This window comes from Mesorhizobium sp. M0037 (assembly GCF_040323635.1).
Classification (GTDB): domain Bacteria; phylum Pseudomonadota; class Alphaproteobacteria; order Rhizobiales; family Rhizobiaceae; genus Mesorhizobium.
In genome coordinates, this window is record NZ_JAMYVB010000004.1 from 1 (window position 1) to 56,246 (window position 56,246).

The following is a 56,246-nucleotide window of genomic DNA, read 5'->3' on the forward strand; positions in this document are numbered from 1 at the left end:
GTCGCCACCAAGGCCCGCTCGGAACGCTGGTAGCGCTCGAACAGCTCGGTGGAGAAGCGCCCGGCCCGGTCCTGCGGAACCCGCAGCTCGAGCTTGCCGACCCGCGTCACAAGGGTACGGCCGTAATAGCCCGAGCGATAGCCAAGCCGTTCGGGCGTGCGCTCGCTCTTCGAGGCACCCAGCGCCTCGTCCATCTCGGCCTCAAGCACCTCCTGCATCACCGCACGGAGCACTTCGTGCAATCCATCCGGGTTCGAAAGCAAAATGTCTTTGACGGCAGCGCTGGCGGTCTTAACTTCAGTCTTGGTCATGGTGGCGTTCCTTCGCGGGAATCAGGTGACGTGAACAATCACCAGCCTGCCATGACCGCCCCCTCTCAGCGAATTTGCAGAACTCTCAGCACACACTACCCGGCGCGCCCTGTATCTCCGCCCTTGCATCTAGACCTCAGTAATTTGCCGAGATCAACGCTTACCAGGTCTCCCTCCCCCTTGTGGGGAGGGATTAAGGGTGGGGGTAGGTGCCGGGCAAACATCGAAGAATGGGGGGAGCGCCCTATGTGATTGCCCTGCATCAGCGTTGTCTGGAGCCTCAGTTCAAGCCGGCGAGCAGCGCCTGTGCCTCGGCGAGGTTTTGTTCCGAACCGGCGGCGAGTTCGTCCATCTTGCGCTCCTTGAAAATGACGAGCGCATCCTGGCAGGCGGCGATGGCTTCCTCGGCAAGCGCCTTGTCCTTGCGGGCAGCACCGAGGTCGACCAGCACGTCGCACAGGCTGTCCTGCGTGAAGGCTACGGCCGGCACCGAATTGATCTTCTTTTGCACGGCGATTGCCTCGCGCAGGATCGGCACCGCCTCCTCGAAGCGGGCGACGTTGTTCTCGGCGCGGCCGGCAAGCATCAAGGCATAGCCGACCTCGTTCTGCACGCTCGCCCATCGGTCGGGGTCGCGGTCGCGGCCGACCTCATCGGCCAGTGCGCGGTTGGCGGCGATCTCTTCATCGAACACCGCCGACTCCGGCGCCTTGTCCCTAATCATGGCGAGCACCCGGGCGAAATCGCCCTGCGTGCGGACCCATTGCTCCGGCGCCCGCTCACGAGTGCGCACGCTCTGTATGCTGCGATAGATGGCGGCCGAGCGCTTCAGCAAGGCGACATCGTTGCGCCAGTAGCCCAGCGTCGACAGCGCGCTGGCCAGATTGGCCTGGTTGCGTAGCCACTCATCGGCGTCTGTGTCGCGGGCAATCACGCTGAGCGCCGCCTCGTAGGCCTGAACCGACTTCGCCATTGTGTCCGGGTCGGAGGTAGCGCTGGCCTGCATCATCCGCGCGTTGCCGAGATCGCCTTCAACGGAGGCCCACAGTGTGCGATCGGGCAACGCGGCATAGACGGCGAGCGCCGCCTCGTGCGCGGTCGCCGCCCTCTGGTAAAGAGACGGATCGTTGCTGCTACCGGCAAGGTAGTAGTAGGCGCTACCGAGATTGTTCTGCAGTTGTGCATGATCTTCCGGCGCCGTGGCGCGGTCATAGAAGGGCAAGGCCGCTTCGAGCGCAGTCACCGACTGGCTGAAGTCATCGGCGTTCCGTGTCCTGTCGCCGAGCACGAGCAGGACATGGCCCAATCCCCATTGTGTTGCCGCAAAAGAGACCGGATCGCTGTCGCGAGTCTGCACCTCGAGCGCCGCGCGATAGGCTGTCACCGAGCGTTCGAGCGCCTCGACCGGGCCGCCATTGGCCTTGCCCAGCATGGAAAGGGCGATGCCCAGCCGGTATTGCGTCGTCGCCCAGTCGGTCGGGGCGCCCTCTCTGGTCCGCACCGTGAGCGCGGAATCATAAGCGGCGACCGCCTGTTCGAGGATCGCCCTGTCGCCCGCACGGGCACCCCAGGTCGACAGCGTGGCGCCGAGATCGTACTCTGTCGAGGCGAAATCGAGGGGGGCAGAGGTGGCGGTGTAGACTTCCAATGCCTTGCTGTAGGAGGCCGCCGACTTCTGCAAATAGTCGGTTCCTGTGTCTCGATTTCCAAGCGTTGCATAAACGAAGCCGAGATTCTGTTGCAGCGAGGCCCAGTCGAGCGGCAGCTTTTCACGCGTATATTCAGATAGCGCCGCCTCGTAGGCTGAGACCGCCTTGAGCAACATGGCGTCGTCGTTCTGCCTGGCGCCAAGACGATGCAGTGCGTTGCCCAGCGTCAGCTGGCCGTTCGCCCAGTCGGCCGGCGCGCGCTCGCGCGTCCGAACCGAAAGCGCTGCCTCCGCCGCCTCCCGCGCGCGCTGCAACGCGGCGATATCGCCGTTGATCTCGCCGATCGACTCGAATGCGGTGCTCAAATTGTTCTGGATCGTCGCCCATTGCGCCGGCGCGCGTTCCCTGGTCATCTCCTCAGCCGCCGCCTGGAAGGCCGCGACCGATTGCTCAAGCGTCGGTACATCCTTTTCGCGCGCGCCGAGGCTCGCCAGAACGACACCCAGATTGATCTGGCTCAATGCCCAGTCGAGCGGTACGCGATCCCGGCGATATTCTGTCAGCGCGGCGCGATGCGCCGATATCGCTGCGCGAAAGCTGTCGCTCGTCGGCTCGCGCTCGCCCAGTTCGGACAGCACAACGCCGAGATTGTTCTCGGTCGCCGCCCATTCGAGTGGTAGTTTCTTCGACCCCTGAACCTCAAGCACCGAGCGGAAGGCGGCGACCGCCTTTTCGAGCAGCGCGGTGCCGTTCTCGCGCCGGCCGAGCTGCCAGTAGACCGCGCCTAGATTGCCGAAAGTCCTGGCCCAGTCGTCCGGATAGGCGTCGCGCGTGTAGACGCTCAGCGCTTGCTCAAAGGCGGCTGCCGACTTGTCGAGATTGTCGCGGCCGGCCTCGCGCTCGCCCAGTGTCGACAGAGTGATTGCGATATTGTTTTCGGTGGCCGACCAGCGGATCGGCGCGTTTTCGCGCGTCACATAAGTCAGGCTCTTTTCATAGGCCGCGACGGCCTGGAGCAGAAAGGCGTTGTCGCCCGAAAAAGAGCCGTGCGCGGAGAGCGCCTCGGCTTCCGCTGACTTGTAGGTCCAGGCGTCCTCGTCGCTCCATTTTTCTACCTCGTCATAGGCCTTGGCGTAATCTTGAGCCGCCTTCAGATAGTCAAAGGACAGTTCATAGGTTTGCGCACTGCTGGCGAAAACCTCCGCAAACTCCTGCCGCCGTGCCTTGATGTCGGCCTCCGCCTGATCGACAGTCGTTGACAGTTCGCCGACGCGCGCCTTGGCCTGCTCGTGGAATTTTTTGGCGGCCTCGAGCGCGCCCTCCCGTACCGCCTGTTCGGCGAGCCCGGTCAGCCTGACGATCTCCGGGTCCTGGCTCTTCAGCGCGGCCTGCTCGGCCAGCACCTGTTTCAGCCGCTCGGTCTGGCCGCGCAGCAATTTGTCGAGTTCGGCCGGATCCTTGGGTATGTCGACCCCGAGCGCCTTCACCATGGCGTAGAGTCCATCCATCGGCACCTTGCCGTCACGCGCTATGGTTTCGATCTGGCGGCGCTCCGGATCGGGTAGCGTCGAGATAGTCAGCAGGAGCTGGCGCCGCTCCCTTAGGATTTCCCCCTCGTCGCCTTTCGGCGCCTCGGCGGGGGTACCGAAATAGAGCAGCCGGCGCAGGCTCTCATTGACCCAGGGCCGCTGCTGGCCATTGGTCTTGAGATAGACCTCCTCGCCGATCATGCGCAAAACGGTGCCGAATTCCTCGCCGCCCATCGTGTCGATGTGGCGCAGGATCGCTGCCGCATAGGGGCTGTTGCCATCGGCCGGACCGTCCAGCGCAACCTTGCCGGGCTCGGCGGCAAAGGCCATGACCTGGCCGAGGCTGTCGTCGACCGAGCCCTTGGCCTCGGCGCCGCCTTTCAGGGAAACCACGCCGCGCGTTTCGCCGAGACCGCCGGCGCCGATCGGCTTGCCTTCGTCGCCCGGCGCCAGCTTCAAGAGCGTGCCCGGCGGGAACGGATCGTTGCGGCAGGCGTCCAGCAGAACGATGGTGACCGGCACCTTGGCCTTCAGTTCGGCGACGATGGACGACAGCGGCACCAACTTTTCGCCGGCATTGTCGAGTGCCGAAATATCGGCATCGACAGGGACCAGATAATTCTCGCCGCCGGCTTCGATGCCGTGGCCGGAATAGTAGATGATGGCGACATCGGCGCCCTCGGCATCGTCGACGAAGCCTTCGAGATCGCGCCGCAATTTGCGTGCGTCGCGATTGGTGGCGACATTTGTCTCGAAGCCGAGCTTGTCGAACATCTCCTCGATGGCGCGGGCGTCGTTTTCCGGATTGGGCAGTTTGCCGACATGCTGGTAGTCGGACTGACCGATGATGAGCGCGACGCCTTTCAGCGCCTTCGGCTCTTCAGCCAAAGCGGGGCCAAACGCGCATAGGCACACCAGTGCCGCGGCAAGTGCCGCGCACATGCGCCCTGTCGCACCTGCTGTTCGCCCAAAGAGCATTCTCTACCCCAAAACCCGACGCTATCTTCCGCAGGCGAGATGGCATCATGATGGCCGGCCGATGGCAAGTCCTTGGGCGAGCTGTGTTCTTGTCGTGGATATGCGTACGAGGAGGCTGGCTTTCAGCGTGCGAGCGGTAGTGTTCAGCATGCCGGATACGGCCAGACCGGCCTGTTCGTGAGTTGACAGGTCCGGACTTGTTGAGCAGTCGTCCGGCCCCGTAGAGCCTCTTTCTCTCAATGTTTCCGGGCGAGGCGCCACGGTTGGATGCGCGGGATTGGCACTTTTGCGTCAGCCGGCTTTTTTGGTCCGCAACGAGACCCGGACTTCGCGACTGCATCTTTTTAAATCAAAGGAATGAACTGGTGCTGCGAGAGAGGATTGAACTCTCGACCTCTCCCTTACCAAGGGAGTGCTCTACCACTGAGCTACCGCAGCCGCTGATGGCGGGGCTTCTGCCATATAGAACCGGCAAGCGCAAGGCGTCTGTGAAAGGCTTTGCCAGACAAGTTTCGCTGACATGGCGGCGCCACAATGCTAGCTATCCCTTGAACGGCAGGCCCTGCCAGTTGCGGGCGGGACGGAACGATGGACGAGAAGACAATTCCACCGAAAAAGGCTGATCCGGAAAAAAAGGACGGGACTGACCGCAAGGACCGTCTGGCCGAGCAGCTGCGCGCCAATCTCATGAAGCGCAAGACGCAAGCGCGCTCGCGGCGCACCGGTGATCCTGACCAGCGGCCCGAAGGACTGCCGGCTGCTGAAAAAATGCACAAGGACTGACCGATATCAGCCACACTGGCCGGTCACCTTGGCCAAAGGGGCTCAGAAATCCTATTTCTTGAACCAAGCCGGCCAATGGTCTAGACGGGCCGATACTCAAACTGACGAAAACCGGCCTATCGGGCCGAGGGGACATTCTCTCATGGATCGCATCAGAATTGTCGGCGGCAACAAGCTCGCCGGAAGCATTCCGATTTCGGGCGCGAAAAACGCCGCTTTGCCGCTGATGATCGCCTCGCTGCTCACCGACGACACGCTGACGCTGGAAAACGTGCCGCATCTGGCCGATGTAGAGCAGCTGATCCGCATTCTCGGCAATCACGGCGTCGACTATTCGGTCAACGGCCGCCGCGAGAAGCAGAATGAGGGCTATTCGCGCACCATCAATTTCTCGGCCCGCAACATCGTCGACACGACCGCGCCTTACGAGCTGGTGTCGAAGATGCGGGCATCGTTCTGGGTGATCGGCCCGCTGCTGGCCCGCATGGGCGAGGCGAAAGTGTCGCTTCCCGGCGGTTGCGCCATCGGCACGCGGCCGGTCGACCTGTTCCTCGAGGGCTTGCAGGCGCTGGGCGCCGACATCGATGTCGACACCGGCTATGTGCTGGCCAAGACCAGGAACGGCCGCCTCGTCGGCAATCGCTATGTCTTCCCGAAAGTCTCCGTCGGCGCCACCCATGTGCTGATGATGGCGGCGGCGCTGGCCAAGGGCGAGACGGTGCTGGAAAACGCCGCCTGCGAGCCCGAAATCGTCAACCTCGCCGAATGCCTCAACGCCATGGGCGCCAGGATTTCCGGCGCCGGCACGCCTGTTATCACCATCGATGGCGTCGAGTCGCTGTCGGGCGCGCGCGTGCGCGTCATCCCCGACCGCATCGAGACCGGCACCTATGCCATGGCGGTGGCCATGACCGGCGGTGATGTCGTGCTCGAAGGCGCCCGCCCCGAGCTGCTGCAGACCGCGTTGGATGTGATTGCCCAGACCGGTACCGAGATCACGCCGACCAATTCCGGCATTCGCGTCCGGCGCAACGGCGCCGGCATTTCGCCGGTCGACGTCATGACGGCGCCGTTCCCGGCCTTCCCGACCGATCTGCAGGCGCAGTTCATGGGCCTGATGACCATGGCCAAGGGCAAGTCGCGCATCACCGAGACCATCTTCGAAAACCGCTTCATGCATGTGCAGGAACTGGCCCGGCTCGGCGCCCACATCACGCTGTCCGGCCAAACGGCGATCGTCGACGGCGTCGCCAAGCTGAAGGGCGCACCCGTGATGGCGACCGATCTGCGCGCCTCGGTGTCGCTGGTCATCGCCGGTCTGGCGGCCGAAGGCGAAACGACGGTCAACCGCGTCTACCACCTCGACCGCGGTTTTGAGCGGCTGGAAGAAAAGCTCTCCAATTGCGGCGCGGTGATCGAGCGGATTTCAGCTTAACCGCACGGCAGTTGCTTCAGACAGACAGGCGTCTGGTGCTGCCTTCATTCACCGCCAACACTTCAAACCCGAGGCGCTAGCCTCGGGTTGAATTTGTGTCGCGGTTGCACGGACCGGAAAGACCGCCTAACAGAAGGCTGAAACCAACTTTCAGGTGTGCATTCGGCATGGCAGCCCTCAAACTCATTGCGCTCGACGATCAGGATCTGAGCATCGTCTCGGCTCACGTCCAGGACGCCGTGATGAAAGTCTCGGATCTCGAATACCTGCCTTCGGCCAAGCGTTTCATATTGACCATGAACCGCTTCGTCTGGGAGGCGAAATCCGGATTGTTCAGCCCGCACAATGAGCGGCGCCAGGCGGTGTTGCATTTCGACCGCGTGCTCGGCGCCAAGACCAGCGGCATTGCCCGCGATCGGCCGGCCGAGGTGCTGTCGCTTCTGGCAATCAGCTTTATCGAAATCAGCAAGCCGGCCGGCATCGTCGAATTGGTCTTTTCCGGCGGCGGCGCGATCATGCTCGACGTCGAATGCATCGAGGCGCGGCTTGCCGACATAGGCGGCGCCTGGGAAGCCACCTCGCGTCCGGTGCACAGGGTCTAGAGCATGATCCCAAAAAGTGGGTGCCGGTTTTTGTTGGACAAAACGGGAATCGTCTGTCCAGAGATCTTGCTCCAACAAAGGGTTAGATCGTGATGAGATTTCAACCAAGTCTCATCACGATCTAGACGCAGCCGATGGCCATTACGCTTATCCAGTCCGATGCCGGTTTCGCGCAGCGTTTCGCCGCCTTCCTGACCACCAAGCGGGAGGTATCGGAGGACGTCGACACTGCCGTGCGCGCCATCATTGCGCGGGTTCGTGCCGAGGGCGACGCTGCCCTGGTCGACTACACGCTGAAATTCGACAAGGCCGACCTCAATAGCCTCGGCATCGCCGTGTCGAAGGACGACATCGCGCAGGCCTACAAAGACGCCGATCCGCAGACGGTCGAGGCGCTGAAATTTGCCCGTGACCGCATCCGATCCCATCACGAGCGACAAATGCCCAAGGACGATCGCTATACCGATGCCGCCGGGGTCGAGTTGGGTTCGCGCTGGACGGCGATCGAGGCGGTCGGGCTCTATGTGCCGGGCGGCACGGCAAGCTATCCAAGCTCGGTGCTGATGAACGCCGTGCCGGCCAGGGTGGCGGGCGTCGAGCGCATCGTCATCGTCGTGCCGGCGCCGGGCGGCATCATCAATCCGCTGGTGCTGGTGGCCGCCGATATATCAGGCGTTTCAGAGATTTACCGCGTCGGCGGCGCGCAGGCGATTGCCGCCCTTGCCTATGGCACCGAAACGATCCGGCCGGTCGCCAAGATCGTCGGGCCCGGCAATGCCTATGTCGCCGCCGCCAAGCGCCAGGTGTTCGGCACGGTCGGCATCGACATGATTGCCGGACCGTCTGAAGTGCTGGTGGTGGCCGACGGCAGCAACGATCCCGACTGGATCGCCGCCGATCTTCTGGCGCAGGCCGAGCACGACGTGTCGGCGCAATCGATCCTGATCACCAACGATCCTGCGTTCGGAAAAGCAGTCGAACAGGCGGTCGAGCGCCAATTGCTGAGCCTGCCGCGCGCCGAGACGGCGGCTGCCAGCTGGCGCGATTTCGGCGCGGTGATCCTGGTGGAGACCATCGAAGCCGCGCTGCCGCTGGTCGACCGCATCGCCGCCGAACATGTGGAACTCGCCATCGACGATGCCGAGGGCTTCCTGGCCAGGATGCGCAATGCGGGTGCTGTGTTTCTGGGACGCCATACGCCCGAAGTCATCGGCGACTATGTCGGCGGCTCCAACCACGTGCTGCCGACGGCGCGTTCGGCGCGCTTCTCTTCGGGCCTGTCGGTGCTCGATTTCGTCAAGCGCACCTCGATCCTGAAGCTCGGGCCGGAGCAGCTGAGAGCACTTGCGCCGGCGGCGATTGCGCTGGCCAAGGCGGAAGGCCTCGACGCGCATGGCCGCTCCGTCGCCATCCGGCTGAACATGTAGGCGGCGATGGCGGACGGCGATCAAACCCGCGCAAGGCTGATCGATGTCGAGCTCGACGAGTCGATCGGCCGTTCGACGCCCGATGTCGAACATGAGCGCGCGGTGGCGATCTTCGACCTGATCGAAGAAAACAGCTTTCAGCCGGTCAATGATGACGGCGCCGGGCCTTATCGGCTGAAGCTCTCGCTGGCCGAATCCCGGCTGGTGTTTGCGGTCGCCCGCGAGGATGGTGCTGATGTCGTCACCCATATCCTGTCGCTGACGCCGCTCAGGCGCATCGTCAAGGACTACTACCTGATCTGCGAAAGCTATTACGACGCCATCCGCTCCTCGACGCCAAGCCATATCGAGGCGATCGACATGGGCCGGCGCGGCCTGCACAATGAAGGCTCGCAGACGTTGATGGACCGGCTGGCCGGCAAGATCGACATCGACTTCGACACGGCGCGGCGGCTGTTCACGCTGGTCTGCGTGCTGCACTGGCGGGGTTAGACCTGACTGGGGCGCCCCGCTCGATCCTGTTCTTGTGCGGCATGAACGCCGTGCGCTCACCGATGGCCGAGCAGCTGGCGCGGCGCATGCTGCCGCCGGCCACTTTCGTCGCCTCTGCCGGCGTGCACAGGGGCGAGCGCGATCCGTTCGTCGACGCGGTGCTGGCCGAAGAGGGCCTGACGCTGGGCGAGCGCCAGCCGCGCTCGATAGACGATCTCGAGGACGATTATTTCGACCTGATCGTCACCCTGGCGCCGGAAGCCCACCACGCCGCGCTCGAACTCACCCGCTCGCTTGCCGTCGACGTCGAATACTGGCCGATGCCGGATCCGACCGATGTCGGCGGCAGGCGCGAGCAGATCATGGCCAGCTATCGCGACGTGAGAGAACGGCTGAAAGCGCGCATCAGCCGACGTTTTCTGCTTCCGGAGGTAAAAAACGCGGCGGATTGATGCATGTCGCTCAAAAGCGGTCCCGGTTTTGAGACAACGACATGCATAAACGAAACCTTGGAGCGCGTCGCATATGACGCGATCTAAGCGTGTTCACAAGCGCACGATTATCATATAGGTTCCGCCGAAATTCCGGCCTGGGCGCTCCAGGGCGCCGGAACTGCAATCCAAGCAAAGGTATCGAATGCCGAAGGAAGAAGTCCTCGAGTTTCCGGGTGTCGTGACGGAATTGTTGCCCAACGCGATGTTCCGGGTGAAGCTCGAAAACGAACACGAGATCATCGCCCATACGGCTGGCCGCATGCGCAAGAACCGCATCCGTGTGCTGACCGGCGACAAGGTCCTGGTCGAGATGACGCCCTATGACCTGACCAAGGGCCGCATCACCTACCGTTTCAAGTAACAGTCCGGCGCGAACCGCGATGAGCATCCTGCAGAAGCTCGTGCTTGCCTCTGGTTCGCCGCGCCGGATCGAACTGTTGCAACAGGCCGGCATCGAGCCGGACCGAGTGCTGCCAGCCGATGTCGACGAAACGCCGCTGCGCGCCGAACATCCGCGCTCGCTGGCCAAGCGGCTGTCGAAGGAAAAGGCCGAGAAGGCGCTGGCCTCGCTGAAAAGCGAGGAAGACTATGCGCCAAGTTTCGTGCTGGCCGCCGATACGGTGGTCGCGGTCGGACGCCGCATCCTGCCCAAGGCCGAGACGCTGGACGACGCCGCCAATTGCCTTGGACTGCTTTCGGGCCGTTCGCACCGGGTCTATTCCGGCATCTGCCTGATTACGCCGGGCGGCAAGCTGCGCCAAAGGCTGGTTGAATCCAGGGTACGCTTCAAGCGGCTTCCACGCGAGGAGATCGACGCCTATGTCGCCTCCGGCGAATGGCGCGGCAAGGCCGGCGGCTATGCCGTCCAGGGTCTCGCCGGTTCGTTCGTCGTCAAGCTGGTCGGCTCCTATACCAACATTGTCGGCCTGCCGCTCTACGAGACGGTGGCGCTGCTTTCGGGCGAAGGCTTCAAGGTCCACACCAGCTGGCATACCGCGCGGCCATGAGCCTGGACGATAAGGTCACACCACTGCGCCCGAAGCGCCCCTGCCCCGAATGCGGCAAGCCGTCGGCGCGCGAGACCTATCCGTTCTGCTCGAAGCGCTGCAAGGACATCGACCTCAACCGCTGGCTGAAGGGCGCCTATGTCATCACCGCGCGGGATGACGAGGACGAGAGCGACGAGCCGAAGTAGGGTTTGGGCGGTGCCGGCCGCGCAATTCCACTTCGCCGACCTTACGCAATTGCTGCTTTGCCGGCGTCGGTATTGTCTGCGACAATTGCCCCGGAAAATCAGCGCTTAGGCGCTGGACAGGCCGGATTCCCGTGCTATAACCCACGCGCTTTCAAGGGGTGCCCCACGGCGCTTTCCTGAAATCCGGTCAGGCGATGTCTCGTTTGCCGGCGAGGCCCAGATAGCTCAGTTGGTAGAGCAGCGGACTGAAAATCCGCGTGTCGGTGGTTCGAATCCGCCTCTGGGCACCATCACCCTAGGGTCCATTCCGGACACATAGCTGAGCAATGCCTCCGCGCTGCACATCGCGGTGTCAGCGCCGCCAGTGAGTTGAACTCCGCCTGCAGCCATCCGAAACGCCGCGCCGATTAGCGCCGGTTATTTCAGTCCGAACTCGACCGGCGTCGGCTGACCGCCGGCCGGCCCATCGAACAGCAGAAGCGCGCGCAGCCTGCCATCGGCCTCGCCGAGCGGCAGCAGCGCTTCCGGCTTGATCTCGGCGCCATAGCCTTCGAGATCGAGAAGCTTATCGGCCTGATCGCCATCGGAGAACACTGAGTAGTCGCCGAGCTTGATGGGCTGGCCTTCGGGCGGGTCGTTGACGGGACCGGCGAGCACGAGCAGCTTTCCCTGATAGGCGAGAAGATCGCGCACGCCGCGCGCATGTCCCTCGCCGTCGACTCCGAGTTCCAGCTTCAGCAGGGTCGCGCCGCCCGGCCCGTGATCGAACAGCATGCCGAGCGGCACCGACAGGATGACGGCCCGGTTGCCCTCCAGAACCGGCCCGCGCAGCCCCGCCAAAAGGGCGCCGTCGCGCACCGCCACGCCCTCTATGGTGAGGCCGTTTTCCTCAAGCGGGCTTTGGGCGAAGGGCGCGAGCTCGGGCTGGGCGCGCACGATTGCCGGCAGTTCCGTCGATCGCCTCTTTTCCGGCTCGGCCATGAGCTTGCCGGTCGTCATATCGATCGAATCGGGCGCAAAGCGAATGCGGAAAATCTCACTGCTCGCCATGACCCTCGCCTCGACCTCGGCGGCGGCGTCGACGCCGGATTCATGGCGCGGCCGGCCATGTGAACCTATGACATAGAAGGCTCCGCCGGCGAAGGCCACGCCCTCGGCGTCCAGTTCGAGAGGCTTGCCGACGAAACTGTCGTCGATCAGCCGCACGAAATCCCCGGCGATCAGCTTACCGTCCTGCAGGATGATGATCTGTGCCCCTTGCGTCTCGTCATCGGCAATGAGGCAAAGCCGCGGGAAGCCACTTTCCGTCGCGCAGGCAATGCCGCTCACATCCTTGGAATTCTTGCTCTCCGATCCCTCGAGATTCTTCGGCTTGCCTGTCAGCTTGCCCTGGATCGTCCAAGGTTGCGGAGCCTGCGCAAGCGCCGCTCCGCTCCAGCCAACCGCCAGGCACGCAGCCACAAGCGAGGCGCTTAGTTTGCGAGAGTCAATCGACCATGTCATGGCGCTCAATCCATCCGCCGGCCCGTCAAGAACATGCCAAACGCGCGATGCGGCACAGCCGTCGGGAACGGGTGGAGCAGACGATTGACTTGCTTTGTCCGTTTTGAACAGCTTCTTCCGAAGCGCGTCGTATTTAAACGGGATCCTGCGACGCACTTCAAGTCTTTGTCTCGATACACGCTCAATTCCTTCCATGGCATTCAGGTATTTTCGAAGACGCTGAAATAGCCACTGGATTTTTACAATAGATCAAAGTAACCTTTTCCTGTCGGCTTCTCACTTTTGAATGATCGTTGTCTATTTTCGTGCGGCGCAGTAGCACTGTGCTGGGCAAATTCTGGTATTTATGGAGGCACTGGCATGTCAGGCATTGTGCGCGTGTGGATTTTTGGAATGTCGGTGCTTTTCCCGATCGCCATGAATTCGCCGAGTGCCGCGAAATCGCTCGAATGTACCTATGAGGGGCAGGCTGGCGTCGATGGCAGCCGGCTTATCGAAATCAACACAGAGCATTCGAACTATTCTTACCAGATGGTCGCATCAAACCCCGAAGATCTTGAGGCAGAGGGCAGCACTTCCTCTGACGCCACATTCGTTGAACTGGACGGCGCCCTCGCCGCTCTCGTTCATGTGAAAGGTTTGATGCAAGGGGGCGAAATCACCACCGAGACGCCGGCCCTCACAATTTTTTACGCCGGAGCGGACGGTAAGTTCGTGGAGGTGACGGACGGGGCCATCGCCAAGGGTACCTGCGTGGCCGGCAATGGCGAGGAGGCTGCACGGCAAGAGGCGCCTTCCGATACTTCTGATCCTTTTTCAGCGCCTTGGGAAAATTCGCAGAACGCAATCGTGCTCGATCCGTTCAAGGGCAACGGCATCGTCTGGGACAAAGTAAAGACGGACCGGCGCGTCGCCGCGGTTATTCACAAGGCGACGCAGGGGCTCGGCAGAGATTCCGCATATGCCACCCGCAAAGGCGAGGCAAAGGCGCTCGGTCTCAAATGGGGCTCATACCACCTCCTGACAAAAAGCGACGTTGACCGGCAGATCAGCAACTACCTCCAGGTGGTCGGAAACGATACGACAGAGACCCATGCCGTTGATGTGGAATGCCTTTCCACGTCCTCAGACTGCCAGGATGGAACGTTCAAGGTCACTTTCGTGCAGATCGAGAGCGCGCTTCGCAGGATGAAGTCGGAGACTGGACGGTTTCCGCTGCTCTATGTGAACCATTCCGTCGCCAAAGAGCTCTCCCGCCACTGGCACGGCTCGACCGAGTTCGGCGGCGTCCCGCTCTGGTATGCACGCTTCAAGCGGCACGTAACCGACTTCCCCGAAGGGCCTTGGCACGGCTACACGCTCTGGCAATTCTCCAGCGAGATAAACTGCTCTGCTGCTTCCTGCCCATACCGAGTACCGGGGACCGACCCTGACATGGACCTAAATGTCTACGGGGGGACCGTTGCGGCACTTCAGGCAGCGTGGCCTCTCGATCATTGAGTAGGCCGGGAAGCCACGGCCTGTGCCCCACAGCACGATTTGAACTGACTTGAGCGGTGGCCGCTCAAGCCTAGGCGTCGCGTTCAACGAGGATATCGGCCTCGATCGCCGCATTGACGAAGGCAGCGCGGGCATAGTGCGCCTCTTTCAGGCCTTCGAGAACGCCGAGGCAGGCCTTGCGGGCGGCGACGTGATAGCGGCCCGTCTTCGCGGGCCAGCGGTTCATCAGGATGTCGGCGGCCTGCGCCACGCGCTCCACCTTGTAGATGGTGTTTCCGGACCTGCCGAGCGCCACGCGAACCGGCTCATCGACATGCTGGTCTTGCATGCTTCCCCTCCCGAACGCGATCGCGAGTCAATTCGGCATGCACTGAAATGGTTCCAGAAACGAAAGAAGCCCGCCAGCCTGAGCCAGCGGGCTTTCTGTTGATCAGCAAGTCTCGCGCTCAGTGGAGGTCTATATCAAGTCTCGTCAGTGGATGGCGGAACGTCAATGGTTCCGCCGCCACCTGACGTAGGCGAAGCAACATGCGCCGCAAGTTTGCCCTTCCGGTGCAGGACCGGCTTTTCGTATACTTCTTTCATTGAAATATGCCCCAAGGCCCAAACGCCCGGCGCAACCCGCGCCTCCATCAGCCCAATGTCAAGCAAATACGAAAACCGGCGCAACGCGAATGACAGGCTTGCCGCGATAGGAGATGGCGGCGTCCAACATTTGCCGCCCAATGAAATCACTTTGCGCCCATCGGCCAAATGGCGGATTCGCTTTGCTTGGTGATCCCCTCCACCTAGGGCAAACTGCCTGCCGGGGCTGCAGGAGGAGAAATGCGAGCACGCGCAGCTACGATCGGCGATCTCGAAAGTGTCTTCCGTGATCTGTCCACGCGGATGTCGGACGAGTATGTGGCCGCCGGCAAGGACAGCAAGGTCGCCTACGACAATCTGATGATGAATTTGAAGGAAGGCCGAGCGCACGCGCTGGTCGAGGGCGACAAGACGGTGGCGATCGTCGCCTGGCACGAGAACAGCGACGCCGCCGACACGCTGTTTGCCGCGCAGGAGGGTTTCTTCAGCGCCGCGACGGTCCGCTTCTGCAGGCGCCACATCCGCCACATTCAGGCGCTGGCCGGCAACCTTCCCATCCACTCGCGCAGCTGGCTGCAGCGGGCCGACGTCGGCAAATGGTTCCGTGTCATCGGTTATGTCGAACGCGGCCGAGAGAACGGCGCCACTGTGTTCGAATTGCCGCCGGCACGGGGAGCGTCAGCTGCGCGGGCTGCCTAGGGCTGCGCACCCACGGATGCCATCACGGAAAAGCCCCCGCCAGGATGGCGATGGGCCAATATCGCCTGCAATGGGCTCATATCGGGGGCTCAGATATCGGGCTGATCCAGCGCCTCGAAAATCACCCGTTCCAGCGGACCGAGATCCTCTTCGATCTCGCTGACCTCAAGGCCTAAATGCCGAGCATCCAGGGCAGCTCGCGTGGTTAGGGTTCGAGCCGTTGCCTTGTCGGCAGGCAGTTCGCCCGGCAGGTGCTCGTGGATCCAGCCCTGCAGGAAATCAACGCCGCGCTCGCTCATCGATTTATCCCTTCCGTTATCTGGGGGATCATTCCCCCAGAATGACCCCAGAAGCGACGATCTGAGCCGTCAGGCTGGTGAGCCTGCCTCGCTTCACGAGCGTCGGCTTTTGGTAGATTTTCTTCATGGCGGTGCCTTTCGCGACAAATCGCTCGTCGGCAACAACGTCCGTCGCGGGGCAGCGTTCCATGGCGGGCTGTTGAGCCCGACCCCCTGACACATCGTATTTGAGAACAGCCCCGCTCCCGCGACCCGTGATGTTGATGCCGAGGCAGGTTGCGAAGCCAATGCGGGGCGTGGCATTTGTCGATGCCGATCATTGGGATGGCAAGCAGGACATGGCACGGCCACCAGACATCGCCCGACACCAGGCCGCCAAGGCAGGCGTTAGCCTGAACCGGGCGCTTTCCAAACTCGGCCTGTGTTCGCGCAAGCAGGCCGAGCTGCTGATAGCCGAAGGGCGCGTGCGGGTTGGCGGCAAGGTGGTGCGCGATCCGTCGCTGCGTGTCGATCTCGGCCGCGACCGCATCGCTGTCGACGGCGAGCAGATCGTCGGCGAGGCAAAAGTCTACCTGATGATCAATAAGCCGCGCGGACAGGTCACCACGCGCGATGACCCGCAGGATCGTGGCACCGTCTATGACTGCCTGGTGGAACTGGAGTTGCCTTTCGTGTCGCCGGTCGGCCGCCTCGACAAGGCCAGCGAAGGCCTGTTGCTGATGACCAACGACACGCGCTGGGCCAACCGCCTGCTCGATCCGGCCTCGCATGTCGCCAAGACCTATCATGTGCAGATCGGTATCGCGCCGGACGAAGCGATGCTGGCGCGCTTTCGCGACGGAGCGATCGTCGACGGCGAACTGCTGACCGCAAGTTCGATCGAACTGCTGCGCAGCGGCGGCCGCACTGCCTGGCTGGAAATCGTGCTCGACGAGGGCCGCAACCGCCAGATCCGCCGCCTGCTCGGGGCATTCGATATCGAGGTGCTGAGGCTGGTTCGGGTGGCGATCGGCGGTTTGCAGCTCGGCGAACTCGCCAAGGGCAAGGCGCGGCATCTGACATCGGAGGAATTGGCGGTGCTCGCGCGTTAAGAGGCAGGCTTGCCGCGAAACCCTACTTCTGGTTCCACCTGCGTATCACCGGCTCGCTCAGATCGTGCTCATAGCCGAGGATGCTGAGGCTCGCGGTATCAAGTACGAAGTGCGCACCGCCTTCGGGTGGCAGACCGAGCCAGCGCGCGGCCAGCACGCGCAGGAAATGCGAGCTTGAAAACACCAGCACATTGCCCTCGATTGCCCGCAGCCCGGCGATGATCCTGTCGGCCCTGGCGCCAACATCCGCTACCGACTCGCCGTCGGGACAGCCGTCACGGAACAATTGCCAGCCGGGGCGCTGCACAAGAATCTCCTTGGTCTTAACGCCCTCATAGGCGCCATAGTCCCATTCCTGCAGGTCGTCCTTCTTGACGGCAGCAGCGCCGAAGCCGGCAAGCGTGCAGGTGCTGAAGGCGCGCTGCGACGGGCTCGACCACACCGCCTGGAAGGACAGATCCTTGAGCCGGTCCGCCACGCCGCGAGCCGCCGCCTCGCCCTTTGGCGTCAACGGTATGTCGGTGCGGCCGGTGTGTTTTCCCGAAGCGCTCCACTCCGTCTCGCCGTGACGGACCAGATAGATCTCGGGGTATGCACTGCTCATTCGCCGGCCTTTCGGTTGAAAACCGCCGACATCCTAGCCGGGAAGCTTTGGCCAACACCAGCCGCCATGCGCGCCAAAACAAAAGGCCGCAACGGGCGAACCGGCTGCGGCCTTGTGGCGAACGTCTGCGTTCAGTAATCAGGCGGGCTGCAGATTGCCCGACAGCGCCAGGTCGGCTTCCTCGGACAATGTGCCGGCCATGGCGGCGGCGAACTTGGTCTGGTCGAGTTCGCCTTCCCAGCGCGCCACAACGATCGTCGCCACTGCATTGCCGACGAAATTGGTCAGCGCTCGGCATTCCGACATGAAGCGGTCGACGCCGAGGATCAGTGCCATGCCGGCAACGGGTACCGTAGGCACGACAGAGAGCGTGGCGGCCAGCGTGATAAAGCCGGCGCCGGTGATGCCGGCGGCACCCTTGGAGCTCAGCATGGCAACCAGCAGCAGCAGGATCTGGTCGCCATAGGTGAGCGGCGTGTCGGTCGCCTGGGCGATGAACAGCGCCGCCAGCGTCATGTAGATGTTGGTGCCGTCGAGGTTGAAGGAGTAGCCGGTCGGGATGACCAGCCCGACCACCGAGCGGTTGCAGCCGGCGCGCTCCATCTTGGCCATCAGGCCGGGAAGAGCGGCTTCCGAGGACGAGGTGCCGAGCACCAGCAGCAGCTCTTCCTTGATGTAGCGGATCAAGGCGAGGATCGAGAAGCCGTTGTACCAAGCGACAGCGCCGAGCACGACCAGCACGAAGAGCAGCGACGTCAGGTAGAAGGTGCCGATCAGAAAGGCGAGGTTGGCAATCGCGCCGATGCCGTATTTGCCGACGGTGAAGGCCATGGCGCCGAAGGCGCCGATAGGGGCGGCCTTCATCAGGATGGCGACCAGGCGGAAGATAGGCGAGGTCAGCGCCTGCAGGAAATCGACGACCGGGCGGCCGCGCTCGCCGACCAGAGCGAGAGAGATGCCGAACAGCACCGAGAAGAACAGCACTTGCAGAATGTCGCCTTGCGCGAAGGCGCCGGTGATGGTGTCGGGGATGATGTTGAGCAGGAAGCCGACGATGGTCGTGTCATGCGCCTTCTCGGTGAAGGTGGCGACCTTCGAGGGGTCGAGCGTCGCCGCATTGATGTGCATGCCGGCGCCCGGTTGGACGACGTTGGAGACGACCATGCCGACGACCAGCGCCAGGGTCGAAAAGACCAGGAAATAGATCATCGCCTTGCCGGCGACGCGGCCAACCTTTTTCAGGTCGGAGACGCCGGCAATGCCGGTGGTCACCGTCAGGAAGATGACCGGCGCGATCACCATCTTGACCAGCTTGATGAAGGCATCGCCGAGCGGCTTCAGCGAAGCACCGAGTTCGGGATAGAAATGACCGAGCAGCACGCCGGCGGCGATCGCCGTCAGGACCTGCACGTAGAGATGACGGTAAAAGGGTAGCTTGCCGCGCGGTTCGGCGGCAGCGAATGCTGGCTGCATGACGTCCTCCATGGCGCCCCGATCGAAAGCTCGACCTCCCGGGGCAGTTGTTTTCCGCAGCCTTGCGACTGCTGTATTGGTCACTGCAACTGCCGTGCCAGACTGTGCGGCATACCGCAGCCATTGATTTTGTTGGGTATTCGTCCGATCGAGGCTGCTGCCGCTCAACGCAAGTGCGGACATCCGCATGACTGAATTGTGCTTTGTGCGAAATCATGCACAAATAGGGAATGCTGCAACGCCCTGCCGCGGTCCTGTCGCCGACGCCCGAGCAACTCGGCAAACGCGCGCGTCGCGCCTGGCTGCTGTTTGCGGCGATCGCGCTGGTGATCGTTGCCACGGCGCTCACCGGCGCCGGCCTCTACGCGCGCCGCGCCGAGGTCGCGGCACTGGCGGCGCAAGGCCGCACCGATGCCAATCTGAAGGTTGCGTTGCTGCGCGCCGTGCTGGAAAGCCCGCGGGCGCTGCCGCTGCTCTTGTCCGAGGACCAGCAGGTGCATGACGCCCTGCAGAACAAGGGCGCTGTCACGATCGACGTGCTCAACCGCAAGCTCGAAGGGCTGGTCTCCGGCACCAAGGCTTCGGTGCTTTACGTCACCGGCGTCGACGGGTTTGCGATCGCCTCCAGCAACTGGCGCGAAACAACCAGCTTCGTCGGCAACGACTATGGTTTCCGCGCCTATTTCTCCGGCGCCATGCAATCGAGAACGGCCGAATATTTTGCGCTGGGCAACATCAGCAAGCGCCCGGGCCTCTATATTTCGCGTCGCGTCGGCAATGCGGCGGCACCGCTCGGCGTCGTCGTCGTTAAGATGGAATTCGACCAGCTTGAAGCCGACTGGCATGAGGCCAACCGGCCGGCCTATGTCAGCGACGACCACGGCGTCGTGCTGATCACCAGCGTGCCGTCCTGGCGCTTCATGACCACCGCGCCGCTGACCGGCCCGGTGGCTGCCGCCATCCGGAGCAGCCAGCAATTCGGCAACGCGCCGCTGATCCCCTTGCCGATCACACGCCCCGAGGCATTGAGCCCTGACGTGTCGATGGTGCATGCGATAACACCGGGCGGCAGCGATGCCGAATATCTCAGGCTTTCGACACTGGTCCAATCGACGCCATGGCGGCTCGATTATCTCGTGCCGGTCGAAGCGCCGATCGCGGCTGCGGTGCGTGAGATGCGGCTGCTGGCGCTGGGCGTTGTGGTGCCGTTGCTGGCGCTGGCCGGCTACCTCCTGTGGCGCCGTCAGTCGGCGCAGATGCGCATCGCCGCCGAACAGGCAGCGCGCATCGAGCTCGAGCGCCGCGTCGTCGAGCGTACGCATGACCTCAGCCTGGCTCGCGACCGGCTGCAGGCCGAGATCACCGATCACCGCAGCACCGAAGCCAAGCTGCAGGTCATGCAGCAGGAATTGGTGCAGGCCAACCGTCTTGCTACCCTCGGCCAGGTTGCCGCCGGCGTCGCGCATGAGATCAACCAGCCGGTGGCGACCATCCGCGCCTATGCCGACAATGCGCGTGTGTTCCTGGAGCGCAAGCAGACCGCCTCGGCCGAGGAGAACCTTGGAGCGATTGCCGCGCTGACCGAGCGCATCGGCGGCATCACCGAAGAGTTGAAGGTCTTTGCCCGCAAGGGGCGCACGGCAGCCGAACCGGTCGAACTGCGCGGCGTCATCGAGGGCGCCGTGGTGCTGCTCAGAAGCCGCTTTGCCGGCCGGCTGGACGCGCTCGATATCACGCTGCCGCCGGTAACGCTCAAGGTGATGGGCAACCGGCTGCGGCTCGAACAGGTGCTGATCAACCTGTTCCAGAATGCGCTGGAAGCGCTGGACGGGCGCGACGGCGCCAGGGTGCAGGTGTCGGCCCAGGAGACGGCCGACGGCGTGGCGCTTGCCGTCGCCGACAATGGGCCGGGCATTTCGCCTGCCATCCTCAAGTCATTGTTCACGCCGTTCAACACCTCGAAGGAAAAAGGCCTGGGGCTCGGCCTCGTCATCTCGCAGGACATCGTCGCCGATTATGGCGGGCGCATCGAGGTGGCGAGCGGCCAGGCCGGCACGCGCTTTACCATTCACCTCGCCAGGGCAGCATGATGGACACCGCACCGGTCGTATTGATCGACGACGACAGCGAATTGCTGAGGGCCACTCGGCAGACGCTGGAACTCGCTGGTTTTTCCGTCTCGGCCTTTGCGGTGGCGGCCGAGGCGCTGGCCGGGCTCGACGCCAATTTTCCCGGCGTGGTGGTGTCCGACATCCGCATGCCCGGCATTGACGGCCTGCAGCTCTTCGACCGCGTCTTGCAGCTTGATGCCGACATTCCGGTCATCCTGGTCACCGGGCATGGCGACATCGCGGTTGCGGTCAAGGCGATCAAGGATGGCGCCTACGACTTCATCACCAAGCCTTTCGCCGCCGACCGGCTGGCGCAAAGTGTGGCTCGGGCGGCGGAAAAGCGCCGGCTGGTGATGGAGAACCGCGCCTTGCGCGAAAGCGCCGAACAGGCGCAGGACGGCCTGCCGCTGATCGGGCAGACGCCGGCGATGCAGCGATTGCGCCGCACGCTGCGGCAAATCGCCGACACCGATGTCGACGTGCTGGTGACCGGCGAGACCGGCTCCGGCAAGGAGGTGGTGGCGAGCCTGCTGCACCGCTGGAGCCGCCGCGCCAAGGGCAATTTCGTGGCGCTGAATTGCGGCACGCTGCCGGACACGGTCATTGAAAGCGAGCTGTTCGGCCATGAGGCAGGCGCCTTCACCGGCGCACAGAAGAAGCGCATCGGCCGCATCGAGCATTCGAGCGGCGGCACGCTGTTCCTCGACGAGATCGAAAGCATGCCGGCCTCGACCCAGGTGCAGATGCTGCGGGTGCTGGAAATGCGCGAGGTGACGCCGCTCGGCACCAATGAAATCCGGCCGGTCGACCTGCGCGTCGTCGCCGCCGCCAAGGTCGATCTCGGCGATGCCAGCCGGCGCGGCGCCTTCCGCGAGGATCTCTACTACCGGCTCAATGTGGTGACGATCTCGATCCCGCCGCTGCGCGAACGCCGCGACGACGTCGCCCTGCTGTTCTTCTACTTCGCCGAGCGTGCAGCCGCCCGCTTCCGCCGGCAAATGCCAGCAGTGCCTGCCTCAGTGCACCGCCATCTGAGCCAGCACGACTGGCCGGGCAATGTGCGTGAACTCGCGCATTTCGCCGAGCGTTTCGTGCTGGGACTCGAGGAAGCGGCGCAAGCGCCACCTTCCGCCCCGGCGGAGCCGGATGACGCCAGCTCACTGCCGGAACGGCTGGAACGCTATGAAGCCAATGTCATCCGCGAGGCGCTTGGCCGGAATGACGGCGATGTCCGGCGCACGATTGAAGCGCTCGGCATTCCGCGCAAGACCTTCTACGACAAGCTGCAGCGGCACGGCATCGTGCGCAGCGATTTTTCCAGGTAATTCATTTTCCAGGTAATTCAGGCGTGTGGACCCGAAAGCAGGGTAGATTTTGTGAACCGGCGCAAAAAAACCGTGGCAAGTCGGCATCAGAAAGTGTTGAAGACCGCATCGGCGGCCTTCGGCACGGCGCGATCCGGTTGCGCTCGGCAGATGTTGATGATTTGTTGCCGGTCAGCGGAGAATGAATGATGCGAGAACCTGTCGGTCAAGATGAATATGGATCGACCAATCCGTTCGATCCGGACGATCTGACGAATTTGAACGCGATCGGCCCGGCCATGGGCGGCGGCAACGACTTCGAGAAATACGCCGTTGCCGTGATCATCGTCTTCGGCGCGCTGATCATTGGCGGGCTGATGGCCGCTTCCATGACCTTTGGTCACCGGAACGGCTTCCTGTTTGCGCTTGGCGGCGCAACCGCGGCCTGGATATCGGGCAATGCGCTGCTCCTCGACCGTCCCCGCATCTACGCGGCGTTCGTCGTGATCGCCGCGCTGATGCTCGTCGGGTCGACGCTTACGCTCGTCCTCTGATTAATCTCTTGTTTTGATCAGTAGCCAATCGCCTCGCCGGATGCGGCGCGGCTGTCGATGGCGCCGTTGTAGCGGGAGCCGCCGCCCTTCTCGATTTCCGCCAGGCTCTTGCCGCCGACAAGAATGCCGGCCGCCTGCCCCCAAGTAGAATCCGCGAGATCGAGGTGGTAGCCCATGCCGGCCAGCAGTTTTTCAGTGTCGGGCGACAGGCCGAAGGGTTCGACATAGATCGTGTCGGGCAGCCATTGATGGTGGATGCGCGATGCGTCGATCGCCTCCTGGATGTTCATGCCGTGGTCGATGACGTTGACGATGGCTTCCAGCGTGATGGTGATGATGCGCGAGCCGCCGGGGCTGCCGATAACCATGAACGGCTTGCCGTCCTTGGCGACGATAGTCGGGCTCATCGATGACAGCGGCGTCTTCTTCGGCTGGATAGCATTGGCCTCTCCCTGCACGAGACCGTAGAGGTTGGGCACGCCAGGCTTCTGGGTGAAATCATCCATCTCGTTGTTGAGCAGGATGCCGGTGCCGTCCGCGACCACGCCGGCGCCGAACGAGCCGTTCAGCGTATAAGTGACCGCGACCGCATTGCCGTCATCGTCGATGATCGAATAGTGCGTCGTTTCCTTCGACTCGCCGAAGCCCTTCGGCATCAAATCCTGCGAGACGCCGGCGCGGAACGGGTCGATCTTGTCGCGGATCTCCTTGGCGTAACCCTTGTCGAGCAGTTTCGAGACCGGATTGTCGACGAAATCTGGATCGCCGAGCGCCGAGTTGCGGTCCACATAGGCGTAACGCATCGCCTCGACCATGACATGCACCGTCTCGGCCGAGCCGGCGCCGAGATAGGACAGCGGGTAGCCCTCCAGCACGTTGAGGATTTCGCAGATGATAACGCCGCCGGAGCTTGGCGGCGGCGAGGACGTGATCTCATAGCCGCGATAGGTGCAGCTCACCGGTTTCAGCTCGCGTACCTTATATTGCTCGAAGTCTGCCTTGGCCAGAATGCCGCCCCTGGCGCCGCTCGCCTTGACGATGGCGTCGGCGATGGCGCCTTTGTAGAAGGCGTCGGCGCCTTTTTCGGAGATGGCGGCGAGCGAGGCTGCAAGATCGGGCTGGAGGAGACGCTCGCCGGCGCCATAGGGTTTGCCGTCCGGCTTCAGGAAGATGGCGGCGGCGGCAGGGTCCTTCGCCAGCCGTGCGGCATTGCTTGCGAATGAAGCAGCGTCGCCCTGGTCGAGGATGAAGCCATCCTTGGCATAGGCAATTGCCGGCGCCATCAAATCCTGGCGTGGCAGCGTGCCATATTTTTCACGAGCCATCTCGAACCCTGCCACGGAACCCGGTACGCCGACCGCAAGGTAGCCATCAAGGCTGGCGCCCTTCACCGGATTGCCGTCCTTGTCGAGATACATGATCTTGGTTGCCGCCAGCGGCGCGCGCTCGCGGAAATCGAGGAAGGTCGATTTGCCGTCCTTGAAGCGGATGGTCATGAACCCGCCACCGCCGATATTGCCGGCATTAGGGTAGACGACGGCGAGCGCATAGCCGACGGCGACCGCCGCATCGACGGCATTGCCGCCCTTCTTCAGCACCTCGACGCCGGCTTCCGACGCCAGATGCTGGGCAGTGACGACCATGCCGTGCTCGCCCTTCGCCGGTTGAGGCGAGGCGGCATGGAGCGCGCCGGATGGCGCGAGCGCAATTGCGAGCGAAAGGGTGACGCCAATCAGCGTCCGGCGGGTCAAGGGCATGGCGGTGCTCCAAGTGCGGTGTGCCTAGAAGAGCTACATGGAGCGGCCGAGTCCATCATCAATATGAGCGAACACATATTGGTGTTCGCCTGCCGGCAGAGGCAAGCTGATCTCCCCCCTGTGGTGGAGATTAGCCAATCTCAAACAATCCCGCCTGAACCGCCCACAACCGCCGGCCGTTCCGCCGCGACCTTCGCCCGGTAGCCCGCCGCGCGATATGCGGCGACTGGATCGATGGCGCCGCCTGTGTTCAGCCGCGCCATGGCAAGGATCGGCTCGACATCGGTGCGGTAGGCAGCTTTCAGAGTCTGCGTCGCCATCAGCGCATCATTGCCGTCTTGGAAACCCTCGAGCGCCTTGCGGTCGACCAGCAGCGCCTGCGCATAGGCGCGCTGCACCTCGACCGCCGACAGCATCAGGCTTTCGATCGGGTCGGTGACGTTGTGGCTCTGGTCGAGCATGTGGGCGGGATCGAAACCCTCGGCGCCGGAAAGCTCTGCATCAACCAGTTCGTTGAAGACCAGGAACAGCCGATAGGGATCGATCGAGCCGGCATCGAGATCGTCGTCGCCATACTTCGAATCGTTGAAATGGAAGCCGCCCAGTTTTTTGAACTGGATCAGCCGCGACACGATCATCTCGATGTTGACATTGGGCGCATGGTGGCCCAGGTCGACCAGGCAGAACGCCTTGTCGCCCAGCTCCTTGGCGATCATGTAATTGGTGCCCCAGTCCTGCACGACCGTGGAGTAGAAAGCCGGCTCGTACATTTTGTGTTCGGTGAACAGTTTCCAGTCGGCGGGCAGTCCGGCATAGATCTCCTTCATGGCGTCGAGATAGCGCTCGAAGGCTTTGGCGAAATTGACCTGGCCGGGGAAATTCGAGCCGTCGCCGATCCACACTGTCAGCGCCCTGGACCCCAGCGTCTTGCCGATCTCGATGCATTCGAGATTATGCTCGACGGCCTGGCGGCGCGTGCCGGCATCGGCATGCGAAAGCGAGCCGAATTTGTAGGAGAGCGTCTGATCCCTGGCGTCCGAAAAGGTGTTGGAGTTCATGGCGTCGAAGCCGAGGCCGAAGCGCGAGGCGGCCTGCTTCAGCCGGTTCGGATCGGCCTTGTCCCACGGGATGTGCAACGAGACGGTCGGTGTCGCCTGCGTCAGCTGGCTGATGACGGCGCAGTCCTCGATCTTGTCGAAAATGTCGCGCGGCTCGCCGGCGCCGGGAAAGCGGGCAAAGCGTGTGCCGCCGGTGCCGACGCCCCAGGACGGAATGGCGACGGCGAATTTCTCGACCTTGCCGCGGATGGCGTCGATGGCGATGCCGCGACGGTCGAGGCGTTCCCCGAGCGAGGCGTAGTCGCGTTCGAGGTCGGGTTTGCGCTGGGCGTTGTGGCTGGAGACGAGATCGGCGGCGATGATGGTTTCGGACAAGTGCTATTCCTCCCAATGCGTTCAGTCAGCGCTGCCCCTCATCCGGCCCTTCGGGCCACCTTCTCCCCGTATAGTGACGGGGAGAAGAGAAGCGCTCCGCCCTTAACTCAGCGCGTAAAGCTCTGCGCGTTGCCGGCGTCGACGTTGATGATGTTGCCGGTGGATTTGGCCGACATGTCGGACGCCAGGAAATAAATCGCTTCGGCAATGTCTTCCGGAAACACCGAGCGCTTCAGCATCGAGCGCGAGCGGTAGTGTTCTTCCAGATCGTCGGTCGACATCTTGTAGGCGGCGGCGCGCTGTTCCTTCCACTCGCCGGTCCAGATCTTCGAACCGCGCAGCACGGCGTCCGGATTCACGACATTGACCCGGATCTGGGCTTCCGCGCCTTCCAGCGCGAGGCAGCGGGCGAGATGGATTTCGGCGGCCTTGGCGGTGCAATAGGCGGCGGCGTTGGGTGACGCGGCAAGGCCGTTCTTGGAGGCGACGAAGACGACATTGCCGCCGATCTTCTGGGCGCGAAACAGCCGGAAGGCTTCGCGCGAGACCAGGAAATAGCCGGTCGACAATATGTCCATGTTCTTGTTCCACAGCGCCAGCGTTGTCTCCTCGATCGGCGCCGAGGAGGCGAGGCCTGCGTTGGAGATGAGAATATCAATGCCGCCGAACTCGACGGCTGTCTGGGCGAAGCCGGAAATCACCTGCTCCTCCGCGGTGACGTTGATCAGCACCGGCCGGACGAAGTCCTTGCCATAGGCTTTCGCCAGTTCGTCGTTGGCGTTGGCAAGTGCGGTCTCGTCGATATCGGCCAGCACGACGCAGGCGCCTTCGCGCAGCAGGCGATTGGCGGTGGCGCGGCCGATGCCGCCGGCGCCGCCGGTGACCAGCGCGATTTGGCCGGCGAGCGACTTCGGCTTCGGCATGCGCTGCAGCTTCAAATCCTCGAGCAGCCAGTATTCGATGTCGAAGGCCTCCTGCGCCGGCAGGCCGACATAGGACGAAACGGTCGAGGCCCCGCGCATGACATTGATGGCGTTGACGTAGAATTCGCCAGAGATGCGGGCGGTGGCCTTGTCGCCGGCGAAGGTGAACATGCCGACGCCGGGCATCAGGTAGACCACGGCGTTGGGGTCACGGATCGGGGGCGAGTCCGGATGCTTGCAGCTGTCGTAATAGGCCTGGTAGCCGACACGGTACTCAGCAATATCGTCGGCGAGGCGCGCAATCACGGCTTCGACGTCGGGCTTCGCTGGGTCGAACTCGATAACCAGCGGGCGGATTTTTGTGCGCAGGAAATGATCCGGGCATGAGGTACCGAGTGCCGCCAGCGGGCGCAAATCCCTGGAGTTGACGAATTCGAGCACAGCGGCGGAATCGTCGAAATGGCCGAGCTTGTGGCTCTTCTCCGAAATCAGGCCGCGGATCCTCGGCATCAGTCTCGCCGCGATGGCGCGGCGCTCAGCGGCGTCTAGCGATTTGACGACTTCGCCGCCGAAGATGGCGAGACCCTCGGAGCGGCGCTCGAACCATTCGATCGCCTGGTTGATGACCGAGATCGTCGTCTCATAGCACTCCTTGGGTGTGTCGCCCCAGGTGAACAAGCCGTGGCTTTCGAGGATGACGCCCTTGGCCTCGGGGTGTTCGACGCAGAATTTCTCCAGCCAGAGGCCAAGTTCGAAGCCCGGCCGCTTCCACGGCAGCCAGCCGATGGCGTCACCGAATATCTCCTTGGTCAACGCCTTGGAATCCTTGGCCGCGGCAATCGCGATAATGGCATCGGGATGCATGTGATCGACGAACGGCTTCGGCACATAGGCGTGCAGCGGCGTGTCGATCGAGGCCGCGCGCGGGTTGAGGTTGAAAGTGCAGTGGGGAAGATAGCCCACCATCTCGTCCTCATGCGCGACGCCACGATAGAGGCCTTTCAGCGCCTGCAGTTTGTCCATGTAGAGCGTGGCGAAACCGTCCAGTTTGATCGAGGCGCTGTCGCCGCCCGAGCCCTTGACCCATAGCACTTCGACTTCGGCGCCCGAGAGCGGGTCCTTCTGCCGGATCTTGGACGAGGTGTTGCCGCCGCCATAATTGGTGACACGCTTGTCGGAGCCGAGCGTGTTGGAGCGATAGACCAGAAGCTCAGGCTCGCTCAGCCCCTTGGCTTTCGCATCGTCCCAAAGGTTGGCAAGGCGCGAGCCGGAGCGCTTGTCGAGCATGATTATCCTCCCTGGGACGCAAAAGGCGCGGTCTATTTTGCCGGAAATGTCTACGCAAGCATCTCGGTTGTCAATCATAAACGATCAAGATCGATCATATTGCACTGCACAATGAAATTATATGAGCGGAAATGATTGACACTGGCGGTTTTCTAGTGCCTCATGACCATGCAGGGAGGAACCATGCACGAAAAAGAGCGCCACAGGATCATTCTGTCCGCCGTCCAGGAAAAGCCTGTGGTGACGGTGCAGGAGATGGTCGACCTGACGGACTCCTCCGAGGCGACGATCCGGCGCGATATCGCGGCTCTTCATGTGCAAAAGCGCCTGCGCCGCGTGCGCGGCGGCGCCGAAGCGATCTCGCCACCGCAGTTCATCGGCCTCGCCGGCCGGCCATTTTCCGTCAACGAAACGCTTAATGCTTCGCAGAAGCGCGCGATTGCGCGCGAAGCGGTGGAGCTGTGCAAGGACGGCGAGCCGATCATCATCAATGGCGGCACCACCACCTTCCAGATGGTGCATTTCCTGACCGGACGCCGCATGCCGATCTTCACCAATTCGTTCCCCATCGCCGAGCACCTGCTCAAGCATTCGAAGAACACCGTCATGCTGTCGGGCGGCACCATCTACCGCGAGCAGAACATCATCCTCTCGCCCTTCGACAATGACGTGACGCGCAATTTCTACGCGCGCCGCATGTTCATGGGCGCTCAAGGGCTGGGGCCACTTGGCCTGATGGAAGGCGACCCGCTGCTGATCCAGGCGGAGCAGAAACTGATCGACCAGGCCGACGAACTGGTGGTGCTGGTCGACTCATCGAAATTCCGCCAGCGCTCGAGCCTGATCCTGTGTGGGCTGAAGCGCATCGCCACCGTCATCACCGATGACGGCATCGAGGATCGCGAAGCCAACATGCTGGAGGCCGCGGGTGTGACGCTTATCGTCGCCCGCAAGTCGGCAAAGGAAGAATCCTCGCTGCAGGCCTGAGGCCAACCGCAGCGACGATGGAATGCAACGCTCAAGGGAGGAATACGATGAGCTTTCTGAAGAAATTGATGGTGACGGCCGCGTTCTCGGCCGCCATGTTCGTGAATGCCGCCTATGCCGAGAACGTCAAGATCGCGCTGGTGGTGAAGTCGCTCGGCAACGGCTTCTTCGACGCCGCCAACAAGGGTGCCGAAGAGGCGGCCAAGGAACTCGGCGATGTCGACATCATCTACACCGGCCCGACCAAGGCGACCGCCGAAGCACAGATCGAAGTGGTCAATTCGCTGATCGCGCAGAAGGTCAACGCCATTGCGATTTCGGCCAATGACGCCGACGCGCTGGTGCCGGTGCTGAAGAAGGCGATGGAGCGCGGCATCACCGTCATCTCGTGGGATTCGGGCGTCGCCACGGAAGGCCGCCAGCTGCACCTCAACCCGTCCGACACCGGCCTGATCGGCGAGACCATCATCAAGCTTGCCGCCGACTATCTGCCGGAAGGCGGCGAAGTCGCCATTCTGTCGGCTTCGTCGACCGCGACCAACCAGAACGCCTGGATCGACGCGGCCAAGAAGATCCTGCCGGAGAAATTCCCCAAGATCAAACTCGTCGCCACCGTCTATGGCGATGACGATTCGGCCAAGAGCACCGACGAAGCCAAGGGCCTGCTGAAATCCTATCCGAACCTCAAGGCGATCATCGCGCCGACCACCGTCGGCGTCGTTGCCGCTGCCCAGGTCGTCACCGACGCGAACCTGATCGGCAAGGTCAATGTCACCGGTCTCGCGCTGCCGTCGGAGTTCAAGAAGTTCATCGACAACGGTTCCAGCCAGGCGGTTGCCCTCTGGAATCCGATCGACCTCGGCTACTCCGCCGTCTACCTCGCTCATGATCTGGCGGTGAAGAAGGAAGAGGCAAAGCCGGGCGCAACGCTGTCGATCGGCCGCGTCGGCAAGGTCACGCTCGATGACAGCAACTCGGCTGCGATGGCTCCGCCCTTCCAGTTCGACAAGTCCAACATCGAAAAGTTCTCCAAGATCTATTGATCTCGGACGTCTCGGACCAAGCGCGGCGGGACCAAAATCCCGCCGCGACTTTAAACGGACCTTGTTTCAGGGCTTGATACGGATATGGACACGACAGCCCAGCACGGCATTGCGAAGGAGGAGCCCACGGGTCCTGCCCCGCGCCTGACGCTGTCCGGCGTCTCCAAAAGCTTTCCCGGCGTGCGCGCGCTGCACAATGTCAGCCTGTCGCTTTACCCCGGCCAGGTTACGGCGCTGATCGGTGAAAACGGCGCCGGCAAGTCGACGCTGGTCAAGATCATGACCGGCATCTACCAGCCGGACGCCGGCACGATCAGCATTGACGGCCAGGCCGTCACCCTGCCCAGCGCGCATGCCGCCTTCGGCCACGGCGTCACTGCCATTCATCAGGAAACCGTGCTGTTCGACGATCTGAGCGTCGCCGAAAACATTTTTCTCGGCCATGCGCCGCGCACGCGGCTAGGCACCATCGACTGGCGCACCATGCGAAAACACGCGCGCGAAGTGCTCGACACCATGCATGCCGGCCATATCGACGCCGATGCGCGGCTGAAAGACCTCGGCATCGCCAACAAGCATCTGGTAGCGGTTGCTCGCGCGATGTCGATCGATGCGCAGATCGTCATCATGGATGAGCCGACCGCAGCCCTTTCGATGAAGGAGATCGAGGAGCTTTTCCTGCTGATCGAATTCCTCAAGGAGGAAGGCAAGGCGATCCTGTTCATCAGCCACAAGTTCGACGAGATCTATCGGATCGCCGATCGCTACACCGTGTTCCGCGACGGCGAGATGGTTGGCGAGGGCCTTATCAAGGATGCCGGCCAGAGCCAGATCGTGCGCATGATGGTCGGCCGCTCGGTCGATCACATCTTTCCGCAACGCAACGCCGAGATCGGCGCGCCGGTGCTGTCGGTCGCTGGCCTTTCGCACCCGACCGAATTCAACGACATCGGCTTCGAACTGCACAAGGGCGAGATCCTCGGTTTCTACGGCCTTGTCGGCGCCGGGCGGTCAGAGGTGATGCAGGCGATATCGGGCATCACCCGCATATCGGGTGGAACGATCACGCTGGAAGGCAAGACGATCACGCCGAAATCGGCGGCGGATTCCATCGAAGCCGGCATCGTCTATGTGCCGGAAGAGCGCGGCAAGCAGGGCGTGGTGATCGGCCTGCCGATCTTCCAGAACGTCTCGCTGCCTTCGCTGAAGCGCACCTCCAAATCCGGCCTGCTGCGATTGTCGGAAGAATTCGCGCTCGCCCGCTCCTACACCGAGCGGCTTGACCTCAGGGCCTCCTCGCTCAGCCAGGATGTCGGCACGCTGTCGGGCGGCAACCAACAGAAGATCGTCATCGCGAAATGGCTGGCGACGGCGCCCAAGGTGATCATCCTGGATGAGCCGACCAAGGGCATCGACATCGGCTCCAAGGCCGCCGTGCACGGCTTCATGGCCGAGCTCGTCGCGCAGGGCCTGTCGGTGATCATGGTGTCGTCGGAACTGCCGGAGATTCTGGGCATGTCCGACCGCGTCGTCGTCATGCGCGAAGGGCTGGTTGCGGCGGTCTACGATAATAAGGGGCTGGACGCCGAAACGCTGGTCCGGACGGCAGCGGGGATCGCGGCATGAAGGCTCTCCTGAAATTCCGCGAGATCTGGCTGGCAGCGGCGATCGTCGCTTTGATTGCTCTGATCTCGACGCGCTTCCCGGCCTTTGCCGACCCCGGCAATCTCGCCCAGGTGTTCAACGACACCTCGATCCTGATGATCCTGGCGCTGGGACAGATGGTCGTCATCCTGACCCGCTCGATCGACCTGTCGATGGCCTCCAACCTGTGCTTCACCGGCATGGTGGTGGCGATGCTGAACGCCGCGCATCCGGCGATCCCGATCCCGCTGCTGATCGTCATTGCGCTGGCCGTCGGACTGGTGCTCGGCGCCATCAACGGCCTGCTGGTGTGGCGGCTGAACATCCCTTCGATCGTGGTGACATTGGGCACGCTCACCATCTATCGCGGCGCCACCTTCGTCCTGTCCGGCGGCGCATGGGTCAATGCCGACAAGATGAGCCCTGAGTTCATCGGCTTCCAGCGCGCAGCTTTCCTGGGCATTCCGGTTCTGTCCTGGATCGCCATACTGGTCATCGCGCTGTTCTTCGTGGTGATGACGCGAACCGCGCTTGGCCGTTCGATCTATGCCATCGGCGTCAACCCGACGGCGTCGGTCTATGCCGGCATCGATGTCGGCCGAACCAAATTCATCGTCTTCTGCATTTCCGGCATGATCGGCGGGCTCGCCGGTTATCTCTGGATTTCTCGTTATGTCATCGCCTCGGTCGAGGTCGCCAACGGCTATGAACTCAACATCATCGCCGCCTGCGTCATCGGCGGCATTTCGATTGCCGGCGGCATCGGCTCGGTCGGGGGCGCGGTGTTAGGGGCGCTGTTCCTCGGCATCATTTCCAACGCGCTGCCCGTCATCAACATCTCGCCCTTCTGGCAGATGGCGATTTCAGGCAGCGCCATCATCCTGGCCGTCGTGCTCAACGCGCGTGGCGAACGTCAGCAGGGGCGGATTATCCTGAGGAAAGCGGAGGCGGCATGACCGACACCCCCGCCCCGCGCCACATTCCCGACCGGCTCGACGAGCCGCTCTCTTCAGCGATCTTTTCCTGGGAAGCGCTGCTGGTCGTCGTGGCGGTCGCCATCTTCGCCATCAACAGCTTCGCATCGCCCTATTTCCTCGATGCCTATTCGCTGTCGGACCTGACCTTCAATTTCACCGAGAAAGGCCTGATCGCCTTCGCCATGGCGCTGCTGATCATTTCGGGCGAGATCGACCTGTCGGTCGCCGCCATCATCGCGCTCGCCTCGACCATGATGGGCATGGCGGTACAGGCCGGCGCCGACCCGCCGGTGCTGGTGGCTATCGGCATCGTCGTCGGGCTCGGTTGCGGCGCCTTCAACGGCCTGTTGGTGACGAGGCTCGGCCTGCCGTCCATCGTCGTTACCATCGGCACGATGAGCCTGTTTCGCGGCATTGCCTTCATCATCCTCGGTGACCAGGCCTACAAAGGCTATCCCGAGAGTTTTGCTTTCTTCGGCCAGGGCTATGTCTGGTGGGTGGTGTCGTTCGAACTGGTGCTCTTCCTCATCGCGGCCGTCGCCTACTGGTTCCTGCTGCATCGCACCAGCTTCGGCCGCCGTGTCTTTGCCATCGGCAACAATCCGGTCGCGGCACAGTTTTCCGGCGTTCGTGTCGGCCGCATCAAATTCATCCTGTTTTGCCTGACCGGGCTGATGGCCGGCATGGCCTCGGTGCTGATCACCTCGCGGCTCGGCTCGACGCGGCCGTCGATCGCGCAGGGCTATGAGCTTGAGGTCATCACCATGGTGGTGCTGGGCGGCGTCAGCATTCTGGGTGGCTCCGGCAGCATTGTTGGCGTCGTGCTCGCCGCCTTTATCATGGGGCTGGTGACCTTCGGCCTCGGCCTGCTCAACGTGCCCGGCATCGTCATGTCGATCTTCATCGGCCTGCTCTTGATCTTCGTCATCGCGCTGCCGATCGTCTGGCGGCGGCTGCGTTGTAACGGCTGATGCCTGAGAAATACGCCTTCAAGATGCAGCTCAAACCCGGCATGAAAGCCGAGTACAAAAAGCGCCACGATGAGATCTGGCCGTCGCTGGTGGCGCTGCTGAGAGAGGCCGGCGTCGCCGATTATTCGATCCATCTCGATGAAGACACCAACATCCTGTTCGGCGTGCTGTGGCGGCGCGACGACCATGGCATGGCCGACCTGCCGAAGCACCCGGTGATGCAGCGCTGGTGGGCGCACATGGCCGACATCATGGAGACCAGGCCGGACAACCAACCGGTGGCCATCCCCCTGGAAACAATGTTCCATATGGCATGAGTGCGCTGCGCCACATCGCCGTCATCGACATCGGCAAGACCAACGCCAAGGTGGCGCTGGTCGATCTCGTCACGCTGAGCGAGGTGGGGTTGCGCCGCATGGCGAACGCGCCGCTGCGACAAGCGCCCTATCCGCATCACGATGTCGAGGCGCTGTGGACGTTTATCCTCAACAGCCTTGCCAGCCTCGACCGCGAACAGCGTATCGACGCGATTTCGATCACCACGCATGGTGCGACCGGCGTGCTGGTCGACGCCTCGGGCGAGCTGGTGCTGCCTGTCCTAGACTATGAGTTCGATGGCCCCGACAGGTTGGCGGCGGAGTATGATGCTGTTCGTCCGCCCTTCGCCGAAACCGGTACACCGCGCCTGCCGGTCGGTCTCAATCTCGGCGCGCAATTCTTCTGGCTTGAGAAGCGTTTCCCCACCGAATTCGCCAAGGCCGCCGCGATGCTGATGTATCCGCAATACTGGGCGCTGCGCCTGACCGGCGTTGCCGCCAACGAGGTGACCTCGCTCGGCTGCCACACCGATCTGTGGAGCCCTTGGGAGGCGGACTTTTCCTCGATGGTCGACAGGCTGGATTGGCGCAGGCTGATGGCGCCGGTGCGGCCGGCCAGGGACCAGCTCGGCCCGATCCTGCCGGCGCTTGCCGCGCGCACCGGGCTCGATCCGCAGACCCCGGTATTCTGTGGCCTGCACGATTCCAACGCCTCCCTATTGCCGCATCTTCTGTCCGACGAGCCGCCCTTCTCGGTCGTCTCGACCGGCACCTGGGTGGTATCGATGGCGGTCGGCGGCAGAGAGATTGCGCTCGATGCTGCGCGCGACACGCTGGTCAATGTCAGCGCGCTTGGCGCTCCCGTCCCCTCGGCGCGGTTCATGGGTGGCCGCGAGTTTTCCCAGCTGACCAAGGACAAGCCGCAGGACTGCAGCGGCAGCGAGGTGCTGGCCGTTCTGACCGGAAAAATGCTGCTTTTACCTTCTACGCAGCAGGGATCGGGACCGTTCCCGCACCATGCCGCGGAATGGCTTGATGCCGACGGCATCAGCAAAGGCGAGCGATTCGCCGCCATTTCCTTCTATCTGGCACTGATGACGGCGACCTGCCTCGAGCTGATCGGCGCCGACGGCCCGACCACCGTGGAAGGACCGTTTGCTCGCAACCGGCTCTTTGTCGGCATGCTGGCGGCAGCGACCGCGCGCATCGTCATCGCCTCCGAGGCGGCCACCGGCACCAGCATCGGCGCGGCACTGCTCGCATCCGATCAGCCAGTGACGCACGGCAAGGGCGAAAGAATTGAGCCGCAGACCGACCCGGTCTGGGCGGCCTATGTCACCGCGTGGCGCGCGGCAGTCGACGCGCAAGGCTGATCACAAAATCCGCTTCCCAAAGGCCGACATGACGAAGTTGACGGCGTCGGCGCCGATCCGCGGCTCCAGACCGGCGGTCAGCCCGGAAACATCCATCGACAGCAGACCGCCGGACAGCGAGATCGCCTCCATTGCCTGATGCGTCTCGCGCACCGTCAGCCCGCCCGAGCCCGCAGCCCAGCCGGTAAATTCGGTCGCCGTCGGCGAATAGCTGACGTGAAAGCCCTGCGTGCCCGACGTCGCGATGCGGATCGCCTCATGCATGAGGTCGCGCATGCCCATGGCGTCGATGTCGGTCATGGTGAAGGCCGAGACACGCGAATCCTTGAGCACCCTTGCCTCCGCCGGATCGGCATGGCGCAGGCCCACGATGACGACATTTTCCGGCGACAGCTGCGGCTGCAGCGCGCCGGGCTTGTGATCGAGACCGAGCGCGCGGGCCAGCACCGAGACTTCAGGCATGTCTTCGGCCTCCTCGTCCTCGGGCATCAGGGCGGCGAGGGAATCGATCCAGATCAGGCCAAAGGAATGCGTCGCCCGCGCCGTTGCGGTCAGCGCCTTGTGGGCGATACGGCGATCTGCGCCGGCGGCGAGACGGACGAGGCCCGAGGGCGGCCGCTCGACGTCGGCGAGTTCGACCACGTCGAAATTCATTGCCTCCAGCCGCGCGCCGGTTCCCTCGCGGGCGATAATCCCGCCGGCTTCCGGTTCGGCCGAGATCGACACCATCTTGCGGCCGGAGAAATCCGCGACGTCGTGCATCGGCGCCTTCTCGACATATTCCGAGGTCATCGCCAGAAGCATGGCGCCATAATTCATGCGGAAGGCGACGCGGTCGCCGACGGTGGGTCGCGGATCGGCATCCTGCACATCGAGCAGCAGATGGTCGCTGGAAGCGCCGAGCACCCTCACCCCTTTGGCGATCGGCGTCAGCCCTTCCACCAGCACGTCCTCGCGGCCTATATTGGCGATGGCGCGCAGCCGGTCGCCCTCGTCGGCAAAGACCGGCTGGTTGCCGAAGGCGTCGTAGCCGGATGTGCCGATCGGCCGCGAAGGCTTGAGTTTGACCTCGATGATGTCGCTGGTCAGCCGGCAGGCATCGGGTTCGAGTTCGGGCCACGGCACGTCGCGAAAGGTTTCGACACCGCCTTGCAGGATCGCCTCGCCCACGCGCAGATTGTTGATGCCGGGCGGCAGCTTGCCTTCGAGCAGCAGCGTCAGCGATGACGAGGCGCCGCCGGAAATGAAGTCGAGGCTTTTGCCGGACAGGCGCTCAGTCTTGTAGGCATGGGCGACGAGTTGGCCAAGGTTCTCCGGGGTCGGCATTATGGCGCCGAAGCAGCCGAGATTGGTGCCGATGCCGGCGATGCGCACGCCCTTGAATTCCAGGATCTGCTCGACGGTGGGGATCAGGTCGCTTGGCCAGATGCCTTCGCGGAGATCGCCGAGATCGATCATCAGCATGATGTCGTGGACGCGGCCCATGCGCTCGGCAATGCGCGATATCTCGCGGATGGTGGTCAGTTCCGACTGCAGGCTGATGTCGACGGTGCGCACGACCTCCTCGACGCGCGCCATGGGCGGGCTGCGCAGCAGCATGACCGGCGCATTGATGCCGCTGTCGCGCAGCCGCCGAATGTTCTCAAAACGCGATTCCGCGATGCCGGCAACACCGCCGCGCAGCATGGCCCGCGCCACCTGCGGCATGCCGCATGTGCCCTTGGTGACACCGAATACCTTGATATCAGACAATGCGCAGCGTTCGACGATGGTGCGGGCGTTGCGCTCGATGCGGCCAAGGTCGATAGCGACTTGCGGTCCCGACATTTCGTCACTCAGGGTTTGTAGAATCTGTCAGTCAGATGCATCTTCCAGATCGTCGTACGATATTTGTCAAACTTTGCGCAGTGACGGTCTCAATGTTGGAAACCAGAGCAATTGTATGTGGGCACGTCTTTCGATCGGAGAGGCCGGTGACGCTGGTCGTTCATCATTTCGATGGTGAGTGGCAACTGACCTGCGGCGAACATGATCACCCCGCGGACTGCGGAGGTTTCGAAGTTATCGGTCTCGGCCATTTGACCGCCAGGCAGGAAAACTTGGCACAGATTGGCCAGCTTGAGCGCGGATGGCTTGCCGAATGGGTGCACGACGAATGGACTCGATGCCAACACGACGACTAGAGCTCCCTCAGTTCCCGTAGACCAGCCCTTGCGGGTCGATCTCCGGCTTGCGGCCGGCGACGAGGTCGGCCAGGAACTTGCCCGAGCCGCAGGCCATGGTCCAGCCGACATGGCCGTGGCCGGTGTCGAGGTAAAGGTTCTTGTATTTCGCCTTGCCGATGACCGGCACCGAGTTGGGCATCATCGGTCGCAGACCTGCCCACAACAGCGCCTTCTTCTCGTCGAAAGCGCCGGGGAAAAGGTCTTTGCCGGTGCTCAGCATGGACTTGAAGTCGCTGAGCTTGAAGCTGCGGTCGAAGCCGGTGAACTCGGCTGTCGAGGACATGCGCAGGCGGTTTCCGAGCCTGGAGTAACCAACCAGCCGGTCCTCGTCGGCGCCGCCCATGGTCGGTCCCTTGCTCTCGTCCTCCAGCGGGATGGTCGCGCTATAGCCTTTAACCGGATAGACGGGCAGGTCGATACCGTAGCGGCGGCCGATCAGGCCGCTCTCGGGGCCCATGGCGATGACGACGGCGTCGCCCGTCACCGGGCCGGCCGATGTCATGACCGCACGCACCCGATCGCCTTCTATGTCGAGCCCCTCGACCGTGGTGTCGAACAGGAATCTGACGCCGAGCTTTTCGGCGGCATAGGCGGCCAGCCCATCGACGAATATCCTGGAATCGCCGGTCTGGTCGATTGGCGAATAAACGCCGCCGGCGATCTTTTCCTTCACTCCGGCGAGCCCGGGCTCAAGTTCGACCAGCCGGTCGCGGCCGACGATCTCGATCTGCAGGCCATGCTTCGCCAGAAACTGGTAGTTGTCGGTGCCGGTGTCGAGACTGTGCTGCGAGCGGAAGAAATAAAGAATGCCCTTCTTGCGCTCGTCATAGTGGATGCCGGTGGCGTCGGAGAGCGCGTTGATGCAGTCGCGCGAATAGAGCGCCAGGCGCAGTTTGACCTGGCTGTTGGCGCGCAGGCGCGCCACCGTGCACTGGCGCAGGAAGCGCAGGCTCCAGGCGAGGAAATAGGGATCGAAGCGCAGCCTGACCTTGATGCCGAGATCATGGTTCCAGAGCGCGCGCAGGAAGGTCTTCAGCGCCGCCGGGGAGGCCCAGGCGGTGGCGTCGCCCGGCGACACCAGACCGGCATTGGACTGGCTGGTGCCGCGCGCCGGCGCCGGATGGCGCTCGATCACGGTGACCTCATGGCCGTCGGCGGCCAGATAATAGGCGGCCGCGGTACCGACAACGCCGGCTCCAAGCACCGTTATCTTCATGCCACCCCCTCTTCGCGGCACAGCGCCTCCACGCCGCACCGCCATTGCTTCAATAGCGCTTCGCCGCGCGCCTTGCGAGCCCTCGGAAGTGCCCGGCTCAGCCCCGCGCGGAGTTCTTGCCGGTGAGGATACGCTCCCAGGCGAGTGCATCGGCGACGATCTGGTCGAGGTCGTCGCGTTGCGGGGTCCAGCCGAGTTCGGCGCGTGCAAGGTCCGAATTGGCAACCACGGCGGCGGCGTCGCCGGGGCGCCGGTCGCCCATCTTGACCTCGAAATCCCGGCCGAAGGCGCGCCGCACGCTGTCGATGACCTCGAGCACCGAATAGCCGTGGCTGTAGCCGCAATTGGCGACGAGGCTGCCGCCGCCGGCGCGCAGGCGCTGCAGCGCCAGCCGGTGCGCCGCAGCCAGGTCGCTGACATGGATATAATCGCGCATGCAGGTGCCGTCCGGCGTCGGATAATCGGTGCCGAACACCTGCATGAAGGGGCGTTTGCCGAGCGCGGTCTCGCAGGCGACCTTGATCAGATGCGTGGCGCCAGGCGTCGACTGCCCCGTCCGGCCCCTGGGATCGGCGCCGGCGACGTTGAAGTAGCGCAGCGCCGTGTAGCGCAAGGGATGCGCAAGCGCTGCATCGCGCAGCATCCATTCGCTCATCAGCTTGGACAGGCCGTAGGGCGATTCCGGCGCCAGGCGGGCATCCTCACGCACCGGCTCCAGGCCGGCGCCGCCATAGACGGCGGCGGTCGAGGAGAAGATGAAATGCGGCACGCCCTCGCGCACGGCGGTTTCGATCAGCGTGCGGGTCTTGGAGGTGTTGTTCTCGTAATAGGCGAGCGGATCGGCAACCGATTCCGGCACCACGATGGAACCGGCGAAGTGGATGATCGCGTCGACCTTGTTATCCCGGATGATCTGGCCGACCAATTCCCTATCGGCGACATCGCCGACGACCAGCTTGGCCTCCGGCGCCACCGCCCATTCGAAGCCCGTGGAAAGGCGGTCGAGAACGACGACGCTCTCGCCGGCATCCAGCAGTTCCCAGACCATGTGGCTGCCGATATAACCGGCGCCGCCCGTTACCAAAACCGTCATCCGTGTCCTCTTTTACTCATGATTTATCGGAAACTGTCTCAATCACCGCCTTACTGGAAAGCCTGCGGCAAGGCCATTAGAAACGCCTGAATGTTAGATCCGTAACAGTCTCACCGGCCTGTGGCATCGTACGGAAACAAAATTGATCCACATCAAGGGAATAGGCCACGATCCGGGGTCGTTAGGAACAGGCTTGGGGCGTGGCATTTTGACCAAAACGGCCCGGTGGACGACGAATGGGCCAACGATTATGATCCCGCGCAAAACTGGGAAGGCGACATGAACTATCAGCGGTTCTTCGAGGAAGCGATCGACCAGCTCCACGCCGAGCGGCGCTACCGGGTTTTCGCCGATCTCGAGCGCATTGTCGGCAAGTTTCCGCGCGCTATCTGGCGTTCCAACGGCCGCGCCGAGGAAATCACCGTCTGGTGCTCCAACGACTATCTCGGCATGGGCCAGAACCCCGATGTCATCGCCGCTTTCCAGAACGCGGCCGGCAAGATGGGTTCGGGCGCCGGCGGCACCCGCAACATTTCCGGCACCTCGAACCCGTTGGTCGAGCTCGAGCTGGAACTGGCCGACCTGCACGACAAGGAAGCGGCGCTGGTCTTCACCTCCGGCTTCGTCTCCAACGAAGCGTCGATCTCGACCATTGCGCGGCTTTTGCCCAACTGCCTGATCATTTCGGACGAGCTCAACCATGCCTCGATGATCGAAGGCGTGCGGCGCTCGGGCGCCGAAAAGAAGATCTTCCGTCACAACGACGTCGCGCATCTCGAAAGCCTGCTACAGGCGGCGGGCCGCGAACGCGCCAAGCTGATCGTGTTCGAGAGCGTCTATTCGATGGACGGCGACATTGCGCCAATCAAGCAGATCGTCGAACTGGCCGAACGCTACAACGCCATGACCTATATTGACGAGGTCCATGCCGTCGGCATGTACGGACCGCGCGGCGGCGGCATCACCGAGCGCGAGGGGCTTGCCGACCGCATCGATATCATCGAAGGCACGTTGGCCAAGGCGTTCGGCACGCTGGGCGGCTATATCGCCGGCAACAGCGCCATCATCGACGCGGTGCGCTCCTATGCGCCGGGCTTCATCTTCACCACGGCGCTGCCGCCGGCCGTCGCCGCCGCCGCCACCACGTCCATCCGCCACCTCAAGCGGTCGCAAGCCGAGCGCGATGCGCAACAGCGCCAGGCGTCGCGGACCAAGGAGGTTCTGTCTGCAGCCGGCCTGCCGGTGATGGAATCGCCGACACACATCGTGCCGGTGCTGGTCGGTGACCCCGAACTCTGCAAGATGGCCAGCGACCGTCTGCTCGGCGTGCACGGCATCTACATCCAGCCGATCAACTATCCGACCGTGCCGCGCGGCACCGAGCGGCTGCGCATCACGCCGACGCCGTTCCATACCGATGCGCTGATTGCGGGACTGCAGGACGCGCTGGTCGAGACATGGGATGCGCTGGGCATTCCCTATGGCTCCGCAGGGCGGCCCACTGTCACCAAGAGCGACCGGATTGTGCCGCTGCTGGTGCCGAAGTCGGGCGGCTGAAGCCGCCGCCCATTTAACCTCAAACCGTCCTCATCCATCCCGCCAGCCGGTGTGCCGCTTCCTCGAGCTGGTCGAGGCGGCGGTGGAAGCACAGGCGCAAAAACGCCTCTCCGCCAGGGCCGAAGGCGGTGCCCGGCGCGAGGCCGACATTGGCCTTGTCGACAATGTCGAAAGCGGCCCGGCGCGGATCGGTGATGCCGTCTACCGTGAAGAACAAATAGAACGCGCCTTGCGGCACGGTGAAGCGCGCTTTGCCGGTTGCGCCGAGAATATCGCAGACCAGGTCGCGCGCTTTCCTGGCGCGCTCCACCTGCTCGACGATGAAGGCATCACCGTGGTCCAGCGCCGCGACGGCGCCGCGCTGCATGAACTGGGCGACGCCTGAGGTCGAATACTGGATCAGGTTCTCGAACACCTGCTGCAGCTCGGGATGGGTCTTGATCCAGCCGACGCGCCAGCCGGTCATCGCCCAGTTCTTGGAAAAGGAGTTGACGAACAGGATGCGGTCTTCCGCGGTCGAAATGTCGAGGAAGGACGGCGCACGGCCGTGGCCGTAGTGGAACAGCGAATAGATCTCGTCGGCGATGATCCACAGGCCCTTTTGGCGGGCGAGATTCAGGATCGCCTGCAGTGTTTCCTTATCGGCCGTCCAGCCGGTGGGGTTCGATGGCGTGTTGACGAACAGCGCCTTGGTGCGCGGCGTCACCGCAGCCGCAATCTTGTCGACATCGCAGGACCAGCCATTGCCCGACTGGTCGAGCGTGACCGCAACCGGGGTAGCGCCGGAAATACCGGCGGCGGCGGCGAAATTCGGCCAGGCCGGGGAGAGATAGACCACCTCGTCGCCGCTGCCGGCGACCGCGGCTAATGCCAACTGAATGGCATGCATGCCGGAACCGGTTGCGATGAATTCCTCTTCGGCGAAGCTCTTGCCGAAATGCCTGGCATAGTAGCGGGAAAGCGCTTGCCTCAGCTCCGGAATGCCTTTCTGCCAGGTATAGAAGGTCTCGCCATTGGCGAGCCCCTTGGCGGCGGCTTCCGAAATGAAGGCAGGCGTCGGCAAATCGCCTTCACCGGCCCAGAGCGGGATCATGCCCTCGCGCGTACGGCCGTAATTGACGACGGCGACAATGCCGCTTTCGGGCGCGGCCACCGCTTCGGCGCGCAAGCTATCGATCAGGGTCATGACAGGTCCGTTTTGATGTCTGCTTTGATGCATGTCGTTATCCCAGAACCGCTGCACACTTCTGGGCGACATGCATTGGCGGATGGTCTTAGCAGATGCGGCAACAGAAAACCCCGGCCGCGAACGACCGGGGTTTTGGTCCAGAAATCGAACCTTGGGCTATTTCCTGGCGAGGAGATCGCGAATTTCAGTGAGCAGTGCGACGTCAGCCGGCGGCGGAGCGGCCGGGGCGGCGGGCTTCTCGCGCTCAAGCCGCTTGCGCAGGTTGTTCACCGCCTTGACCATCAGGAAGATGATGAAGGCGAGGATGAGGAAGTTTAGCGTCGCGGTGATGAAGCTGCCATAGGCAAGGACCGCGCCTTGCCCCTTGGCCGCGTCCAAAGTCGGAGCGTTGACGGCCGAGGAAAGTCCCAGGAAGTAGTTGTTGAAATCCAGTCCGCCGAAGATCGCGCCGACGATCGGCATGATGACGTCGTCGACCAGCGAAGTGACGATCTTGCCGAAGGCGGCGCCGATGATGACACCGACGGCCAAGTCCATCACATTGCCCTTGGAAATGAATTCCTGGAATTCTTTCAGCATTCGACCCTCCTTGTCATGACGACCGCGCTGCCGCCGTCCCTCCGGCGTCGGCCCGTGCGCACCATAACAAAAACCTGCGGTTGCAACAGAAGCAAAAGCTGGAAAACACCGCTTTCTCCTTACCTTGGTTCACGGTTCGACAGGGCGGCGTCGCGACCATGCGCCGAAAGCCGCGATGGACTTGACCTTGGAGCTGTGATTGCCTCTGGGAAGGCCGTGAAAGCTGGCCGAGGAGGACTTTCGGGCCGTGCAGGGCTGGTTCATCGTCATCATTGCCGTCGCCTATGTGACGCTGCTGTTCGTCATCGCCAGCCTCGGCGACCGGCGTTCAACGGCGTTGGGACCCGGCCGCGCCCGGCCCTTCATCTATGCGCTCAGCCTCGCCATCTACTGCACCTCATGGACCTTCTTCGGCTCGGTCGGGCTGTCCTCCGAGCGCGGCCTCGAATTTCTCGGCATCTATACCGGCCCGGTGCTGGTGTTCGTGTTCGGCTTTCCGCTCCTCAACCGCATCGTGCGGCTGGCCAAGAGCGAGAAGATCACCTCGATCGCCGACTTCCTCGGCGCCCGCTACGGCAAGAGCTTTGCCGTCTCGGCGATCGCCACGCTGATCGCCACCATCGGTGCGGTGCCCTATATCGCACTGCAATTGAAGGCGATCTCCGGTTCGGTCGGCCTGATGGTCGAGCATTATACGGGATCGCCGCCCTCCTTCGATCCCTTCGTCAGCGACATCTCGCTGGTGGTGGCCATGCTCTTGGCGCTGTTTGCGGTGCTGTTCGGCACCCGCCATGCCGACGCCACCGAGCACCAGGACGGGCTGGTGCTGGCGGTGGCGGTCGAAACCGTGGTCAAGCTCGCCGCCTTCCTGGCGATCGGCCTGATGGTCACCTTCCTGATCTTCGGCGGCCCGGGCGACATGATCGACAAGCTGGCCGAAAACAGCCAGGTGCGGCAAGCCATGGGCTACAACACCTCGCTCGCCACCTGGCTGGTGCTGACTTGCCTGAGCGGCTTTGCCATCATCATGCTGCCGCGCCAGTTCTACGTCACCATCGTCGAGAACCGCGGCGAGGCCGAACTGCGCACCGCGACCTGGGTGTTTCCGCTCTATCTCGTGGCGATAAACCTGTTCGTGCTGCCGATCGCCTTCGCCGGCCTGGCGCTGGTCGGCACCAAAACCACCAGTGACCTCTATGTGCTGGCGCTGCCCTTGTTCGGCGGCCATGACTTCCTCGCCATGGCCGCCTTCATCGGTGGGCTATCGGCGGCGACCGCCATGGTGATCGTCGAAAGCGTGGCGCTGTCGATCATGATCTCCAACGACCTCGTCATCCCGCTGTTCGTGCGCCGCCTGCTCAAGACCACGACCTCTGAGAATGAGGATTGGTCGACGCTGATCCTCAACGTGCGGCGCGGCGCCATCTTCATCCTGTTGTTCATTGCCTTCCTCTACTACCGCGAAAGCACCAACTCGGCGCGGCTGTCGTCGATCGGCCTGATGTCGTTCGCGGCAATCGCCCAATTCGCGCCGGCGCTGATCGGCGGGCTGATCTGGCGCGGCGCCAATGGCCGCGGCGCGGCCCTTGGCATGGTCGCCGGCATCCTCGTCTGGGGCTATACGCTGCTTTTGCCGTCGCTCTCGGCAGCCGACGCGGACATCGTCGTGCAGGGGTTGTTCGGTTTCGAGGCGCTGCGGCCGCAGGCTCTGTTCGGCACCGTCGCCGAACCGTTGAACCACGGCGTGCTCTGGAGCCTGTCGGTCAACACGCTGTTCTTCGTGCTCGGCTCGCTGTCGCGCGCGTCAGTGCCGCTGGAGCGGATCCAGGCGTCGATCTTCGTGCCGCGCGAATCCGGCCCGATGCCCAGCCTGCGCCGCTTCCGCACCGCCATCACCGTCAACGTGCTGAAGGACACCATCTCGCGCTACCTCGGCGTCGAGCGCACCGAGCGCTCCTTCCAATCCTTCGAGAAAAGCAATGGCGTCTCGCTGCACGGCAATGAGCAGGCCAGCATGGATGTCATCCGCTTTTCCGAGCAGCTGCTGGCGAGCGCGGTCGGCTCGTCTTCGGCGCGGCTGATCCTGTCGCTGCTGTTTCGCCGCAACGACCGCGAGTCCAAGGACGCCTTTCGCCTGCTCGACGACGCCACCGAAGCGCTGCAGCACAATCGCGACCTGCTGCAGATCGCGCTCGACCAGATGGAGCAGGGCATCACCGTATTCGACCGCGATTTTCGTCTGATCTGCTGGAACAGACAATATCGCGCGCTGTTCGACCTGCCCGACGAGATGGGCCAGGTCGGCGTCTCGCTCGACCGCATCCTGCGCCACCTCGCCGAGCGCGGCGATATTCCGGCCGACCAGCGCGTGGCGATGCTCAACCGGCTGACCAGCTTCGTCAGCCCATGGCAGATGGAGTTGAAGACCAGTGGCCGTATCCTCGAACTGCGCTCCAACCCGATGCCGGACGGCGGAATCGTCGCCACCTATGCCGACATATCAGGACGCGTCGAACAGGATTTGGCGCTGAAGCGGGCCAATGAATCGCTGGAGCAGCGGGTCAAGACGCGGACCATCGAACTGACTAGGGTTAACGAGGAGTTGACCCGGGTCAATGAGGAGCTGGCGCAGGCGCAGATGCTGGCCGAGGAGGCCAATCTGGGCAAGACGCGCTTCCTCGCCGCCGCTGGCCACGACATCCTGCAGCCGCTGAACGCCGCCCGTCTCTACTGCTCGTCGCTGATCGAAAAGGCCGGCAAGGGCCCGGCCGGGAAGGCTGCTATCAACATCGAATCCTCGCTGGAATCGGTCGAGACGATCCTGGGCGCCGTGCTCGACATTTCCCGCCTCGACGCCGGCGCGATGAAACCCGATGACAGCGCCTTCCGCCTGGACGGGCTGCTGCGCCAGATCGGCAATGATTTTCAGCCGCTCGCCGCCGAAAAGAAACTCGATCTGACGATCATAGCCTCGTCACTCAGCGTGTTGACGGACCGCAACCTGCTGCGCCGGCTGATCCAGAATCTGGTCTCCAACGCCATCAAATACACCCCCCATGGCCGCATCCTGGTCGGCGTGCGACGGCGCGGCGAACTCGCCGAAATCCAGGTGATCGACACTGGCATCGGCATTGCCGGCGACAAGCTGAACACGGTCTTCAACGAGTTCACCCGGCTGGACGAAGGCGTGCGCGAGGCCGAAGGTCTCGGCCTTGGCCTGTCCATCGTCGACCGCATCGCGCGGGTGCTGCGGCTCGAGATCCAGATCTTTTCCAACCCGGGCAAGGGTACGCGCTTTTCCGTTATCCTGCCGGTTGCGGCGGTTGAGGCGCCGCGGCGCGAGGTCGAGCCGAAGGCGCCTGCCCGCACCGCGAATTCGCTGGCCGGCCTGCGCGTCATGTGCATCGACAACGACGCCCGCATCCTCGACGGCATGCGGCTTCTGCTCGAGGGCTGGGGCTGCAGCATCGGCACGTTTTCGGGTTCGGAGGATTTCGCCAAGGCCGATCGTCCCGACATCGTGCTTGCCGACTATCATCTCGATGGCAGAAGCGGCCTCGACATCATCGCCCGCCTGCGTGACATCCATGGTTCCGACCTGCCGGCCGTGCTGGTCACCGCCGACCGCTCCACTGAGGTCCGTGCCGCTGCCGCCGCGCTCGACGTGCCGGTGATCAACAAGCCGCTGAAGCCGGCGGTGCTGCGTTCGATGATGGCAAGGGTCAGGCCGCTGGCGTCGGCGGCCGAGTAGGGTTCAATGCATGTCGCCCAGAAGTGTGCCCCGGTTCTGGGACCACGACATGCATCGAACAAGAGCTAAAGCGGGTCGCATGAATCCGTTCAGCGCGATGCGCTTTAGCCTGCTGGCTGCAACGGATCGCTGCCGATCTTGGACAGCTGGATCACCGCCTGGGTGCGGCTGTCGACGCCGAGCTTTTGCAGGATGGCCGAGACATGCGCCTTGACCGTCGCTTCGGAGACGCTGAGTTCGTACGCGATCTGCTTGTTGAGCAGGCCTTCGGCCAGCATGCCGAGGACACGCGTCTGCTGCGGTGTCAGCGCCTGCAGCCGCTTGATCAGGTCGGATATTTCGGGGTCGCGCTCGACGCCGAGGTCGATGCCGACGGGTGCTGCGATGTCGCCGGCCAGCACCGTCTGCACGGCGCTGCGAATCTCTTCCATACTGGCCGATTTGGAGATGAAGCCGGACGCGCCGAGATCGAGCGCGCGCCGGATGGTCACCGGGTCGTCATGTGCCGACACCACCACCAGCGGCACCGCCGGGTGGATGCCGCGCAGCGCGATCAGACCGGACAGGCCGCTGGCGCCCGGCATCGACAGGTCGAGCAGCACGAGGTCGACATCCTCATTGGCCACGACCAGGGCCTTGGCGCTTTCGAAATCGCCGGCCTCGTGAATGGCTGCGACATCACCAACGCCGGCAAGCGCCTCTTTCAGCGCGCCGCGGAAAAGCGGATGGTCGTCGGCGATGACGAAGGTGTAACCCGACGGCAAATGTTCCTCCCCAAATCCCTTATTGATTATCGGCTTTTACGGGGACCGGACGATTATGCGGCGAAGCGCTTTGTCTTCATGCGGCAATGGCCGGACGGGGCATTCCCCGCCGGGCAGTTCAGGTCTTTTGCGAATTGAGATTGGCGCCGTCATCCTTGTCCATTTCCTTGACGATGCCCATGAAGCCGCGCAGCATGCGCTCCATATAGCTCATCGTCTTGTCGAAATCCTCCTCGCTCGGCAGCTTCGATTCGAGGCGGGCGGACAGCGAGTTCTCGAGCTTGGCGACGCGTTCGTCCATTGCTTTCATCGAGGCCTGCAAACGGTCGACTTCGTCCTGGAAGGCGGCGCGTTCGTCGGCGGCCATCTTGCAGACGAGCTGGCCGGAGCGCTCCTCGCATATCGACATGGCGCCGGTCCGGGTGTCCATGCGGACATAACCGTTGGCGGATTTTTCCAGCCGGTAGCGGTCGGTCTCTTCGGACCAGGCCGATGCCGCAACCAGCGAGACCAGTGCGGCGGGGATCAGTATGTGCTGCAGACGCATGTTCCATCCTCCACGAGCCAGTATGCGCAACCTATCACAGCTTTGCGCCGTAAATGCGGACGAGTTGCCCTTCCCCGCATGAGCCATCCGGACCAGAGCGGGTCGCCGTTCCACGGCGCTCCGCTCTATCTCCTTGTTTTAACGCAATTCCGGGCGGAAAACCGCTTCACACTTTTCCTGGAATTGCTTTATAGCGCAACAATGTCTCAGATCATCTACAAGATCGCGCCCGAAGCCCTTTGGCGCGAGGCCGAGAAAAACGGCCGCTTCACCGGCGCTCCGATCGACGTCGCCGACGGCTTCATCCATTTCTCCACTGCTGATCAGGTCAGGGAGACGGCGGCGAAGCATTTCGCCGGCCAGACGGATTTGCTGCTGATCGCCATCGACGGGGCGCTGCTCGGTGACGCGCTGAAATACGAGGTCTCGCGCGGCGGCGCGCTGTTTCCGCATCTCTATGGCGTGCTCGATATGAGCGCCGTGCTGTGGGTGAAACCATTGCCGCTCGGCGCTGATGGCGCACACCAGTTTCCGGCGCTGGAGGCCGAATGAGCGTGTTCGATCGCATCGGCCAGAAACTGCTGTTCACCTTCGATCCGGAAACGGCGCATGGCATGTCGATCGCGGCGCTGCGATGCGGTCTGCCGGTCGGCGCACGGGTGGTGCGAGACGATAGGTTGAAGGTCAGCCTCTGTGGCATCGCCTTTCCCAATCCGCTCGGCATGGCCGCCGGCTACGACAAGAACGCCGAGGTACCGGACGCGCTGCTTGGGCTCGGTTTCGGCTTTGCCGAAGTCGGTACCGTGACGCCGCTGCCGCAGGCGGGCAATCCGAAGCCGCGCATCTTCCGGCTGACCCAGGATGACGCGGTGATCAACCGCCTGGGCTTCAACAATGAGGGCCACGAGGCGGCGGAAAAACGCCTTGCCGCGCGCCAGGGACGCGGCGGCATTGTCGGCGTCAACATCGGCGCCAACAAGGACAGCGCCGATCGTGTCCGTGACTATGAGTTGGGCGTTTCCCGCTTTGCGAAATACGCCAGCTATCTCACCGTCAACATCTCGTCGCCCAACACGCCCGGCCTGCGCACCATGCAGGCGCGCGAACAGCTCGGCGAACTGTTGTCTCGGGTCATGGCGGTGCGTGCAGCAGCTTCGGCGCAGCCGCTCCTCTTCCTCAAGATCGCGCCCGATCTGGTCGAGGCCGAGCTGGAGGACATCGCCGCCGAAGTCAGCGAGAAGCAGATCGACGGCGTCATCGTCTCCAACACGACGCTGGCGCGGACCGGATTGCGTAGCACAAGCGGCGAGACCGGCGGGCTCTCGGGAAAACCGCTGTTCGAGCGCTCGACCATCGTGCTGGCCAAGATGCGTCGGCTGCTCGGGCCGGAGCGCGCCATTATCGGCGTCGGCGGCGTCGATTCCACTGATGCCGCGCTGGAAAAAATCCGCGCCGGCGCCGATCTCGTCCAGCTCTACACCGGCATGATCTATGCCGGGCCGGCGCTGCCGGGGCGCATCCTTGCCGGGATGGTGCGATTTGCCGACAAGGAGCGGCTGAAATCATTGCGCGAACTGCGCGACAGCCGGCTCGATCAGTGGGCTGCCAGGCCGCTCTAAAACGCCGTGCGCAACCGGAGCCGCAGGATGGCCAGCAGGCTAAAGCCGCGCACCAGCAGGAAGACGTGCAGCGCCGCCCACAGGCCGTGATTGCCGAGAGACGGCGCCAAGCTGAACAATGCGGCGCTGAAGGCCAGGAACGACACCAGCATCATGTTGCGCATGTCGCGCGACCACGTGGCGCCGATGAAGACGCCGTCCATCTGGAAGGCCAGCACGCCGCTCAACGGTGTCAGTGCCGCCCACGGCAGATAGATGTCGGCAGCAGCACGAACGTCCTGCGACGTGGTCATCAAAGAAATCAGGCCGGCGCCGCCGAGCCAGAAGATCAGCGTCGCGGTTCCGGCGAGGCCGAACCCCCAGAACAAGGTCAGACGCACCGCCCGGCGGAACGCCGTCTCGGCGCGTGCGCCGATCGCGCGTCCCGCCAACTGCTCGGCGGCTGTGGCAAAACCGTCGAGGAAATAGCCGGCGACGAGAAAGAAGTTCATCAGCACGGCATTGGCGGCCAGCGTCAGCGTGCCGAACTGCGCGCCCTGGCGGGTGAACAGCGCGAAAGCGGCGAGCAGCGAGAACGAGCGGATCATGATATCGCGGTTGAGCGACAGCATGCGCAGGAAAGCGGGCATGTCGAGCAGGCGATGCCGCGGCAGGCGGGGTGCGGCCCGGAACCGCCAGACAACGATGGCGAGACCCAACAGCATGGCCAGACATTCGCCGGTGACGGTCGCCCAGGCCACGCCGGCGACGCCCCAGCCAAGCTTCAGGCCGAGCAGGATGCAAAGCACGATGTTGATGCCGTTGAGCACCCCCTGCAGCATCAGCCCAAGCCCGCCCTCACCGCGTCCAAGGACATAACCGAGGATGGCATAGTTGATCAGCGTGAAGGGCGCGGCGAGCATTCTGATGTGGATATAGACGCCCATCGCCTCGCTGACGCGCGCTTCGCCGCCGATGAATTTCTGGCCGGCGATGGCGATCAGCGGCGCAAGGGCGACAAGCACGATGCCGGCCGCGGCCGCGATCAGCACGGCGCGCCAGAACACCGCCTGCTCCTCCAGTTCGTCGCCGCGCCCGAACGCCTGGGCGACGAGGCCGGTGGTGCCGGAGCGCAGGAAATTGAAGGTGCTGAAGACGACGTCGAAGACCAGCGCCCCGGCCGTCAGGCCGCCGAGCAGGGCGGCATCGCCGAACTGCCCGACCACAGCCGTGTCGACGATGCCAAGCAGCGGCGTCGTCAGATAGGCGAGCGTCATCGGCACGGCGATGGCGAGCACCGAACGGTTGGTGACGGCGAAGGGTCTCGCGTCGGCTGGGGTTGCACCCGTGTCCAGGGGATTGCTGCCTTGCTGATTGCGGCTTGATCGAACAGCCGATGTGCCCCATTTTCCGGCCGCCGCGCAATCACTCTTGCCGTGACGGCCAACCGAAATGTTCTTCTGGCGCGAGCCCGCCGGATCCGAGTACTGGTTTTAAGCAATTCCCAAGGGGAAGCGCTACGCGCTTCTCCCGGGAAAACCGCTGCACACTTTTCCTGGAATTGCTTTAGCCATGCCCCTGCAGATCGTCCATCACCCCGACTACGATGCCGGCTTCGCGGTCAATCATCGCTTTCCGATGAGCAAATATCCGCTGCTGATGCAGGCCTTGCATATCAGGGGTCTGATCCATGCCGAGGCGCTGTCGATGCCCGAGCCGGCGCCGGCCTCATGGCTGAAGCTTTCCCATGCAGCTGATTATGTCGACCAGGTCATCACGTGTTCGGTGCCTGAGAAGATCGAGCGCGAGATCGGCTTTCCCGTGGGTCCGCGCGTTTCCCTCAGGGCGCAACTCGCCGCCGGCGGCACGGTGCTGGCGGCACGGCTGGCGCTTGTCAACGGCATTGCCTGCAACAGCGCCGGCGGCAGCCACCATGCGCGGCGTGCGCAAGGCGCGGGCTTCTGCACTTTCAACGATGTCGCCGTCGCTTCGCTGGTGCTGCTAGCCGAAGGTTCCGCCCAAACCATCCTGATCATCGATCTCGATGTGCATCAGGGCGACGGCACGGCGGATATACTGAGAGAGGAACCACGCGCCTTCACCTTTTCCATGCATGGCGAGCGCAATTATCCGGTGCGCAAGATTGCCTCCGATCTCGACGTTGCGCTGCCGGACGGCACCGGCGATGGCGCCTATCTCGAACGGCTGGGTGTCCTCCTGCCGGAGCTCTCGGCCAAGGCGCACTGGGACATCGTCTTCTACAATGCCGGTGTCGACGTGCATGCCGAGGACCGGCTCGGCCGGCTATCGCTCAGCGATGACGGCGTGCGTGCCCGCGACGCCATGGTGATCGGTCATTTCCGCGCGCTGGGCATCCCGGTCTGCGGTGTCATCGGCGGCGGCTATTCGACCGATGTCGCAGCGCTCGCGGCGCGCCACGCCATCCTGTTCGAGGTGGCGTCGGACTTTGCCTGAGTGGCCTTTGGTTTGAGCACAATCTTTTCCGAAAACCGGTTTCCACTTTTCGGGATCATGCCTCCGCTTCACTTCCGGTAGTTCGCGAGCCTGAGCAGGATGAACACCGGCACGACGATCGCGGCGCCGAGCAGGATATAGCCCAAGAAGCGATAGACCGCATTGAAGCCGAGGTTCCAAAGATCGATGAAGAAACCCTGGATGTGGTAGAAGACGTCCATCGGCGTCCAGCCGAACGCATTCATGACCAGGCCGACGAGGAACGACACGACCAGCAGCTTGACGATCACCCTGACGGGCGAGTCACCGAGAAAGCGCGTCACTGTGGACAAGGGGCCTGCCTCCAAATTCGGGTGCCCCGGATTCGGGGGTACAGGGGCACGAATACGCACTTGCTGCGCCCGCATCAAGGCAGGCGGACTGGCGCAATCGGTCGGGGTTTCCAACAGCCGTTTCCGAAGAGCTGTCCAAGGCGATTGCCCGAAGCACGCCCGTCATGATATCGAGGAGCCGACGCGGGTATGATGTAATGGTAGCTTGTCAGCTTCCCAAGCTGAACGCGAGGGTTCGATTCCCTCTACCCGCTCCAGTTCCTATCCCACTTCCCGCAAGATAAAATCGTGCAGCATCTTGGCCGCCGGCGACAGGACGCGGTTCTTCACCGTGATCAGGCTGTAGGGCCGGACCTCGATGTCGAACTCGGTCTGGACGACGTCGATGGCGCCGGCGAGACCGTCGGGGTTCTGGATGAATTTTGCCACCTGGATCGACACCGGGGCGATGGCGTCGGACTGCGCCACCATGACCAGGGTGAGCAGCAGCGACGAGGTGTTGAGGATGCGGTCCGGCAGGGCGATGTTGCGGTTCAGGAAATTGCTCTCCATCGCCTGGCGCAGCGGCGACCCGCCCGACTGGAACACCCAGTCAAAGGCGGCGGTGTCCTCCAGCCTCACCGCCTTCCCATTGTTTAGAGGATGGCCGTTGCTCAGCGGGTGGCCTCGGCGCACGATCAGGCAGGCCTTCTCGACGCCGATGACGCGCGATTCGAACAGGCGCGGATTGAGGTCTTCGGGGACACGGGCGATGATGAAATCATGGCGCGTGGCGATCAGTTCGCGCGCCAGCACATTTGACGTCTCGACCTGCATGGTAATCTCGATGCGCGGATAAAGGCGGCGTATCTCGCGGATCGCCGGGACCGCCAGTTCGATCGCCGGCGCCGTCACCGCGCCAAGGAACACCGAGCCGCCCTTGCCGGCCTTGAGCTCCGATATTTCGCGGTCGGCCTCGCGCATTTCGAGCAGGATCGAGCGCGCGCGCCGCGCCAGCGCCTTGCCGTAAGGGGTGAGCGTGATGCCGCGCGGCAGCCTTTCGCACAGCTTGACCTCAAGCACCGCTTCCATCTCGGAAATCATGCGCGAGGCCGCCGGCTGCGAGATGTTCATCACCTGGGCGGCCGCGCTCACCCGACCGTGATCGTCCAGCGCTGCGATCATGCGCATGTGACGCAGGCTCAAGCCACTGCGCAGAAGTGTCTCGCCATCGCCCGGCAATTCATCGTAACCGCTTGAAATTCCCTGAGGACCTCGTAAAGCCGCCATGCCTTTTCCCGCTTCCGCCACTGTTCCAGCCCGGTCTCGTCATATACCGGTTTTGGTATAGCAACCACCGAAGATCGCATTTGACAGTTATGGCAAAGGGTCACACTTTCGCGCGTCCTCAAGACTTGACGGTCGATGACGAGCAAAATCGTATCGATTTAAATCAAGACTGTGGGCCGATTGGGAGGATACCGGAGATCGATTATGACGGCGGCGGCGCTTTGGCGCATCCGCCCGACTGCGCGGCCCGCGAAGCCCCGAGGTGTCGCGTCCATCAACCAGGGAGAGTTTACGTGAAAATCATCAAGACACTGGCCGCCGTCGCGGCCCTTGGCATCGCTGCCATGACCTACTCGGCGCATGCAGCCGACAAGGGTCTTGTCGGCGTGCTGATGCCGACCAAGACCTCGCAGCGCTGGATCAATGACGGCGATGCCGTCAAGTCCCAGCTCGAAGCTCTCGGCTACACGGTCGACCTGCAGTACGCGCAGGACGACATCCCCAACCAGCTCAGCCAGCTGGAAAACGAAATCACCAAGGGCCCGAAGGCGCTGATCATCGCTTCGATCGACGGCACGACCCTGTCGGACGCGCTGCAGAAGGCCGCTGACGCCGGCGTCGTCGTCGTCGCCTATGACCGCCTGATCAAGAAGACCGCCAATGTCGATTACTACACCACCTTCGACAATTTCGGCGTCGGCGTGATCCAGGCGAACTCGCTGGTCAAGGGCCTCAAGGAGCGCTTCCCGAACACCAAGCCGTGGAACGTCGAACTGTTCGGCGGCTCGCCGGACGACAACAACGCCTTCTTCTTCTACAACGGCGCAATCTCGGTGCTGCAGCCGCTGATCGATGACGGCTCGATCAAGATCAAGTCCGGCCAGACTGGCATGGACAAGGTCGGCACGCTGCGCTGGCTCGCCGCGACCGCCCAGGCGCGCATGGACAACCTTCTGTCGGCCAACTACTCGGACGGCAGCCGCGTCGATGGCGTTCTGTCGCCCTATGACGGCCTGTCGCGCGGTATCACCGCTTCGCTGCGCGCCGTCGGTTACGGCACCGACGCCCAGCCGTGGCCGATCGTGACCGGCCAGGACGCCGAGACTGCTTCGGTCAAGCTGATCATCACGGGCGAGCAATACTCGACCGTGTTCAAGGACACCCGCGAACTGGCCAAGGCCACCGTCGAACTCGTCGACAAGGTGCTCTCGGGCGGCAAGCCGGACGGCCTCGATGAAAAGACCTACAATAACGACGTCAAGGTCGTTCCCTCGATCCTTTTGACGCCGCATGAGGTCGACAAGTCGAACTACCAGGCACTGGTCGTCGACTCCGGCTACATCAAGGCCGACGAACTGAAGTAATCCGTTTAGAAAGACAGGGGTCCTGCGCGACGCAGGACCCCTTTCCGTTCACAAGCGACCCCGGTATTGTTTCTACCGGACTTAGTTTGCGTGCATGTCGTTGTCTCAAACCGCAAGCACTTTGGAGCGACATGCAACAGGAGGAGCTTGCCCTGATGACGACGATTTTGGAGATGCGCGACATCACCAAGACCTTCCCCGGCGTGAAGGCGCTGTCGAACGTCAACCTCAGCGTCGAAGAAGGCGAGATCCACGCCGTGGTTGGCGAGAACGGCGCCGGCAAGTCGACGCTGATGAAAGTTCTGTCGGGCGTCTATCCCGTCGGCACATATGACGGCCAGATCATTTTTCAGGGTCAGGAATGCCAGTTCAAAGGTATCCATGACAGCGAACACAAGGGCATCGTCATCATCCACCAGGAGCTAGCGCTGGTGCCGATGCTGTCGATCACCGAAAATATCTTCCTCGGCAACGAAAACGCCCGATACGGCGTCATCGACTGGGATGCCAACGAGGCGCGCACCGCTGCCCTGTTGAAGAAGGTGGGCCTCAAGGAGGACCCCAAGACACTGATCACCAATATCGGCGTCGGCAAGCAGCAGCTGGTCGAGATCGCCAAGGCGCTGAGCAAGGACGTCAAGCTTTTGATCCTCGATGAGCCGACCGCGTCGCTCAGCGAGAAAGACAGCCAGGCGCTGCTCGATCTTCTGCTCGAATTCAAGCGGCAAGGCATGACCTCGATCCTGATCTCGCACAAGCTCAACGAGATCAACCGGGTCGCCGACAAGGTAACCGTCATCCGTGACGGGCGCACCATCGAGACGCTGGCCAAGAAGGATATCTCCGAAGACCGCATCATCACCTCGATGGTCGGCCGTTCGCTAGACGACCGCTATCCGCCGCGCGAGCCCAAGATCGGCGAAGTCGTGTTCGAGGTGAAGAACTGGTCGGTCTATC

At 63.2% G+C, this 56,246-nt stretch carries 51 protein-coding genes and 3 tRNA genes (1 of these 54 running past the window's edge); 32 read left to right on the plus strand and 22 right to left on the minus strand.

Annotation, left to right across the window (positions count from 1 at the left end; translation table 11 throughout):
• The 3 genes from NKJ78_RS08545 to NKJ78_RS08555 form a co-directional block, all read right to left on the minus strand.
• Positions 1-311 (minus strand): IS256 family transposase (locus tag NKJ78_RS08545; RefSeq protein ID WP_031205862.1); only part of this gene is annotated, 311 nt, incomplete at its 3' end.
• A gap of 280 nt (positions 312-591) precedes the next feature.
• Positions 592-4,431: a caspase family protein gene (locus NKJ78_RS08550; protein ID WP_352459162.1), complete on the minus strand. Its 3,840-nt coding sequence runs from the start codon at positions 4,429-4,431 to the stop codon at positions 592-594.
• Between the two features lie 399 nt (positions 4,432-4,830).
• Positions 4,831-4,905 (minus strand) — tRNA-Thr (locus tag NKJ78_RS08555).
• A 150-nt stretch (positions 4,906-5,055) separates the two neighbouring features.
• Here NKJ78_RS08555 and NKJ78_RS08560 point away from each other — a divergent pair.
• The 10 genes from NKJ78_RS08560 to NKJ78_RS08605 all read left to right on the plus strand — a co-directional run bounded on the left by NKJ78_RS08560 (position 5,056) and on the right by NKJ78_RS08605 (position 11,185).
• On the plus strand, positions 5,056-5,250 hold the full coding sequence (locus NKJ78_RS08560; protein WP_023669287.1) for a hypothetical protein: 195 nt from the start codon (positions 5,056-5,058) through the stop codon (positions 5,248-5,250).
• 142 nt (positions 5,251-5,392) lie between these two features.
• Positions 5,393-6,685, plus strand: coding sequence for a UDP-N-acetylglucosamine 1-carboxyvinyltransferase (gene murA, locus NKJ78_RS08565; RefSeq protein WP_023669286.1), 1,293 nt, complete (start codon positions 5,393-5,395; stop codon positions 6,683-6,685).
• A gap of 167 nt (positions 6,686-6,852) precedes the next feature.
• Positions 6,853-7,287, plus strand: coding sequence for a DUF2948 family protein (locus NKJ78_RS08570; RefSeq protein WP_023669285.1), 435 nt, complete (start codon positions 6,853-6,855; stop codon positions 7,285-7,287).
• A gap of 134 nt (positions 7,288-7,421) precedes the next feature.
• Entirely contained in the window at positions 7,422-8,714 is a 1,293-nt protein-coding gene (hisD, locus tag NKJ78_RS08575; RefSeq protein WP_023669284.1) for a histidinol dehydrogenase, read from the plus strand.
• 6 nt (positions 8,715-8,720) lie between these two features.
• Positions 8,721-9,206, plus strand: a complete 486-nt coding sequence (locus NKJ78_RS08580) for a UPF0262 family protein (RefSeq protein ID WP_023669283.1) — start codon at positions 8,721-8,723, stop codon at positions 9,204-9,206.
• Positions 9,194-9,658, plus strand: coding sequence for an arsenate-mycothiol transferase ArsC (locus NKJ78_RS08585; protein ID WP_352459307.1), 465 nt, complete (start codon positions 9,194-9,196; stop codon positions 9,656-9,658). Before NKJ78_RS08580 ends, NKJ78_RS08585 begins: the two co-directional genes overlap by 13 nt.
• A 184-nt stretch (positions 9,659-9,842) precedes the next feature.
• Complete coding sequence (gene infA / locus NKJ78_RS08590; protein ID WP_006200926.1) at positions 9,843-10,061, plus strand: translation initiation factor IF-1; 219 nt, start codon at positions 9,843-9,845, stop codon at positions 10,059-10,061.
• A 19-nt stretch (positions 10,062-10,080) separates the two neighbouring features.
• Positions 10,081-10,707: a Maf-like protein gene (locus NKJ78_RS08595; protein ID WP_023681911.1), complete on the plus strand. Its 627-nt coding sequence runs from the start codon at positions 10,081-10,083 to the stop codon at positions 10,705-10,707.
• Positions 10,704-10,895, plus strand: a complete 192-nt coding sequence (gene yacG, locus NKJ78_RS08600) for a DNA gyrase inhibitor YacG (RefSeq protein ID WP_023669280.1) — start codon at positions 10,704-10,706, stop codon at positions 10,893-10,895. The genes NKJ78_RS08595 and yacG overlap by 4 nt, the downstream gene beginning before the upstream one ends.
• 214 nt (positions 10,896-11,109) lie before the next feature.
• Positions 11,110-11,185 (plus strand) — tRNA-Phe (locus NKJ78_RS08605).
• Positions 11,186-11,312: 127 nt separating this feature from the next.
• On the opposite strand, the gene NKJ78_RS08610 is transcribed toward NKJ78_RS08605, so the two are convergent.
• Complete coding sequence (locus NKJ78_RS08610; protein WP_084013093.1) at positions 11,313-12,398, minus strand: DUF3616 domain-containing protein; 1,086 nt, start codon at positions 12,396-12,398, stop codon at positions 11,313-11,315.
• Positions 12,399-12,758: 360 nt separating this feature from the next.
• Here NKJ78_RS08610 and NKJ78_RS08615 point away from each other — a divergent pair, with 360 nt between their 5' ends.
• Positions 12,759-13,898 carry a glycoside hydrolase family 25 protein gene (locus NKJ78_RS08615; protein ID WP_023687388.1) on the plus strand — a complete coding sequence of 380 codons (1,140 nt, stop codon included), beginning with the start codon at positions 12,759-12,761 and terminating at the stop codon, positions 13,896-13,898.
• A gap of 70 nt (positions 13,899-13,968) precedes the next feature.
• Here NKJ78_RS08615 and NKJ78_RS08620 read toward each other — a convergent pair whose 3' ends face one another.
• Entirely contained in the window at positions 13,969-14,226 is a 258-nt protein-coding gene (locus NKJ78_RS08620) for a DUF982 domain-containing protein (RefSeq protein WP_023703408.1), read from the minus strand.
• 497 nt (positions 14,227-14,723) lie between these two features.
• Here NKJ78_RS08620 and NKJ78_RS08625 point away from each other — a divergent pair, with 497 nt between their 5' ends.
• Positions 14,724-15,182, plus strand: coding sequence for a hypothetical protein (locus NKJ78_RS08625; protein WP_023669674.1), 459 nt, complete (start codon positions 14,724-14,726; stop codon positions 15,180-15,182).
• Between the two features lie 89 nt (positions 15,183-15,271).
• On the opposite strand, the gene NKJ78_RS08630 is transcribed toward NKJ78_RS08625, so the two are convergent.
• Complete coding sequence (locus NKJ78_RS08630; protein WP_023669673.1) at positions 15,272-15,481, minus strand: DUF768 domain-containing protein; 210 nt, start codon at positions 15,479-15,481, stop codon at positions 15,272-15,274.
• 28 nt (positions 15,482-15,509) lie between these two features.
• Positions 15,510-15,671, minus strand: coding sequence for a hypothetical protein (locus tag NKJ78_RS08635; RefSeq protein ID WP_023669672.1), 162 nt, complete (start codon positions 15,669-15,671; stop codon positions 15,510-15,512).
• A 148-nt stretch (positions 15,672-15,819) separates the two neighbouring features.
• On the opposite strand from NKJ78_RS08635, the gene NKJ78_RS08640 reads away from it, so the two are divergent.
• Positions 15,820-16,572, plus strand: a complete 753-nt coding sequence (locus NKJ78_RS08640; protein ID WP_352459308.1) for a pseudouridine synthase — start codon at positions 15,820-15,822, stop codon at positions 16,570-16,572.
• Positions 16,573-16,594: 22 nt separating this feature from the next.
• On the opposite strand, the gene NKJ78_RS08645 is transcribed toward NKJ78_RS08640, so the two are convergent.
• Both NKJ78_RS08645 and NKJ78_RS08650 read right to left on the minus strand, forming a co-directional pair.
• On the minus strand, positions 16,595-17,176 hold the full coding sequence (locus NKJ78_RS08645) for a histidine phosphatase family protein (RefSeq protein WP_023703410.1): 582 nt from the start codon (positions 17,174-17,176) through the stop codon (positions 16,595-16,597).
• Positions 17,177-17,314: 138 nt separating this feature from the next.
• The gene (locus tag NKJ78_RS08650) at positions 17,315-18,649 is read right to left on the minus strand and encodes a dicarboxylate/amino acid:cation symporter (RefSeq protein WP_023738229.1); all 1,335 of its coding nucleotides are present in this window, start codon (positions 18,647-18,649) and stop codon (positions 17,315-17,317) included.
• Between the two features lie 230 nt (positions 18,650-18,879).
• Between NKJ78_RS08650 and NKJ78_RS08655 the strand changes: the two genes are divergently transcribed.
• The 3 genes from NKJ78_RS08655 (at position 18,880) to NKJ78_RS08665 (ending at position 22,618) form a co-directional block, all read left to right on the plus strand.
• Positions 18,880-20,739 (plus strand): sensor histidine kinase, encoded by a 1,860-nt coding sequence (locus NKJ78_RS08655; RefSeq protein WP_023738228.1) that lies wholly within the window; start codon positions 18,880-18,882, stop codon positions 20,737-20,739.
• Complete coding sequence (locus NKJ78_RS08660; protein ID WP_023738227.1) at positions 20,736-22,085, plus strand: sigma-54-dependent transcriptional regulator; 1,350 nt, start codon at positions 20,736-20,738, stop codon at positions 22,083-22,085. The genes NKJ78_RS08655 and NKJ78_RS08660 overlap by 4 nt, the downstream gene beginning before the upstream one ends.
• A gap of 185 nt (positions 22,086-22,270) precedes the next feature.
• Entirely contained in the window at positions 22,271-22,618 is a 348-nt protein-coding gene (locus tag NKJ78_RS08665; RefSeq protein WP_032885862.1) for a hypothetical protein, read from the plus strand.
• A gap of 17 nt (positions 22,619-22,635) precedes the next feature.
• Here NKJ78_RS08665 and ggt read toward each other — a convergent pair whose 3' ends face one another.
• The 3 genes from ggt to NKJ78_RS08680 form a co-directional block, all read right to left on the minus strand.
• Positions 22,636-24,375: a gamma-glutamyltransferase gene (gene ggt / locus NKJ78_RS08670; RefSeq protein ID WP_352459163.1), complete on the minus strand. Its 1,740-nt coding sequence runs from the start codon at positions 24,373-24,375 to the stop codon at positions 22,636-22,638.
• 140 nt (positions 24,376-24,515) lie between these two features.
• On the minus strand, positions 24,516-25,808 hold the full coding sequence (rhaI, locus tag NKJ78_RS08675; RefSeq protein ID WP_023726817.1) for an L-rhamnose catabolism isomerase: 1,293 nt from the start codon (positions 25,806-25,808) through the stop codon (positions 24,516-24,518).
• A 107-nt stretch (positions 25,809-25,915) separates the two neighbouring features.
• Positions 25,916-28,018 carry a bifunctional rhamnulose-1-phosphate aldolase/short-chain dehydrogenase gene (locus tag NKJ78_RS08680; protein ID WP_352459164.1) on the minus strand — a complete coding sequence of 701 codons (2,103 nt, stop codon included), beginning with the start codon at positions 28,016-28,018 and terminating at the stop codon, positions 25,916-25,918.
• Between the two features lie 183 nt (positions 28,019-28,201).
• On the opposite strand from NKJ78_RS08680, the gene NKJ78_RS08685 reads away from it, so the two are divergent.
• The 7 genes from NKJ78_RS08685 to NKJ78_RS08715 all read left to right on the plus strand — a co-directional run bounded on the left by NKJ78_RS08685 (position 28,202) and on the right by NKJ78_RS08715 (position 35,330).
• Positions 28,202-29,005, plus strand: coding sequence for a DeoR/GlpR family DNA-binding transcription regulator (locus NKJ78_RS08685; RefSeq protein WP_023669662.1), 804 nt, complete (start codon positions 28,202-28,204; stop codon positions 29,003-29,005).
• A 47-nt stretch (positions 29,006-29,052) separates the two neighbouring features.
• The gene (rhaS, locus tag NKJ78_RS08690; protein WP_352459165.1) at positions 29,053-30,048 is read left to right on the plus strand and encodes a rhamnose ABC transporter substrate-binding protein; all 996 of its coding nucleotides are present in this window, start codon (positions 29,053-29,055) and stop codon (positions 30,046-30,048) included.
• An 84-nt stretch (positions 30,049-30,132) separates the two neighbouring features.
• Positions 30,133-31,674, plus strand: coding sequence for a sugar ABC transporter ATP-binding protein (locus tag NKJ78_RS08695; RefSeq protein WP_352459166.1), 1,542 nt, complete (start codon positions 30,133-30,135; stop codon positions 31,672-31,674).
• The gene (locus NKJ78_RS08700) at positions 31,671-32,648 is read left to right on the plus strand and encodes an ABC transporter permease (RefSeq protein WP_023699531.1); all 978 of its coding nucleotides are present in this window, start codon (positions 31,671-31,673) and stop codon (positions 32,646-32,648) included. Before NKJ78_RS08695 ends, NKJ78_RS08700 begins: the two co-directional genes overlap by 4 nt.
• Positions 32,645-33,640: an ABC transporter permease gene (locus NKJ78_RS08705; RefSeq protein WP_352459167.1), complete on the plus strand. Its 996-nt coding sequence runs from the start codon at positions 32,645-32,647 to the stop codon at positions 33,638-33,640. The genes NKJ78_RS08700 and NKJ78_RS08705 overlap by 4 nt, the downstream gene beginning before the upstream one ends.
• Positions 33,640-33,957 (plus strand): L-rhamnose mutarotase, encoded by a 318-nt coding sequence (gene rhaM, locus NKJ78_RS08710; RefSeq protein WP_023681927.1) that lies wholly within the window; start codon positions 33,640-33,642, stop codon positions 33,955-33,957. The genes NKJ78_RS08705 and rhaM overlap by 1 nt, the downstream gene beginning before the upstream one ends.
• Positions 33,954-35,330 carry an FGGY-family carbohydrate kinase gene (locus NKJ78_RS08715; protein WP_023711395.1) on the plus strand — a complete coding sequence of 459 codons (1,377 nt, stop codon included), beginning with the start codon at positions 33,954-33,956 and terminating at the stop codon, positions 35,328-35,330. Before rhaM ends, NKJ78_RS08715 begins: the two co-directional genes overlap by 4 nt.
• Here the strand turns inward: NKJ78_RS08715 and NKJ78_RS08720 are convergent, their stop codons facing one another.
• Complete coding sequence (locus NKJ78_RS08720; protein ID WP_023711396.1) at positions 35,331-37,157, minus strand: alanine racemase; 1,827 nt, start codon at positions 37,155-37,157, stop codon at positions 35,331-35,333.
• A gap of 146 nt (positions 37,158-37,303) precedes the next feature.
• Here NKJ78_RS08720 and NKJ78_RS08725 point away from each other — a divergent pair, with 146 nt between their 5' ends.
• Positions 37,304-37,513 carry a hypothetical protein gene (locus NKJ78_RS08725; protein WP_023688670.1) on the plus strand — a complete coding sequence of 70 codons (210 nt, stop codon included), beginning with the start codon at positions 37,304-37,306 and terminating at the stop codon, positions 37,511-37,513.
• Positions 37,514-37,520: 7 nt separating this feature from the next.
• Here the strand turns inward: NKJ78_RS08725 and NKJ78_RS08730 are convergent, their stop codons facing one another.
• Positions 37,521-38,771, minus strand: a complete 1,251-nt coding sequence (locus tag NKJ78_RS08730; protein WP_023688671.1) for a D-amino acid dehydrogenase — start codon at positions 38,769-38,771, stop codon at positions 37,521-37,523.
• A gap of 97 nt (positions 38,772-38,868) precedes the next feature.
• Positions 38,869-39,864, minus strand: coding sequence for a UDP-glucose 4-epimerase GalE (gene galE, locus NKJ78_RS08735; RefSeq protein WP_023669652.1), 996 nt, complete (start codon positions 39,862-39,864; stop codon positions 38,869-38,871).
• Between the two features lie 279 nt (positions 39,865-40,143).
• On the opposite strand from galE, the gene hemA reads away from it, so the two are divergent.
• Complete coding sequence (gene hemA / locus NKJ78_RS08740; RefSeq protein ID WP_023669651.1) at positions 40,144-41,421, plus strand: 5-aminolevulinate synthase; 1,278 nt, start codon at positions 40,144-40,146, stop codon at positions 41,419-41,421.
• A gap of 19 nt (positions 41,422-41,440) precedes the next feature.
• On the opposite strand, the gene NKJ78_RS08745 is transcribed toward hemA, so the two are convergent.
• Both NKJ78_RS08745 and mscL read right to left on the minus strand, forming a co-directional pair.
• Positions 41,441-42,607 carry a pyridoxal phosphate-dependent aminotransferase gene (locus NKJ78_RS08745; protein WP_023669650.1) on the minus strand — a complete coding sequence of 389 codons (1,167 nt, stop codon included), beginning with the start codon at positions 42,605-42,607 and terminating at the stop codon, positions 41,441-41,443.
• Positions 42,608-42,766: 159 nt separating this feature from the next.
• Positions 42,767-43,189 (minus strand): large conductance mechanosensitive channel protein MscL, encoded by a 423-nt coding sequence (gene mscL, locus NKJ78_RS08750; protein ID WP_023669649.1) that lies wholly within the window; start codon positions 43,187-43,189, stop codon positions 42,767-42,769.
• A 247-nt stretch (positions 43,190-43,436) separates the two neighbouring features.
• On the opposite strand from mscL, the gene NKJ78_RS08755 reads away from it, so the two are divergent.
• Positions 43,437-46,940: a PAS domain-containing hybrid sensor histidine kinase/response regulator gene (locus NKJ78_RS08755; RefSeq protein WP_023669648.1), complete on the plus strand. Its 3,504-nt coding sequence runs from the start codon at positions 43,437-43,439 to the stop codon at positions 46,938-46,940.
• A gap of 104 nt (positions 46,941-47,044) precedes the next feature.
• Here NKJ78_RS08755 and NKJ78_RS08760 read toward each other — a convergent pair whose 3' ends face one another.
• Positions 47,045-47,704: a response regulator transcription factor gene (locus tag NKJ78_RS08760; RefSeq protein WP_023806886.1), complete on the minus strand. Its 660-nt coding sequence runs from the start codon at positions 47,702-47,704 to the stop codon at positions 47,045-47,047.
• A 118-nt stretch (positions 47,705-47,822) separates the two neighbouring features.
• Entirely contained in the window at positions 47,823-48,251 is a 429-nt protein-coding gene (locus tag NKJ78_RS08765; protein WP_023740730.1) for a hypothetical protein, read from the minus strand.
• A 201-nt stretch (positions 48,252-48,452) separates the two neighbouring features.
• Here NKJ78_RS08765 and NKJ78_RS08770 point away from each other — a divergent pair, with 201 nt between their 5' ends.
• Both NKJ78_RS08770 and NKJ78_RS08775 read left to right on the plus strand, forming a co-directional pair.
• The gene (locus NKJ78_RS08770; protein ID WP_352459168.1) at positions 48,453-48,803 is read left to right on the plus strand and encodes a DUF952 domain-containing protein; all 351 of its coding nucleotides are present in this window, start codon (positions 48,453-48,455) and stop codon (positions 48,801-48,803) included.
• A complete protein-coding gene (locus tag NKJ78_RS08775; RefSeq protein WP_352459169.1) occupies positions 48,800-49,870 on the plus strand; it encodes a quinone-dependent dihydroorotate dehydrogenase in 1,071 nt (356 codons plus the stop codon). Before NKJ78_RS08770 ends, NKJ78_RS08775 begins: the two co-directional genes overlap by 4 nt.
• Here the strand turns inward: NKJ78_RS08775 and NKJ78_RS08780 are convergent.
• Positions 49,867-51,204, minus strand: coding sequence for an MATE family efflux transporter (locus NKJ78_RS08780; RefSeq protein ID WP_352562425.1), 1,338 nt, complete (start codon positions 51,202-51,204; stop codon positions 49,867-49,869). The two genes, NKJ78_RS08775 and NKJ78_RS08780, sit on opposite strands and share 4 nt — an antisense overlap.
• A gap of 217 nt (positions 51,205-51,421) precedes the next feature.
• Here NKJ78_RS08780 and NKJ78_RS08785 point away from each other — a divergent pair, with 217 nt between their 5' ends.
• Complete coding sequence (locus NKJ78_RS08785) at positions 51,422-52,324, plus strand: histone deacetylase family protein (protein ID WP_352459170.1); 903 nt, start codon at positions 51,422-51,424, stop codon at positions 52,322-52,324.
• 68 nt (positions 52,325-52,392) lie between these two features.
• Here NKJ78_RS08785 and NKJ78_RS08790 read toward each other — a convergent pair whose 3' ends face one another.
• Positions 52,393-52,656 (minus strand): DUF6460 domain-containing protein, encoded by a 264-nt coding sequence (locus NKJ78_RS08790; protein ID WP_352459171.1) that lies wholly within the window; start codon positions 52,654-52,656, stop codon positions 52,393-52,395.
• Between the two features lie 183 nt (positions 52,657-52,839).
• Between NKJ78_RS08790 and NKJ78_RS08795 the strand changes: the two genes are divergently transcribed.
• A tRNA-Gly gene (locus NKJ78_RS08795) sits at positions 52,840-52,913 on the plus strand.
• A gap of 4 nt (positions 52,914-52,917) precedes the next feature.
• Here NKJ78_RS08795 and NKJ78_RS08800 read toward each other — a convergent pair.
• Positions 52,918-53,925 carry a LysR family transcriptional regulator gene (locus NKJ78_RS08800; RefSeq protein WP_023681942.1) on the minus strand — a complete coding sequence of 336 codons (1,008 nt, stop codon included), beginning with the start codon at positions 53,923-53,925 and terminating at the stop codon, positions 52,918-52,920.
• 293 nt (positions 53,926-54,218) lie between these two features.
• Between NKJ78_RS08800 and chvE the strand changes: the two genes are divergently transcribed.
• Positions 54,219-55,289 (plus strand): multiple monosaccharide ABC transporter substrate-binding protein, encoded by a 1,071-nt coding sequence (chvE, locus tag NKJ78_RS08805; RefSeq protein ID WP_023681943.1) that lies wholly within the window; start codon positions 54,219-54,221, stop codon positions 55,287-55,289.
• A gap of 152 nt (positions 55,290-55,441) precedes the next feature.
• On the plus strand, positions 55,442-56,246 hold the 5' portion of the coding sequence (gene mmsA, locus NKJ78_RS08810) for a multiple monosaccharide ABC transporter ATP-binding protein (RefSeq protein WP_031253332.1). The gene runs 728 nt beyond the window's last position; the window shows 805 of its 1,533 coding nt (coding positions 1-805); the start codon lies at positions 55,442-55,444; its stop codon lies off the right edge, out of view.

Excerpts from the sequence above, each read along its gene's own strand:
- NKJ78_RS08550 (WP_352459162.1), bottom strand. The coding sequence starts at position 4,431 with ATGTGCGCGGCACTTGCCGCGGCACTGGTGTGCCTATGCGCGTTTGGC.
- NKJ78_RS08560 (WP_023669287.1), top strand. The coding sequence starts at position 5,056 with ATGGACGAGAAGACAATTCCACCGAAAAAGGCTGATCCGGAAAAAAAG.
- murA (WP_023669286.1), top strand. The coding sequence starts at position 5,393 with ATGGATCGCATCAGAATTGTCGGCGGCAACAAGCTCGCCGGAAGCATT.
- NKJ78_RS08570 (WP_023669285.1), top strand. The coding sequence starts at position 6,853 with ATGGCAGCCCTCAAACTCATTGCGCTCGACGATCAGGATCTGAGCATC.
- hisD (WP_023669284.1), top strand. The coding sequence starts at position 7,422 with ATGGCCATTACGCTTATCCAGTCCGATGCCGGTTTCGCGCAGCGTTTC.
- NKJ78_RS08580 (WP_023669283.1), top strand. The coding sequence starts at position 8,721 with ATGGCGGACGGCGATCAAACCCGCGCAAGGCTGATCGATGTCGAGCTC.
- infA (WP_006200926.1), top strand. The coding sequence starts at position 9,843 with ATGCCGAAGGAAGAAGTCCTCGAGTTTCCGGGTGTCGTGACGGAATTG.
- NKJ78_RS08595 (WP_023681911.1), top strand. The coding sequence starts at position 10,081 with ATGAGCATCCTGCAGAAGCTCGTGCTTGCCTCTGGTTCGCCGCGCCGG.
- yacG (WP_023669280.1), top strand. The coding sequence starts at position 10,704 with ATGAGCCTGGACGATAAGGTCACACCACTGCGCCCGAAGCGCCCCTGC.
- NKJ78_RS08610 (WP_084013093.1), bottom strand. The coding sequence starts at position 12,398 with ATGACATGGTCGATTGACTCTCGCAAACTAAGCGCCTCGCTTGTGGCT.
- NKJ78_RS08615 (WP_023687388.1), top strand. The coding sequence starts at position 12,759 with ATGTCAGGCATTGTGCGCGTGTGGATTTTTGGAATGTCGGTGCTTTTC.
- NKJ78_RS08620 (WP_023703408.1), bottom strand. The coding sequence starts at position 14,226 with ATGCAAGACCAGCATGTCGATGAGCCGGTTCGCGTGGCGCTCGGCAGG.
- NKJ78_RS08625 (WP_023669674.1), top strand. The coding sequence starts at position 14,724 with ATGCGAGCACGCGCAGCTACGATCGGCGATCTCGAAAGTGTCTTCCGT.
- NKJ78_RS08630 (WP_023669673.1), bottom strand. The coding sequence starts at position 15,481 with ATGAGCGAGCGCGGCGTTGATTTCCTGCAGGGCTGGATCCACGAGCAC.
- NKJ78_RS08635 (WP_023669672.1), bottom strand. The coding sequence starts at position 15,671 with ATGGAACGCTGCCCCGCGACGGACGTTGTTGCCGACGAGCGATTTGTC.
- NKJ78_RS08640 (WP_352459308.1), top strand. The coding sequence starts at position 15,820 with ATGGCACGGCCACCAGACATCGCCCGACACCAGGCCGCCAAGGCAGGC.
- NKJ78_RS08645 (WP_023703410.1), bottom strand. The coding sequence starts at position 17,176 with ATGAGCAGTGCATACCCCGAGATCTATCTGGTCCGTCACGGCGAGACG.
- NKJ78_RS08650 (WP_023738229.1), bottom strand. The coding sequence starts at position 18,649 with ATGCAGCCAGCATTCGCTGCCGCCGAACCGCGCGGCAAGCTACCCTTT.
- NKJ78_RS08655 (WP_023738228.1), top strand. The coding sequence starts at position 18,880 with ATGCTGCAACGCCCTGCCGCGGTCCTGTCGCCGACGCCCGAGCAACTC.
- NKJ78_RS08660 (WP_023738227.1), top strand. The coding sequence starts at position 20,736 with ATGATGGACACCGCACCGGTCGTATTGATCGACGACGACAGCGAATTG.
- NKJ78_RS08665 (WP_032885862.1), top strand. The coding sequence starts at position 22,271 with ATGATGCGAGAACCTGTCGGTCAAGATGAATATGGATCGACCAATCCG.
- ggt (WP_352459163.1), bottom strand. The coding sequence starts at position 24,375 with ATGCCCTTGACCCGCCGGACGCTGATTGGCGTCACCCTTTCGCTCGCA.
- NKJ78_RS08680 (WP_352459164.1), bottom strand. The coding sequence starts at position 28,018 with ATGCTCGACAAGCGCTCCGGCTCGCGCCTTGCCAACCTTTGGGACGAT.
- NKJ78_RS08685 (WP_023669662.1), top strand. The coding sequence starts at position 28,202 with ATGCACGAAAAAGAGCGCCACAGGATCATTCTGTCCGCCGTCCAGGAA.
- rhaS (WP_352459165.1), top strand. The coding sequence starts at position 29,053 with ATGAGCTTTCTGAAGAAATTGATGGTGACGGCCGCGTTCTCGGCCGCC.
- NKJ78_RS08695 (WP_352459166.1), top strand. The coding sequence starts at position 30,133 with ATGGACACGACAGCCCAGCACGGCATTGCGAAGGAGGAGCCCACGGGT.
- NKJ78_RS08700 (WP_023699531.1), top strand. The coding sequence starts at position 31,671 with ATGAAGGCTCTCCTGAAATTCCGCGAGATCTGGCTGGCAGCGGCGATC.
- NKJ78_RS08705 (WP_352459167.1), top strand. The coding sequence starts at position 32,645 with ATGACCGACACCCCCGCCCCGCGCCACATTCCCGACCGGCTCGACGAG.
- rhaM (WP_023681927.1), top strand. The coding sequence starts at position 33,640 with ATGCCTGAGAAATACGCCTTCAAGATGCAGCTCAAACCCGGCATGAAA.
- NKJ78_RS08715 (WP_023711395.1), top strand. The coding sequence starts at position 33,954 with ATGAGTGCGCTGCGCCACATCGCCGTCATCGACATCGGCAAGACCAAC.
- NKJ78_RS08720 (WP_023711396.1), bottom strand. The coding sequence starts at position 37,157 with ATGTCGGGACCGCAAGTCGCTATCGACCTTGGCCGCATCGAGCGCAAC.
- NKJ78_RS08730 (WP_023688671.1), bottom strand. The coding sequence starts at position 38,771 with ATGAAGATAACGGTGCTTGGAGCCGGCGTTGTCGGTACCGCGGCCGCC.
- galE (WP_023669652.1), bottom strand. The coding sequence starts at position 39,864 with ATGACGGTTTTGGTAACGGGCGGCGCCGGTTATATCGGCAGCCACATG.
- hemA (WP_023669651.1), top strand. The coding sequence starts at position 40,144 with ATGAACTATCAGCGGTTCTTCGAGGAAGCGATCGACCAGCTCCACGCC.
- NKJ78_RS08745 (WP_023669650.1), bottom strand. The coding sequence starts at position 42,607 with ATGACCCTGATCGATAGCTTGCGCGCCGAAGCGGTGGCCGCGCCCGAA.
- mscL (WP_023669649.1), bottom strand. The coding sequence starts at position 43,189 with ATGCTGAAAGAATTCCAGGAATTCATTTCCAAGGGCAATGTGATGGAC.
- NKJ78_RS08765 (WP_023740730.1), bottom strand. The coding sequence starts at position 48,251 with ATGCGTCTGCAGCACATACTGATCCCCGCCGCACTGGTCTCGCTGGTT.
- NKJ78_RS08770 (WP_352459168.1), top strand. The coding sequence starts at position 48,453 with ATGTCTCAGATCATCTACAAGATCGCGCCCGAAGCCCTTTGGCGCGAG.
- NKJ78_RS08775 (WP_352459169.1), top strand. The coding sequence starts at position 48,800 with ATGAGCGTGTTCGATCGCATCGGCCAGAAACTGCTGTTCACCTTCGAT.
- NKJ78_RS08785 (WP_352459170.1), top strand. The coding sequence starts at position 51,422 with ATGCCCCTGCAGATCGTCCATCACCCCGACTACGATGCCGGCTTCGCG.
- NKJ78_RS08800 (WP_023681942.1), bottom strand. The coding sequence starts at position 53,925 with ATGGCGGCTTTACGAGGTCCTCAGGGAATTTCAAGCGGTTACGATGAA.